This window comes from Polaromonas sp. P4_H1 (genome assembly GCF_056400945.1).
Genome location: NZ_JBFUKG010000008.1, coordinates 114108 through 171778 on the forward strand (window position 1 = coordinate 114108; position 57671 = coordinate 171778).

Consider the following 57671-nt stretch of genomic DNA (forward strand, 5'->3'; position numbering starts at 1 on the left):
AAACACGCCAATCATGAGCCCGCTGAGAATCAGGAAGGCCGCCATGTACTGATTCACACGCGTCGTAATCACTTCCCAGCCGGCAATGATGACCACCACATTGATGAAAGCGGTCAGCAGCACAAACCACAGCGAGATGCCGTCCACGCCGAGGTGGTAATTGACATTGAAGCGCTGTATCCAGGGACCTTTTTCGACGAACTGCATGGCCGAAGTACCCAGCTGAAAGCCGTCATATAGGGGCAATGTCACCAGAAAACTGACCACGGCACCGATCAGCGCGATCCAGCGCACACTGCGTGCCTGCTCGTCACGACCCAGCGCCAGCAACACGACACCGAAAATAATCGGCATCCAGATGGCAAGGCTCAACAAACCCATTCTTGTTCTTCCTTGATGTTTTATTTATTGAGCCAGACGAAATACGTCATCAACACAAAGACGCCGACAATCATGCCGAAGGCGTAGTGGTAGATATAGCCCGATTGCAAACGGCGCACGACACCCGATACCCAGCCCACCAGCTTCCACGAGCCGTTGACCAGTGCGCCGTCGATCAGCGCCTCGTCGCCGCCCCGCCACAGACCCGTACCTATCGCACGCGTTGCGCGGGCCAGCACGTTCTCATTGAACCAGTCGAAGTAGTATTTGTTCTCGAGCAAGGTGTAGAGGGGTTGCACCGCGCGCTTGATGCGCGCGGGCAGCGCGGGGTTGACCAGGTACATGTAATACGCCAGCACCACGCCCGACAGCGCCAGCCAGAACGGTGCCGTCATCAGGCCGTGCAACGCCATTTGCGCCGGGCCGTGGAAGGCTTTGGCCAACTCCTCCATCGCGGGATGCTTTTCGGCATTGAAGAAAATTGCGTCCTTGAGGAACTCGCCAAACAGCATGGGCTGGATCGTCATGAAGCCGATGACCACCGACGGAATGGCCAGCAGAATCAGCGGTACCGTGACCACCCACGGCGACTCGTGCGGTGGCTGATGTTCTTCGCGATGGTGGTGCGGATCCGGCTCCTCGCTGGCGTCATGGTGATGTCCATCGGGGTTTTGGTCAAACCGCTCTTTGCCGTGGAACACCAGGAAGTACATGCGGAAGGAATAGAAGGCCGTCACGAACACGCCGGCCAGCACCGCGAAATGTGCAAAACCGGCGCCCGCCAGGTGGCTTTCATGCACGGCCTCAATAATGCTGTCCTTGGAATAAAAGCCGGCGAACAGCGGTGTGCCGATCAGCGCAAGCGATCCCAGCAGCGAGGTGATCCAGGTGATGGGCATGTACTTGCGCACGCCGCCCATCCAGCGGATGTCCTGGTTGTGGTGCAGGCCGATGATCACCGAGCCGGCTGCCAGAAACAGCAGGGCCTTGAAGAAAGCGTGCGTCATCAGATGGAACACGGCCACGGAGTAGGCGGAAGCACCCAGCGCCACCGTCATGTAACCCAGCTGCGACAGGGTGGAGTAAGCCACCACGCGCTTGATGTCGTTCTGGATGATGCCGAGAAAGCCCATGAACAGTGCCGTGATCGCTCCGATCACCATGATGAAGCTGAGTGCGGTATCACTGAGCTCAAACAGCGGTGACATGCGCGCCACCATGAAGATACCGGCCGTCACCATGGTGGCCGCATGAATCAGCGCGGAAATCGGGGTCGGGCCTTCCATGGAATCGGGAAGCCACACATGCAGTGGGAACTGGGCCGACTTGCCCATGGCGCCGATAAATAGGCAGATGCAGATCACGGTAATCAGCATCCAGCCGGTTCCCGGGAACACCAGTCTGGACAGCTCGTCCGCCTTGGCAAAGGCTTCGGCATAGTTGAGCGTACCGGCGTAGGCTGCAATGAGACCAATACCCAGGATGAAGCCGAAGTCCCCCACACGGTTGACGATGAAGGCCTTCATGTTGGCAAAAATGGCGCTCGGCTTGTTGAACCAGAAGCCGATCAGCAGGTAGGAAACCAGGCCCACCGCTTCCCAGCCGAAGAACAGCTGCAGCATGTTGTTGCTCATCACCAGCATCAGCATGGAGAAAGTGAAGAGCGAAATATAGGCAAAGAAGCGGTTGTAGCCGTCGTCCTCTTCCATGTAGCCAATCGTGTAGATGTGCACCATGAGCGAGACAAAAGTCACCACGCACATCATCATGGCCGTCAGACCATCGACCAGGAAGCCGATTTCCATCTTCAGACCGCCCACCACCATCCAGGTGTAGAGCGTTTCATTGAAGCGAGCCCCCTCAAGCGCCACGCTTTTGAGCGTCATGGCCGAGATGACGAAAGCCACCAGCACACCCAGAATGGTGAAGGTGTGGGACAGGCGGCGGCCTATCCAGTTGCCACCAAAGGAGGTGCCCAGAATACCGGCCAGCAAGGCGCCGGCCAGCGGTGCCAGCGGAACGGCCAGCAATGTTGATGCAGAAAGGGTTGCGCTCATTGTTTTAACCCTGGAGCGTGTTGAGTTCGTCGACGTTGATGCTGGACTTGTTGCGGAACAGCAGCACCAGGATGGCCAGGCCGATGGCGGATTCGGCGGCGGCGACGGTCAGGATGAAAAACACAAACACCTGCCCGGCCATGTCGTTCAGGTAGTAGGAAAACGCCACAAAATTCATGTTGACCGCCAGCAGCATGAGCTCAATGGCCATGAGCAAAATAATCAGATTTTTTCGGTTCAAAAAAATACCGATGACCGACAGCGCAAACAGCATGGCGCCCAGCGAAAGAAAATGTCCCAGCGTGAGCATCATGATTGTTTTTCCTCGATGGGAGTTGCCGTACCCAAAGTAGCAGGTGCGGCGACCACAGACTTCATCTTGACCAGGCTGACCCGGTCTCCCCGCTTGACCCGGACCTGATCGGAAGGATTGATGTATTTGGAGTCTTTGCGTTCACGCAAGGTCAGTGCAATGGCGGCAATCATGGCCACCAGCAGGATCACCGCCGCAACTTCCAGCGGGTAGAGGTATTCCGAATACAGGAGCTTTCCCAGCTCTTTGGTGTTGGAGACCTGCGCGCCAATCTGTCCCGGTGCAGTGGCCACTTTGGGAGGCTCGCGGAACCCCCCCATCAGCACATAAGACATCTCCAGCGCGATGATGGCACCCACCGAGCCGGCCAGCGGGAAATGCTTCCAGAAGCCCTTGCGCACGCTGTCAAGATTGATGTCCAGCATCATGACCACGAAGAGAAAGAGCACCATGACGGCGCCGACGTAGACAAGCACCAGCGTGATGGCCAGAAACTCGGCCTTCAGCAAAATCCAGACGGCGGCCGCCTGGAAAAATGCCAGCACCAGGTACAGCGCTGCATGCACCGGATTGCGCGCGGTAATCACCCGGAATGCCGCAAACAGCAGCACCGCGGCAAAGACATAAAAAAGACCTGTTTTAGCGTCCATGTTGTTGTGGATTCTTTCTTGAGCCGGCTTGCGTGGCGAGGTGGTTCAACGGTATTTGGCGTCAGCCGCCCTGTTGGCGGCAATTTCGGCCTCATAGCGGTCGCCCACGGCCAGCAGCATCTCTTTGGTGAAATACAGGTCACCACGTTTTTCACCGTGGTATTCAAAGATGTGGGTCTCGACAATTGCGTCCACCGGGCAGGCTTCCTCGCAGAAACCGCAAAAAATGCATTTGGTCAGATCGATGTCGTAGCGCGAGGTGCGACGGCTGCCGTCGTCCCGCACGTCAGATTCGATGGTGATGGCCAGTGCCGGGCAAATCGCCTCGCAAAGCTTGCAGGCAATGCAGCGCTCTTCGCCGTTTTCATAACGGCGCAACGCGTGCAGTCCCCGGAAACGCGGGCTCAGCGGAGTTTTCTCTTCGGGAAACTGAACCGTGATCTTGCGGCTGAACATGTACTTGCCGGTCAGGGCCATGCCCTTGAACAGCTCGGTGAGCATGAAGCTCGAAACAAAATCCTTGACGGAGGCGACTGCGGAAGACATGGTTTATTTCCAGATGTTGTAGGGGGTCTGCATCCAGGCCCCAACGACCACCAGCCAGACCAGGGTCACGGGAATGAAGATCTTCCAGCCCAGGCGCATGATCTGGTCGTAACGAAAACGCGGGAAGGTGGCGCGCACCCACAGGAACATGGTGACCACAACAAAGGTCTTGGCGCCCAACCAGATCCAGCCCGGAATGAAGCTCAGGGCTTCGACGGGCGGCAACCAGCCGCCCAGGAACAGCAGCACGGCCAGGATGGCGACCAGCCACATGTTCGCGTATTCGGCGAGGAAGAACATTGCGAAGGCCATGCCCGAGTATTCGACCATATGGCCGGCCACGATTTCGGACTCGCCTTCGACCACGTCAAACGGATGGCGGTTGGTCTCGGCCAGGCCGGAGATGAAGTACACGACAAAGATCGGCAACAACGGCAGCCAGTTCCAGGACAGGAAAGTCCAGCCATGGCTGGCCAAAGTTCCCTTGCCCTGGCTCATCACGATGTCGGTCATGTTGAGGCTGCCCGACACCATGAGAACCACCACCAGGCAAAAGCCCATGGCGATTTCATAGCTCACCATTTGGGCCGACGCGCGCATGGCCCCAAGGAAGGCGTACTTGGAGTTCGAGGCCCAGCCCGCAATGATCACGCCGTACACCTCCATCGAGGTGATGGCCATCAGGAACAGCAGTCCGGCATTGATATTGGCCAGTGCAACGTCGGGGCCAAAAGGCACGACCGCCCAGGCAGCCAGCGCCGGCATGATGGTCATGATCGGTCCCAGCACGAACAGGCCCTTGCTGGCGGCCGTCGGGATGATGATCTCCTTGGTGAGCAGCTTGAGCGCATCCGCAATCGGCTGCAACAGGCCGGAGGGACCCACGCGGTTGGGGCCCAGGCGGATCTGGGTAAAACCGATGGCCTTGCGCTCCCACAGGGTGAGATAGGCAACGCAGCCCATCAGGGGCAGCAGGACGCAGACGATCTTGATGAGCGCCCACAACACGGGCCAGACCGTGGCCGGCCAGATGCCACCCATCAAGCCCTGGCCAAAACCATACACTGTGTCAATCATGCGCCGGCTCCTTCCAGCCTTGGTTCAAGCCGGGCGCCTTGGCGCGCATCGGCGGTCAGCTGCAGCGAGGTGGCACGCCTGACCAGTCCGTCAAGCTGGTAAATTTTGGCAACGGCGGGTACAGGGCCTGCTGCGACCAAGGTGATGTCGGCTTCGCTGGCGTTGCCCAGCCTGTCGGCTGGAACCAGAGCAGCGTCCACGCCGGCAATCTGCTTGAGCACATCCTGCGAGGACTCAAAATCAAAACCAGGCAAACCGAGCAGGTTGGCCAGGACGCGCAAGACTTTCCAGGCCGGACGCGTCTCGCCCAGAGGTTTGACGACCGCATGAAAACCCTGCACGCGCCCCTCTGCGTTGACAAACGTACCGGGCGTTTCCGTGAACGGAGCGATCGGCAACAGCACGTCGCTGAAGTCCATATTGGCCTTGAAGGGGCTCAGCGTGACAACCATCTGGGCGGTATTCAGCGACGCTTTGGCCCGGGCGCCTGCCGCCGAGTCAAACTCGGGTTCGTTGTTCAGCAGGATGACCGCTTTCAGCTTGCCGTCCAGCATCTGCGCGGCATTGAGGCCATGGTTGCCCGGCAAGGCACCCGCCAGCTGAGCACCTACGGTGTTGGCCGCTTCGGTCAGGTAGCCAACGGTCGCGCCGGTCTGCCTGGCAATCCAGCCAGCCAGAGCCAGCAGGCTGGATGCATTGGCATGGTGGGCCGCGGCATTGCCCAGCAGGACGGCTTTGCGCTCACCACCCAGCAATGACGTGGCAATCGCCTTGGCGGCATCGGTGGCCTGCCCGGCTGCAGGTGCGGACACACCCTTTTCGGCGGCAATCGCCGTGGCCACATCGGCGAGAGCCTGCGCCCAGGTGTCCGGTCCGGCCATCAGCGCGTGGGTCACCGGCATGGCCCAAGCATCTGCCGAAGCCAGTTCGGCTACCGAATTGATGGCACTGAGCGTACATCCCTTGCGAACCGACTGGCGAATGCGCTGCGCAAACAGGGGGTGGTCCTTGCGCAGGTTGGAGCCGACCACCAGCACGCGTTGCAATTGCGACAGCGACGCAATGGAGGTGCCGAGCCAGCGGATGGACGGAGACGCCGAAAATTCCGCGTGGCGCAAACGGTAGTCGATATTCTCACTGCCCAGGCCGCGCATGAGCGAGGCGGCCAGGTACAGTTCTTCCAGCGTGCTGTGGGGGCTGGCCAGTGTGCCGATGCTGGCGGCGCCGTGATCGGCCTTGATCTGTTTCAGGCCATTGGCCACGTATTCAAGCGCAGTCTGCCAGTCGACCGTCTTCCATACCCCGCCCTGCTTGAGCATCGGGGTGGTCAGCCGCTCGTCGCTGTTCAGGGCTTCATAGGAAAATCGGTCGCGGTCGGCGATCCAGCATTCGTTGACGTCTTCATTCTCCAGCGGCACCACACGCATGACCTTGTTGCTCTTGACCTGGACAATCAGGTTGGCGCCGGTGGAGTCGTGCGGGCTGATTGATTTGCGGCGCGACAGCTCCCAGGTACGGGCGCTGTAGCGAAACGGCTTGCTGGTCAACGCACCGACCGGGCAGAGGTCGATCATGTTTCCGGACAGTTCGGAGTCCACCGACATTCCAACGAATGTTTCAATTTCAGCATGCTCGCCGCGGTGCGACATGCCCAGCTCCATCACGCCGGCGATTTCCTGGCCAAAACGCACGCACCGGGTGCAGTGAATGCAGCGGCTCATTTCCTGCATGGAAATCAGCGGACCCACGTCCTTGTGGAACACGACGCGTTTTTCTTCTTCGTAGCGCGACTCGCCGCCACCGTAACCCACGGCCAGGTCCTGCAGCTGGCATTCGCCGCCCTGGTCGCAGATGGGGCAATCCAGCGGGTGGTTGATCAGCAAAAACTCCATCACGCCCTTTTGGGCCTTGATGGCTTTTTCATTCTTGGTGTGCACGATCATGCCCTGCGTCACCGGCGTGGCGCAGGCTGGCATCGGCTTGGGCGCCTTCTCTATGTCCACCAGGCACATGCGGCAGTTCGCCGCAATGGAGAGCTTCTTGTGGTAGCAAAAATGCGGAATGTAGGTGCCGGCTTTTTCAGCAGCATGCATGACCGTGCTGCCTTCGAGCACTTCCACTTTCTGGCCGTCGAGTTCTATTTCAACCATATGTTTTCTTTCCGCAATCAGGCCGGTGTTGCAGCTTGGGCTGAGGCGGCTTGTGGTGTCTGTGTTTTGATCATGGCCTCGAACTCATGGCGAAAATGCTTGATCATCGCGCGGACCGGCATCGCGGCGGCATCACCCAGCGCACAGATGGTGCGGCCCTGAATGTTGTCGGCCACCGAGTTGAGCAGGTCCATGTCGGTTTGCTTGCCGTGGCCGTTATGGATACGGTCCACGACGCGCCACAGCCAGCCCGTGCCTTCGCGGCAGGGCGTGCATTGCCCGCAGGACTCGTGCATGTAAAAGTATGACAGGCGCTTGAGCGACTCGACCATGCAACGGCTGTCGTCCATCACGATCACCGCGCCCGAGCCCAGCATGGAACCAGCCTTGGCGATGGAGTCGTAGTCCATCGTGCAATCCATCATGATGGAAGCCGGCAGCACCGGCGCGGATGAACCACCGGGAATAACCGCCTTGAGCGTGCGGCCCTTGCGCACGCCGCCCGCCAGTTCCAGCAGTTTGGCAAAGGGTGTACCCATGGGCACCTCGTAGTTGCCGGGCAATTCGACGTCGCCGGAAACCGAGTAAATCTTGGTACCACCGTTGTTGGGCTTGCCGCACTCCAGGTAGGCCTGGCCGCCATTGCGGATGATCCACGGCACGGCGGCGAATGTTTCGGTGTTGTTGATGGTGGTGGGTTTGCCGTACAAACCAAAGCTGGCAGGAAATGGCGGCTTGAAGCGGGGTTGGCCTTTTTTGCCTTCCAGCGATTCCAGCAAAGCGGTTTCTTCGCCGCAAATATAGGCCCCAAAACCATGCGAGGCATGGAGCTGGAAAGTGAAGCTGCTGCCGAGAATCTTCTCGCCGATCAGGCCGGCAGCCCGGGCCTCGTCAAGCGCTTCTTCAAAGCGCCGGTAGGTCGTAAAAATCTCGCCATGGATGTAGTTGTAGCCGACGCTGATGCCCATCGCATAAGCCGCAATCGCCATGCCCTCGATCACGCTGTGCGGGTTGTACTGCATGATGTCGCGGTCTTTGCAGGTGCCCGGCTCGCCTTCGTCGGAGTTGCACACCAGGTACTTCTGCCCGGGGAACTGGCGCGGCATGAAGCTCCACTTCAGCCCGGTCGGAAAACCCGCGCCACCACGGCCGCGCAGACTGCTCGCCTTGACTTCGGCAATCACCTGGTCCGGTGTCAATCCTTCGCCACCATCCTTGCTGAGGATTTTGCGCAGGGCCTGGTAGCCACCGCGCGCTTCGTAGTCCTTCAGACGCCAGTTGCTGCCATCAAGGTCTGCAAGAATTTGCGGCTCGATATGCCGGCCATGAAAACAGGTCTGCACGCCCGTTGCCGCAAATTGCGCCAGCACGTTCTGCGCCGCAGTGTCAGGGAGGTTGCTTGAGAGCGTCATGCTTATTTCGCCTCGGCGGATTTGAGACCATCGATGAGCTGGTCCAGTTTCTCATCGCTCATGAAGCTGCACATCGTGAGGTCGTTGACCAGCATCACCGGGGAGTCCGCGCAGGCCCCCAGGCATTCGGACTGCTGCAGCGTGAACAGGCCGTCGGCCGTTGTCTGGCCCATGGAAATTCCCAGCTTGTGCTCCAGGTGCTTGAGCGCCTTGGCGCCATCGCGCAACTGGCACGGCAGGTTGGTGCAGACATTGAGTTTGTACTTGCCCACCGGCTGCTGGTTGTACATGTTGTAGAAGGTGGTGACTTCGTGCACGGCGATCGGCGCCATGCCCAGGTAGTCGGCCACCAGCTTCTCGCTCTCGGCACTGACAAAGCCCTGCTCTTCCTGCACGATCGTGAGGCAGGCCATCACGGCTGACTGCTTCTGGTCCGCAGGGTACTTGGCAACCTCGCGGTCAAAACGGGCTTTGGTTTGTTCAGAAATCATGGTTGAAATCATCAGGTTTAGCGATCAATTTCACCGAACACAATGTCCATGGTGCCGATCACGGCGACGGCGTCGGCGATCATGTGGCCGCGCGACATTTCGTCCATGGCCGCCAGGTGCGGGAAGCCGGGCGGGCGGATTTTCAGGCGGTATGGCTTGTTGGCGCCATCGCTGACGATGTAAATGCCGAACTCACCCTTGGGATGCTCGACAGCCGCATAGGCCTCGCCCTCGGGCACGTGAAAACCTTCGGTGAAGAGCTTGAAGTGGTGAATCAGCTCTTCCATGTTGGTCTTCATGGATTCGCGGTCAGGTGCCGCGACCTTGTGGTTGCTGGTAATCACCGGGCCGGGGTTGACGCGCAGCCAGTCGATGCATTGCTTGATGATGCGGTTGGACTGGCGCATCTCCTCAATGCGAACCAGGTAGCGGTCGTAGCAATCGCCGGTTTTCCCAACGGGAATGTCGAAATCCATGCGGTCGTAGACGTCATAGGGCTGCTGCTTGCGCAGGTCCCAGGCAAAACCGGAGCCCCGGAGCATGGGGCCGGTGAAACCGAGGTTGAGCGCGCGCTCGGGCGACACAACCCCCACACCCACGGTGCGCTGCTTCCAGATGCGGTTGTCGGTCAACAGGGTTTCGTACTCGTCAACCAGCTTGGGGAATTTGGCCACGAAGTCGTCAATGAAGTCGAGCAGGGAGCCCTGGCGGTTTTCGTTCAGCGCCGCAATGGCCTTGGCGTTCTTGATCTTGCTGACCCGGTACTGCGGCATGGTATCGGGCAGGTCGCGGTAAACACCTCCCGGCCGGAAGTAGGCCGCATGCATGCGCGCACCCGAGACGGCCTCGTACATGTCAAACAGCGCCTCGCGTTCGCGAAAACAGTAAATCAGGATGTTCATCGCACCGCAATCGAGACCATGCGCACCCAGCCACAGCAGATGGTTGAGCAGCCGCGTGATTTCCGCGTACATCACGCGAATGTATTGCGCACGTATGGGCACATCCACGCCCAGCAATTTCTCGATGGCCAGGCAGTAGGCCTGCTCGTTGGACATCATCGACACATAGTCGAGCCTGTCCATGTAGGGCAGCGACTGGATGTAGGTTTTGCTTTCGGCCAGTTTTTCAGTGGCGCGGTGCAGCAGGCCGATGTGCGGGTCGGCGCGCTGGATGACCTCACCATCAAGCTCCAGCACGAGGCGCAAAACGCCATGTGCCGCCGGATGCTGCGGTCCAAAATTGAGCGTGTAGTTTTTGATTTCAGCCATGGTCTACCAAATTTTTGCAGTGCTAATGCCGCCGCGCCGGGCCGCCCCAAGCAAGGCAGCGCCCCACTCTTTAGTGCAAGGGGCAGCGAACTGCCGCAGGCTCACGCAGTGACGAGCGTGGGGGCTCATTGAAGGCCACCGTAGTTGTCCTCACGAATCACGCGCGGCGTGATCTCGCGGGGCTCGATGGTGACCGGCTGGTAAATCACGCGCTTTTGCTCGGCGTCATAGCGCATTTCCACATGGCCCGTGGTCGGAAAATCCTTGCGGAAAGGATGGCCGATAAAACCGTAGTCGGTCAGGATGCGACGCAGATCGTTGTGGCCTTCAAAGATGATGCCGTAGAGGTCAAACGCTTCGCGCTCGAACCAGTTCGCCGAGTTCCACACACCGTTGAGCGAATCAACGACCGGAAAATCGTCGTCAGGGCAAAACACCTTGAGCCGCACGCGCTGGTTCAGGCTGACCGACAGCAGATGCGTGGCAACGCAGTAGCGCAGGCCATCGTACTGACCATCCTTGTATTCGGAGTAGTCCAGGCCGCACAGGTCAATCAGCTGCTCGAAGCGGCAGCCTGCCGCATCGCGCAACAGAACGGCCGACGCGAGGTAATCGGCGGCGCCGACCGTCACGGTCACCTCACCCAGCGCGATCTTCAGGCTCTTGACCTTGTCGCCGAGCACCGCCGCGATGGTGTCGCCAAGCTGCGTGGCGGAAACGGGAAACGAGGACAGCATCAGGCCCTCGCGATCGTATTGGTGCGGCGAATTTTCTGCTGCAACTGGATGATGCCGTACAACAGCGCTTCGGCGGTGGGCGGGCAGCCCGGCACATAGACATCCACCGGAACGATGCGGTCGCAACCGCGAACCACGGAATAACTGTAGTGGTAGTAACCGCCTCCGTTGGCGCAGGAGCCCATGGAGAGCACCCAGCGCGGCTCGGACATCTGGTCGTACACCTTGCGCAGGGCGGGCCCCATCTTGTTGCACAGCGTGCCGGCAACAATCATCAGGTCGGACTGGCGCGGGCTGGGGCGAAACAGCATGCCGAAACGGTCCAGGTCATAACGGGCCGCACCCGCATGCATCATTTCCACGGCGCAGCAGGCCAGACCAAAAGTCATGGGCCACAGCGACCCGGTCTTGGCCCAGTTGACCACCGAGTCGTAACTCGTGGTCATGAAGCCTTCGTTGAAAACACCTTCAAGTGACATACCCGTACCTTATTTGGTGGATTTGGTGGCGACCTCGTCGCGAAGAACCCTCGGGATCTTTTCTTATTCCCAGTCCAGCGCACCCTTTTTCCACTCGTAGACAAAGCCCACGACCAGAATGCCCAGGAAAATCATGACCGACCAGAAACCCACCGGACCGACTTCCTTGAGCGCAACCGCCCAGGGAAAAAGGAACGCGATTTCGAGGTCAAAAAGAATGAAGAGGATGGCGATCAGGTAGTAGCGCACATCGAATTTCATGCGGGCATCCTCGAAAGCTTCGAAGCCGCACTCGTAGGGGGAATTTTTTTCGCTGTCGGGACGCACCGGGCCCAGCAAACGACCCAGCACCTGGGGCACCACACCGACACCCACACCGACCAGAATAAACAGGAGAACAGGAAGGTATTGATCGAGGTTCATCGTGGATTCAACTTCTGAAAAGCCACCTGCGCGGCTTGTTTCAGCTTGCCGTTTGCCCCGACAGCTTCGCCCAAAGCGCCGCTGCCGATGCTTGTCAATCTGGTGCGGACGGCGAGACTCGAACTCGCACACCTTTCGGCACTACCCCCTCAAGATAGCGTGTCTACCAATTTCACCACGTCCGCGGTATTCAGCTGTCTGGATGGCATGAGGAAACCTTGCGGTTTTGAGCTTCCCAGACAGCTTTAGAGTTTAACCTGAAATCGCGCCACTCCCGGCTGGGCGCGACACCTTTTAATCACGTTATTTCGTCGGGATTTGCGCAGCCCCCGATGCGGCGGGTGCAGGCGGCACAGGAACTGCCGGCCTGGCGCCCGCAGGTGCCGTGGTGCCCGGAATTTGTGCGGCAGGCCCGGACGCGGCGGGCGCGGGCGCCGAAGCGGACCCCGAGACAGCAGCCCCTTCCAGCACGCTGGAACTGGTGCGCGGCTGCGCATTGCCGAAGTACGCCAGCAGCAGGGTGCAGGCAAAAAACACCGCGGCCAGCACGCCGGTGGTGCGGGACAGAAAGTTGGCGCTGCCACTGGCGCCAAACAGGCTGCCCGAGCCGCCGCTGCCAAACGCTGCACCCATGTCGGCGCCTTTGCCGTGCTGCACCAGGATCAGGCCAATCATGCCTAAGGCGGCGAGCATTTGCAGGGCAAGGACAACGGTCAATACAACGTTCATATTTACTCCTAATTTAATAGCGTTCTGCGCCGGTCAAACCTGGGCTGCAGCAATAATTTTTAAAAAATCCGGGGCTTTGAGCGAGGCGCCGCCTATCAGGCCGCCATCGATGTCGGGCTGGCCCAAGAGCGTCGCCGCATTGGCCGCATTCATGCTGCCGCCATACAGAATTTTCACACGCATCGGATGGTCGGTCGCCGCCTTGAGCTGGGCCCGCAGCACCGCATGAACCGCCTGCGCCTCTTCGGGCGAGGCCGTTTTGCCAGTGCCTATGGCCCAGACGGGTTCGTAGGCCACCACGATCTCGCTGATGCAGTGCCCGTTGACATGAATCACCGCCGCGAGCTGGCGCTTGACCACCTCTTCCGTGTGGCCGCCTTCGCGCTCGGCCAGCGTTTCACCAATGCAGACGATGGGCGTGATCCCTGCCGCCAGTGCAGCCCTGGCCTTGTCGGCCACCAGCGCATCTGTTTCGCCGTGGTACTGGCGACGCTCGGAATGGCCCACGATCGCATAGCGGCAGCCGAAATCCTTGAGCATGGCCGCACTGACCTCGCCGGTGTAGGCACCGGAGGCTTGCGCGGAGACATCCTGCGCCCCCAACGCCAGGGTCGACAGGCTGGGTTGGCCCGACGTCAGGCTGTGAACCTGCGCCAGGTAGGGCGCGGGTACGCATACGGCCACCTCGCAGGTGAGCGGGAGGCTCAGGTCTTTCAACCCTTCCCCCAGCGCCTCCAGCAACGCGGCATTGGCAGCCAGGCTGCCGTTCATCTTCCAGTTTCCCGCAATCAGCTTTTTCATCCTGCTTGGCCTTGATTACCAGGTTAAAACGATTTTTCCGACATGCTGGTTGGACTCCATCAGTGCATGGGCCCGGGCTGCACCGCTGCCCGTATCACTGCCTGCATCCACCGCCGCAAAGGTGCTGTGAATGACGGGCTTGATCGCCCCACTGGCAATCAGCGGCCAGACTTTTTCCTTGAGCGCCTGTGCAATGGCGGCCTTGAACGCCAACGGACGGGGCCGCAGCGTCGAACCGGTGATGGTGAGCCTCCGGCGCAAAACCAGGCCGGCATTGACTTCCGCCCTGGCACCGCCCTGCAATGCAATGATGACCAGACGGCCATCTTCGGCCAGGCTTTCGACTTCACGGGAGACGTAGCTGCCGGCCACCATGTCAAGAATGACATTGACGCCCTGGCCGTTCGTCAGTTTCTTCACTTCTTCAACGAAGTCGGCGGTCTTGTAGTTGATTGCATGGTCGGCACCCAATGCGAGGCAGGCTGCGCACTTGTCATCGCTGCCCGCTGTCACCACAACCCTGGCGCCCAGCGCCTTGGCCATCTGGATGGCCGTGACGCCAATGCCGCTGGAGCCGCCCTGAATCAGAAGCGTCTCGCCGGCTTGCAGGCGCGCACGTTCAAAGACATTGCTCCAGACCGTAAAGAAGGTCTCCGGCAGCGAGGCCGCTTCCGCATCGCTCAGTTCCCGGCCGTTCCCCGTGGGCACGGGAAGGCATTGCCCCACGGGAGCCACGCAGAGCTCCGCATAGCCGCCACCCGCGACCAGCGCGCAAACGCGGTCACCGATCTTGAAACCGGCCGCCGCCATCGCTGCGGCATCACCTGCCACAATCTCACCCGCCACTTCCAGGCCGGGAATATCCGAAGCACCAGGCGGGACCGGGTAGTTCCCCGTCCGCTGCAAGACATCCGGGCGGTTCACGCCACTGGCCTTGACGCGAATCAACACTTCACCGGCGCCGGCTTGCGCGTCAGGGCGTTCGCCCAGACGCAGCACCTCAGGCGCACCATAGGAGGTGATTTCAATGGCTTTCATAGGGATTCCAGATCATTTGCGCCGTCAGGCCGCATATTCAGGGACTGACGGCTACAAAATCAATAGCAGTTAAAAGATTAACCCCGGTCCTGATCCTGATTTTGGGCAGGACGGTCCAGCAAGGCCTTCATCGACAGCTTGACGCGGCCTTTTTCATCGGTCTCCAGAACCTTGACCTTGACGATCTGGCCTTCGCTCAGGTAGTCGGTGACCTTCTCGACACGCTCGTGGGCGATCTGGCTGATGTGCAGCAGGCCGTCCTTGCCGGGCAGCAGGTTGACCAGTGCACCGAAGTCCAGGATCTTGGTGATGGCGCCTTCGTAGACCTTGCCGATTTCGACTTCCGCGGTGATCTCGGCAATGCGGCGCTTGGCTTCGTCGGCCTTGGCGCTGTCGTTGGAGGCGATGGTGATCGTGCCGTCTTCTTCGATGTTGATCTGGGTGCCGGTTTCTTCGGTCAGCGCACGGATGACGGCGCCACCCTTGCCGATCACGTCACGGATCTTCTCGGGATTGATCTTCATCACGTAGAGGCGCGGCGCGAAGTCAGACACCTCGGCCTTGGCTTCACCCATGGCTTCCTGCATCTTGCCCAGGATGTGCATGCGGGCTTCCTTGGCCTGGGCCAGCGCGACCTGCATGATCTCTTTCGTGATGCCCTGGATCTTGATGTCCATCTGCAGCGCGGTGATACCGAAGGTGGTACCGGCCACTTTGAAGTCCATGTCGCCCAGATGATCTTCGTCACCCAGGATGTCGGTCAGCACGGCGAAGCGGTTTTCTTCCTTGATCAGGCCCATGGCGATACCAGCCACGTGCGCTTTCATCGGAACGCCGGCGTCCATCAGCGACAGGCAGCCGCCGCAGACCGAAGCCATCGACGAGGAGCCGTTGGATTCGGTGATTTCAGACACCACGCGCATGGTGTACGGGAATTCTTCCTTGGTGGGCAGCACGGCGATCAGCGCGCGCTTGGCAAGCCGCCCATGGCCAATCTCGCGGCGTTTCGGGCTGCCAACGCGGCCGGTTTCGCCGGTGGCGAACGGAGGCATGTTGTAGTGCAGCATGAAGCGGTCTTCGTAGTCGCCCGACAACGCGTCAATGCGCTGCGCGTCGCGCTCGGTGCCCAGCGTGGTCACGACCAGCGCCTGGGTTTCGCCGCGCGTGAACAGGGCGGAGCCGTGGGTACGGGGCAGCACGCTGTTGCGGATTTCAATGGCACGCACGGTGCGCGTGTCGCGGCCGTCAATGCGTGGCTCGCCGGCCAGGATCTGGCTACGGACGATTTTGGCTTCGATGTCGAACAGCATGCCTTCAACGGTCACGCCGTCGAATTCCACGCCGTCGGCTTTCAGGGCGGCCATCACGTCGGCATAGGCCACGCGACAGGCTTGCGTACGCGCCTGCTTGCTGCGGATCTGGTAGGCGGCCTGCAGCTTGACACCAGCGAGTTCGTTGACCTTGGCGATCAGCGGCTCGTCTTTCGCGGGCGCTTGCCAGTCCCAGACCGGTTTGCCAGCGTCGCGCACGAGTTCATGGATCGCGTTGATGGCGATATTGCCCTGCTCGTGGCCAAACACCACGGCGCCGAGCATGATTTCTTCAGACAGCTGCTGGGCTTCGGACTCGACCATCAGCACAGCGGCTTCGGTGCCAGCCACGACCAGATCCATCTTGGAATCTTTCAGCTGGGTCTTGCCGGGATTCAGCACATACTGGCCATCGATATAGGCCACGCGTGCGGCGCCAATCGGGCCATTGAACGGAATGCCGGAAATCGACAGCGCAGCGCTCGAAGCGATCAGCGCAGGAATGTCGCCCTCCACTTCAGGGTTCAGCGACAGCACGTGGATCACGACCTGCACTTCGTTGAAGAAGCCTTCGGGGAACAGCGGACGGATCGGACGGTCGATCAGGCGGGACGTCAGCGTTTCAAATTCGCTGGGGCGGCCTTCGCGCTTGAAAAAGCTGCCGGGAATGCGGCCGGCTGCATAGGTTTTCTCGAGGTAATCAACGGTCAGGGGGAAGAAGTCCTGGCCGGGCTTGGCATCGGTCTTGGCGACCACGGTGGCCAGCACCACGGTGCCGTCCATGTCAACCACGACGGCACCGCTGGCCTGGCGTGCGACTTCACCGGTTTCCATCGTGACCTTGTGCTGGCCCCACTGGAAGGATTTGGTGACTTTGTTGAAAATGCTCATGTTATTGCTCCACTAGATGCGGGTGCATGAGGCTGCACCCTGGGGCCCGGAGCGGGGCTGGCTGAACACGATGCCATTCCACAAAACGCCTGAATCACGGGGTGATGAGGACTTTTCTTGTGGAATGACACAGCGCGCGTTCGTTTTGCCTTGCTCCGAAGTAAAAAGCGCCTGAGCTAGGTGAACTAACTCAGGCGCTCTCAAATCGTTTTACCGTTTATTTACGCAGGCCAAGCTTGGCGATCAGCGCGGTGTAACGGTCGGCGTCTTTGGACTTCAGGTAGTCCAGCAGCTTGCGGCGGCGGCTCACCATGCGCAGCAGGCCGCGGCGACCATGGTGGTCTTTGGCGTTGGCCTTGAAATGGGGGGTCAGCTCGTTGATGCGGCCGGTCAGCAGCGCCACTTGAACTTCAGGACTGCCGGTGTCGTTGGCAGCGCGTGCGTTGGCCTTGACAATCTCGGCCTTGATTGATTTCTCGATCATGTTTTTCCTCTTGCAACTTGTGCACTTGCGAGCGAGGCAGCGTTCCCGACATGGGAGTTGACCGCCTTCGTCGTGTTCTGGCAGGCCAGCCTTGAAAAGGCCGTACGACTACGCAGAGCCTTGGATTATAGCCCAAGCCAGCGCCGCAGGCGATCCACGCCCTGCCCCAGCCTGGCCACGTCCTGGCTGGCAAAACACCAGCGCAGCCAGCCCTGGGCTTCGGGCGTGGGGTTGACCATAAAGGCGTTGCCTGGCGCCAGGCCCAGCCCGGCCTCGACAACCAGCCGTTTGGCCGTGTCCAGCGAATCGTTAAACCCCGCCTGCCCTTCCAGCCTGAAAAAGGCGTACATCCCGCCTTTGGCCGGCGCCACCTGCACACCGGGCACGGCCTGCAGCAAGGGAATCAGCGTGTCGCGGCAGGTCTTCAGGTGGCCCACCACGCGGGGCGTGATGTCCGCCGTGCGCTCAATCGCCACCAGCCCGGCCCGCTGGACAAACACCGGGGCGCAGGACGTGTTGAACTCCACCAGCTTGCCCATGTGCGGCGTCATCGAAGCCGGCATCACCAGCCAGCCCAGGCGCCAGCCCGTCATGAGAAAGCTCTTCGAAAAGCTGTGGACGACGACGAGACGGTCCTCCGGGGCGGCAATATCCAGAAAGCTGGGGGCGCAGCCGTTCGGTGTGGCTTCGAAATACAGCCGCTCATAGACCTCGTCGGCCAGAATCCAGGTGCCCGTACGCCGGCAGTGCGCCAGAAGCGCCTCCTGCTCGGCGCGCGTCAACGTCCAGCCGGTCGGGTTGTTGGGGGCATTCACGATCAGCAGCTTGGTCGCGGGCGTGATGGCCGTCAGCAGTTCCGCCATGTCGAGCTGCCACTGCCCCGCTACCGGCCTGAGGCTGACGCACTTCACCCGGGCACCCAGGATGGCTGGTTGCGCCGTCAGGTTAGGCCAGACCGGCGTCACGGCCACCACCTCGTCGCCGGCATCCACCAGTGCCTGCACAGCCAGCATGAGCGCATTCACGCCGCCCGACGTGACGGCGATGCGCCCAACACCTATGGGGGCGGCACCCGGGCAACGCAGCGCGGTGGCGTAGCGGGCAATGGCTTCCCGCAACTCGGGCAGGCCCAGGTTGTGGGCATAGAAAGTCTCGCCCTGCTGCAGCGAAGCCATCGCGGCGTCGCGGATGAAAGCAGGCGTGACCTCGTCGCTCTCGCCAAACCAGAACTTGAGCACGTCGGTGCGGCCCATGCCGGCATTGGCGACCTGGCGGATCATCGATTCCTCAAGATTCAATACTGCCTGTCGCATGCTTGCCTTTCAATTCAGTGGATGCAGCAGGTGCAATGGATGGACCTGTTATGGACCTGTTGCGCTAACTCACGGGATAAGGGATAACTCAGGGCCGCACCATCCGGCAGCTGTGCGGCTGCTCGGCCCGCTCGGGCGCGATGGTCTTGATGACGCGAAAACCATAGCCCGACCCTTCAACATCAAATTTCACGCCGGGCGCGCCCTGCTTGCCCATCATCGCCACCAGCAGGGGCTGCTGGAACTGGTGGTCGGCCGCACGCATCGCGCCCTTGTGACCTGAAACAGCCACGGCAGCCCGCTCAAGCTGCGCGGCCACGGCGCCCGACTCCGTCGAGCCGGCCCTTTCAACACCTTGCGCAAAAGCCTCCATCATCAGCTGCATGCGCATGTGCACATAGTCATCCTGCGGCTTCGGAAAGCGCTGGCGAAACGCCTGGTAGAACGCTTCGGACGCATTGCCGGGTTCATTGGGAAACCAGTCCGCCACCGCAATCACCTTTCCCACGCCCGCATCGCCCAGCGCCGCCGGTACGCCCAGCGCATTGCCATAGAAGGTGTAGAACTTGCCCTCATAACCCACTTCCTTCGCGGCCTTGATCAGCAGCGTCAGGTCATTGCCCCAGTTGCCGGTGAGCACCGCCTGCGCGCCGCTGGCCTTGATTTTCACAGCGTACGGAATGAAGTCCTTCACGCGCCCCAGCGCATGCAGCTCGTCCCCGACGATCTGCACATCGGGACGCTGCGCGCCCAACTGTTTGCGGGCCTCACGCAACACCGCCTGGCCAAAGCTGTAGTCCTGGCCGATCAGGTAGACGCTTTTCACCGCCCTGTCATCCTTGAGCACATCCATCAGGGCCGCCATGCGCATGTCGGCGTGGGCATCGAAACGAAAATGCCAGTAGCTGCACTTTTCGTTCGTCAGGATAGGGTCGACCGCCGAATAGTTCAGGAACAGCACGCGCTTGCCCGGCTCACGCTCGTTGTGCTTGTTGATGGCATCGATCAGCACCGCCGCAATGGCCGATGAATTGCCCTGCGCGATCACCGTCACACCATCATCGATGGCCGAACGCAGGGCCGCCAGGGCTTCCTCGTTCTGCCCCTTGTTGTCATAGCGCTCGACCGCCAGGCTGCGCGCACCGCCGGGCAGCTTGACGCCACCGCGCGCATTGACACGCTCCGTGGCCCAGACCAGGTTGCGAAAGACCGCTTCACCGGTATTGGCGAATGGCCCGGACAGGCTCTCGATGAGCGCGATCCGCACCGGCGGCTGGGCGACGGACTGCGCCTGGGCGGCCAGAGCAGCGCCCAGACATAGGGCCAGTGCGACGCGTTTCAAGAGTTTTTGCATGAATAAATACATCCCGGTTTTTCGCTTGAATAAATCGTCTGTACACCTAATTGATGTGCATGCGGCAATCATGGTGAACGCCGCGCAGTGTAAGGGGAAAACCTCCCCACCCATCGACCAAAGGAACCCGCATGTTTTACTCCGTTGCCCCCCGTCCCGCCCGCAGCTTCCAGCGCAGCTACCCGCCCGTTGTCAGCAATGGCGCACTGGAAAAATTCCTCAATGACACCTTCTTGTCGCTGTCTGACACGGGTGCGGCCAGGTCCGCCACCGTGGAAGACCTGGAGAAAAGCTATACGCTGCAGCTCGACGTTCCGGGCCTGGCCAAAGAACAGCTGGACATTGGCATTGAAGGCGATGTGGTGCGCGTGGCGAGCAAGGCTGAGGCCGTCCGCAGCGTCAAGGCAGCCTGGCGCTTTCCCCTTGAAATTGACGTCGCCAACAGCAGCGCAAAACTTGAAAACGGCGTGCTGACGCTGACGCTGGGCAAAAAAATCCCTGTCAGCAACGTCACCCACCTCGACATACAGTAATCCCTGATCAGGGCCGAGTATCCGCTGGAATGTTCGCCGGCGGTCCCCACGAGGGGCGGGAAGTTATACCAGCCAGGGCCGCGGAACCGGCTTTGCCGGGCCGCAGGCGCAGCGGCCCCCTCTGGGGGCAGGGAGCTACGCGGAGCGAGCGACCGTGGGGGTCAAACTCCAGCGCGGTTTCACGTCAAAGGTGTAGCCACGCTGCAGCGTTTCCAGGCCGGCCTGCAGGCGCATGCCGGCGGCGAGCGCAATCATTGCGCCGTTGTCCGTGCACAGGTGCAGCTCCGGGTAATGCACGCGGATGCCGCGTTGCTGGCAGGCCGCATTCAGCTGGCTGCGCAGCAGGGCATTGGCACCCACACCGCCCGCGACGACGAGTCGCTTCAGGCCGGTTTGCGCCATGGCGGCCAGCGATTTTTTGACCAGCACCTCCACAATGGCAGCCTGGGTGGCCGCGGCCAGATCCGCTTTGCGGTTTTCCAGCTCAGGCCCCAGTTTTTTGGCTTGGGTCAGCACCGCGGTTTTCAGCCCCGCGAACGAAAAATCGAGGTCTCCGCTGTGCAACAGGGGCCGGGGCAATTTGAAGGCGGTGCCATCGCCTTGCCGTGCCAGGTCAGCCAGATGCGGCCCGCCGGGGTAAGGCAAACCCATCAGCTTGGCCGACTTGTCAAAGGCCTCGCCCGCCGCGTCATCAATGGTTTCTCCCAGCAGCTCGTAGCTGCCGACACGGTCCACCCGCATCAGCTGGGTGTGCCCGCCGGAAACCAGCAGGGCCACAAACGGAAACACCGGCGGGTCGGCGCTCAGGAAAGGCGACAGCAAATGCCCCTCCAGATGGTGCACGCCCATCACCGGCTTGCCCAGCGCAGCCGCCAGCGAACAGGCCACACCGGCGCCCACCAGCAACGCGCCGGCCAGCCCCGGCCCGCGCGTGTAGGCCACCACATCCACCTGCGCCAGCGTCCACCCGGCTTCGTCCATGACCTGGCGCGTCAAGGGCAGGACCCGCTGGATGTGATCACGGCTGGCCAGTTCCGGCACCACGCCGCCATACGCCTGGTGCATCTGGATCTGGCTGTACAGGGCATGCGATAGCAGGCGCGGCACATCGCTGCCGGCGGCATCCACCAGCGCCACACCCGTTTCGTCACAACTCGATTCAATTCCAAGGACTAGCATCGTCCCAAGTGTAAGGTTTGAGCTTCTCCCCGGCTTGGGAGAGCATCCGGCGGCAGAAACCGGCACGGGCAGCCCCAAACTGGCGCGAATCTTGCACGTTACGGCGCATGTCATCGCCCCAATCCCTGCGTCTTGTTGTGATTGCGCCGGATTTGTCCACATCCGACGCAGCAGATGAGGCCGCCCTGGCGCTGATCGAACGCTCTCGCCAGTTGCGTATTGGCTTGCTCGAAAACGGTTACAACATCGTGGCGGTGCTACCGGCAGACACCTTTCTCGAGGAGCGGCTGGCCCAGCTGCAGCCCGACATGATCATTGTGGACGCCGAGAGCGAGGCCCGCGATTCGCTGGAACATGTGGTCATGGCCACCCGCGACGAGCGGCGCCCTATCGTGCTGTTCACCAACGACAACGACACCACGCATGTGAAGGATGCGGTGGCTGCCGGCGTGTCTGCCTATATCGTGGCGGGCCTCTCACCCGACCGGATACGCCCCATTCTGGACGTCGCCATGGCGCGGTTTGAATACGAACAGAAACTCAGGCGCGAGTTGGCACATGCCAAAACCGAACTGCACGACCGCAAGATCATCGACCGGGCCAAGGGAATGTTGATGCAGCGCCAGGGTCTTTCCGAGCAGGTGGCCTATGAAAAACTGCGCAAGGCCGCCATGGACAAAGGTCTGCGCCTTGGTGAAGTGGCGCAGCGCATGCTCGACGCGGCCGACCTGCTCGGTTGAACTGGCCCGCAGCCGAAATGGTGCGCTGCACAAATGTGGTGCGCAACACACCAAATCCCGAGATCGCCCGGCTTGCCGGGTGGGCAGGCGATTGACTCATCGGGCAATGGCACCAGCATTCAGCCGGACTCACGCCCAATAGCCCGGTAGCCCACTAACCCAACGGCAATAGCCCTGCGGGGCTGCGTATCCAGGCCACGGCTGCTTTGGCCCTGCTTTGGCTCTGCTTTGGCTCTGATTTCATGCGCATACCTTTCATACGCATATCTCACGCATATCCCGCTTGCTGTGCGGCGGGGGTGTTGCCCTTCATCCTTGAGACCGCCCTTGAAGTAGAACGGCGATCCTGCAAAAATTGGTTTCCCCAGGTTTGTGCTGAATCAAACTGACCGGCATATCCCACCCGTACGATGCGTCAAGCCATTCACCGGAACCGCCTCATGCCAGACCAGCTAGCCAAACCTGCCCCCGCCGTCCATGCCCTCCCCCCTCAGGACATCAGCGAAGAGATTCTGCTGGAGAAATATGGCAAGGGAACGGAGAAAAGCATCCTGGATGTCACCCAGCGCGTGGCGCGCGCCCTGGCGCAGGCTGAAGCGCCGGAGCTGCGCCAGCAGTGGGAAGGCCGCTTCCTTCAAGCCTTGCAGCAGGGCTTCCTGCCGGCCGGACGCATCCAGTCCGCTGCGGGGACGGACCTGTCGGCCACGCTGATCAACTGCTTTGTGCAGCCGGTCGGGGACTCCATCTCGCAGACGGAAGACGGCCACCCCGGCATCTATACCGCCCTCACGGAGGCGGCGGAAACCATGCGCCGCGGCGGTGGCGTCGGCTACGACTTTTCGCGCATCCGCCCGCGCGGCGCCTGGGTCGGCAGCACCCAGAGCAGTGCTTCAGGGCCGGTCAGCTACATGCGGGTGTTTGACCGCTCGTGCGAGACGGTCGAATCCGCCGGTTCCAGGCGTGGCGCACAAATGGGCGTGTTGCGCTGCGACCATCCCGACATCGAAGAGTTCATCCACGCCAAGGATGACGGCGACCTGCGCAACTTCAACATTTCGGTGGGGGTCACCGACGCCTTCATGGAGGCCGTTGTCGCCGATGCAGAGGTCTCACTGGTTCATCGAGCCCAGCCCGGCGTGGAGCAGAAAGCCGCAGGGGCGTTTCAGGGCCCCGACAACGGGCTGTGGGTCTACCGCAAACTCAGGGCGCGGGATCTATGGGACCAGATCATGCGTTCGACCTATGACCATGCGGAGCCAGGTGTCCTGTTTCTCGATCACATCAACCACGACAACAACCTGTCGTATTGCGAGACGATTTCCAGCACCAATCCCTGCGCCGAGCAGCCGCTGCCGCCCTACGGATGCTGCTGCCTGGGCTCGATCGACCTGACCCGTTTTGTGCTGGATCCCTTTGATGAAAAAGCCCGCTTCGACGAGGCCGCGTTTACCGAGATGGCCCGCGTGGCGGTTCGCATGCTCGACAACGTGCTGGACGTCACGGTCTGGCCCTTGCCGCAGCAACAGGAAGAGGCGCGCAACAAGCGCCGCGTCGGCCTGGGCTTCACCGGGCTGGGCGATGCGCTGGTCATGCTCAACCTGCGCTATGACACGCCCGAGGCCCGCGACATGGCGCGGCACATCGCCGAAGTCATGCGCGATGCGGCCTACGACGCCTCGGTGGAACTGGCGCGCGAACGCGGCGCCTTCCCGCTGTTCAATGCCGACCTGTACCTGAGCGGCCAGCGCTTTGCCTCACGTTTACCGCAGCCGCTCAAGGAGCGCATCCGCGCGCATGGGCTGCGCAACTCGCACCTACTGTCCATCGCGCCCACCGGCACCATCAGCCTGGCGTTTGCGGACAACGCCAGCAACGGCATCGAGCCCGCCTTCAGCTGGCGCTACACCCGCAAGAAACGCATGCCCGACGGCAGCCTCAAGGAATACGCGGTGGAAGACCACGCCTGGCGGCTTTACCGCCATTTGCGCGGCGACGACGCTGCGCTGACCCCGGCCTTCGTGACGGCACTGGAGATGAGCGCGCAGGCCCATGAAGCCATGGTGGCGGCCGTCGCACCCTACATCGACACGGCGATTTCAAAAACCGTCAATGTGCCGGCCGACTACCCCTACGCAGACTTCCAGAACCTCTACCTCGAAGCCTGGCAGTCCGGCCTGAAGGGGCTGGCCACCTACCGGCCCAATGCCGTGCTGGGTTCGGTGCTCAGCGTCGGCCCCACGGCCGCTCCGCTGCAGATCAACGATGCCAACCGGCGTCTGGCGCTGGAGCGCCTGCCCGCGCCTGTGCTCTCGTCCCTGCGCTGGCCGGGCCGGCCCGAGTTGCCGGGGGGCAATCCGGCCTGGACTTTCATGGTGCACCACCCCTTCGGCGACTTTGCGCTGTTCGTCGGCGAACTCGCACCTGAGGGTGGCGGCGCGTCGCAGCCCTTTGAAGTCTGGGTCAACGGTGCCGAACAGCCCCGTGGCCTGGGCGCAATGGCCAAGACGCTGTCGATGGATCTGCGCGCCAACGACCCGGCATGGCTGCAACTCAAGCTGGACGCGCTGGCTACGGTGGCCGAAGAACGCGCCTTCGAGATGCCGTTTCCACCGCACGGCGAACTGCGCCTGTTCCCGGGCGTTGTGGCGGCCACCGCAGCGGTCATCCGCTGGCGCTGCGACCAGCTCAAGTCCTTGCAGCCGGCCGTCAAGGCCGGCATCACGCCGGTCATGGACGCCATGTTCAGCCGCGAGGAGCCGAAAACCGGCCCCTCGGGCACGCTGGCCTGGGCGGTGGACATCGAGAACCCGGCCACCGGCGAAAACTTCACCCTCACGCTGAAAGAAGTGACCCTGCCGGGTCCGGACGGCAGCACCGTCACCCGGCCCTGTGCCGTGGGGTTTTCAGGCAACTACCCACGCGCGCTCGATGGCCTGGCACGCCTGCTGTCGCTGGACATGCGGGTGATTGATCCGGCATGGATCGGCATGAAGCTGCGCAAGCTGCTCAACTACGCCGAGCCGCTGGGTCACTTCATGGCTTTTGTGCCGGGCCTGCCACACGGCGAGCGACGCCAGCAGACCTGGCCCTCGACCGTAGCCTACATGGCACGCCTGATCATTCACCGCTATGCCATGCTTGGCATCCTCAATGAAGAAGGCTTTCCACTGCGGGAGATGGGCGTGCTCGAATCCCCCAGGAACGCGGAAGCGCCCGCCACGCTGGCCGGCAAGGCCTGCCCGGAATGCGGCAACCCGACCGTCATCAGGAAGGATGGCTGCGACTTCTGCACGGCATGCGGTTACGTGGGGCAATGCGGCTAGGGATCCTCCAGGCGGCCCCTGATGGACGCACCGACCCAACATCAAAACGGCCAGGGGATGCAGGCGCACCGCCAGGCCTGGCTCCGAAATGGTGCGCCGCACAAATACAGTGCGGAATCAAAAAAATCGTGAGCCGGTCTCGCATGCGGCCCACGACGCTATCAATTCAGTAGCTGGTTGCGCCCATTGGCAAATGGTCCAGGCGCCATCTCGCGTCTGTCGTGAGTCTATGTGAAGCACAAGAACCTGCTGGCACAGGTCTTGCATTGAACTCCCTATCGGGCATATCACTTCAACGGCGAAGTGGAATGTCCTCCCTGAACAAAGGCGTTCGCACCCTGCACTCACATCCATTGTGTTTGCCCGGGTCGAGCGCCTTTTTTGTTTTCCTCTTTTGTTTTTTGCTTTTTTGTTTTTCACTTCTGGAGTCAAAACCGTGACTGATCTGCTGAAATCCTCCCTGACACGCCGTACCGTCCTGCAGGCTGCCGCAGTGGGTGCCGTGGGCATCAACCCGGCCCTGCGTGCTGCCGTCTACGCCCAGGGCTCGGACGCCCCTGAAAAGAAGGAAGTGAAGATTGGCTTCATCCCGCTGACCGACTGCGCCTCGGTGGTCATGGCCTCGGTGCTCGGCATTGACCAGAAATACGGCGTAAAAATCATTCCCACCAAGGAAGCCAGCTGGGCCGGCGTGCGTGACAAGCTGGTCAACGGCGAGCTCGACTTCGCCCACGTGCTCTACGGCCTGATTTACGGCGTGCACATGGGCACCGCCGGCCCCAAGAAAGACATGGCCGTGCTGATGACCCTCAACAACAACGGCCAGGCGATCACGCTGTCCAAGAAACTGGCCGACAAGGGTGCCGTCGACGGCGCGGGTCTGGCCAAGCTGATGGCCAGCGAAAAACGCGAGTACACCTTCGCCCAGACCTTTCCGACCGGCACGCACGCCATGTGGCTGTATTACTGGCTCGCCGCCAACGGCATCAACCCGATGAAGGATGCCAAGGTCATCACCGTGCCGCCGCCGCAAATGGTGGCCAACATGCGCGTGGGCAACATGGACGGCTACTGCGTCGGCGAGCCCTGGGGGCACCGCGCCATCATTGACGGCATTGGCGTCACGGCTGTCACCACCCAGGACATCTGGAAAGACCACCCGGAAAAAGTGCTGGGCACCACCGGCGATTTCGTCAAGAAATACCCCAACACGGCACGCGCCGTCACCGCCGCCATCATCGAAGCCGGCAAGTGGATCGATGCCGGCCTGCAGAACAAGAACAAGATGGCCGAGACCGTGGCCGACAAGGCCTATGTCAACACCAGCGTGGACGCCATCAACCAGCGCATTTTGGGCCGCTACCAGAACGGCATGGGCAAGACCTGGGATGACCCGAACTACATGAAATTCTTCAACGACGGCGCGGTCACCTTCCCTTACCTCTCCGACGGCATGTGGTTCCTCACGCAACACAAGCGCTGGGGCCTGATCAAGGACCACCCCGACTACCTCGGCATTGCCAAACAGATCAACCAGATCGACATCTACAAGCAGGCCGCCACGGCGGCCAAAGTCAGCGTTCCGAAAGACGCGATGCGCACCAGCAAGTTGATCGACGGCACGGTATGGGACGGCAAGGATCCGAAAAAGTACGCCGATGGCTTCAAGGTCCACGCCTGAAATAGCCGCTGAGCATTCATCAATCTCCCACCAAAGGACGTGACACCATGGTCAGTGCCGTATTCCACAATCCGCTGGACGCCGCAGCGCCAGCCGCTCGAAGCAGCGAACGAAGCGCTGCACATCCGATAGCTGCCACCGCGCACAAACCCGGGGCGCCAGCCCACCATGACATGAAGAATCCAGCCCCGTCCGTCATCACGGCCCCAGCAGCCCCCGCCACAGCCCGGCAGCCATGGGACTCGTCATTTCTCTGGCTCGCCATCCTGCCACCCCTGCTGGGCATGGGCCTGCTGGTGTTGGTGTGGGAGCTGGTCTCCGTGGGCACTGGCGCCAGCATTCCCTCGCCCAGGGACACCTTCACGCAGGCGGTGCAGGTGTTCAGCGACCCCTTCTACAACAAGGGGCCGAATGACCAGGGCGTGGGCTGGAACGTGCTGTCATCGCTCAAGCGCGTGGCCATGGGCTTCGGCATGGCGGCCATCGTCGGCATTCCGGTCGGTTTCATGATCGGCCGCTTCGACTTTTTGAGCCGCATGTTCAACCCGCTGATCAGCCTGCTGCGCCCGGTATCGCCGCTGGCCTGGCTGCCGATCGGCCTGCTGGTGTTCAAGGGCGCCAACCCGGCCGCCATCTGGACCATCTTCATCTGCTCGATCTGGCCCATGATCATCAACACCGCCGTAGGCGTGCAGCGCGTGCCGCAGGACTACATGAACGTGGCGCGGGTGCTCAACCTGTCCGAATGGAAGATCGTCAGCAAGATCCTCTTCCCCGCCGTGCTGCCCTACATGCTGACCGGTGTGCGCCTGGCCGTGGGCACCGCCTGGCTGGTCATCGTGGCAGCAGAAATGCTGACCGGCGGCGTCGGCATCGGCTTCTGGGTCTGGGACGAGTGGAACAACCTGAATGTCAAGAACATCATCATCGCGATTTTTGTGATCGGCATTGTGGGGCTGGTGCTGGAGTTTGCGCTGATCAAGCTCGCCACCGCCTTCACCTTCGAAGAAGTGAAGAACTGAAGAACTGAAGAACTGAAGAACTGAAGAACTGAAGAACTGAAGAACTGAAACCTGAGACCCCCAACAACCGAGGATGACGACCATGAGCACATCTTTCACCACCAAGTACATCGAAATCCAGGGTGTCGAGCAGACCTTCAAGACCAAGAAGGGCCCGTTCCGCGCGCTGCAAAACATCAACCTCACGGTCGCCCGCGGTGAATTCGTCGCGTTGATTGGCCATTCGGGATGCGGCAAGTCCACCTTGCTCAACCTGATTGCCGGCCTGACCACCCCCACCCAGGGCAGCCTGCTGTGCGCCAACCGCGAAATTTCGGGGCCCGGTCCCGAGCGCGCCGTGGTGTTCCAGAACCATTCCCTGCTGCCCTGGCTCACCTGCTTTGAGAACGTCTACCTCGCCGTGGAACGCGTCTTTGCAGAAACCGAAAGCAAGGCGCAGCTCAAGGCCCGCACCGATGCGGCCCTGGCCATGGTGGGTTTGACCCCGGCCGCACAAAAGCGCCCCGGCGAAATCTCCGGCGGCATGAAGCAGCGTGTGGGCATTGCCCGCGCGCTGTCGATGGAACCCAAGGTTCTGCTGCTCGACGAGCCCTTCGGCGCCCTCGACGCGCTGACCCGCGCCAAGTTGCAGGACGAGCTGCTGGAGATCGTGGCCCGCACCCAAAGCACGGTGGTCATGGTGACGCACGACGTGGATGAAGCCGTGCTGCTCTCCGACCGCATCGTGATGATGACCAATGGCCCATCCGCCACCATTGGTGAAGTCCTGAGTGTCGAGCTGCCCAGGCCGCGCAACCGCGTGGCGCTGGCTGAAAGCGCGCAGTACCTGCAGTACCGCAAGGCCGTGATTGATTTTCTTTACACGCGCCAGGCTCATGTAGAGAAAGCTGCCTGAACAATGAGCTGAGTCGCTCCGCAAATTCCCGCCAAGAAGGATTTCCAATGTCTGCCGTATTACCTGCCCCAGGATCCAGGAAGGCCGCTGCCCTGCAGAGCCGGTCGCTCAGCACACAGCGAACGCGCTCCCGCGGCCTTGCTTCATTGGGGAAATACCGGGAAATCATCATTGCGGTGGCCCTATTTCTGCTGTTCGACCTGGGTGTTCTGGTCCTGAACTTCTACACCTCGTTCAAGATTGACCAGGACACCGTCGCCATCAACCTGTCAGGCCGCCAGCGTTATGTCTCGCAGCGCGTCGCACGGACCTTGCTGGAGCTTGACGCCATGCGCGTCGCGGGCATTGCCTACAAACCCGAGACGCTGAGCGAGCTGCGCGCCGGCACCAAGATCTTCCAGATCTCGCAGACCGCTTTTCGGGACGGCGGGACGGTTCCCGGCGGCGACGGCAAACCGGTCTACCTGGAACCCGTGGTGTCCAGCCGCGGGCGCGAGCTGGAAAGCAAGGTGGATGCGCTGTGGAAACCCTATTACGACCTGCTGCAACCTCTGCTCGCCAGCGACAATTTCACACCGCAAGAACTGGCCGCAGCGCTCGCCTACAGCCAGGCCAACAACATCAAGCTGCTGGGCATTGCCAATGACTTCGTCACTGAAACCCAGCAGATAGGCGGATCGCGCGCCAGCATTCTGCGCATGGTGCAAACCGGCGGCATCATCCTGGCCCTGCTCAACTTCGCCTTCATCCTGTTCAAGTTCCTGCGCCGCCTCAATACCTCGGACGCCGCCATCGAGGCCGCCAATGAGGAGAATCGCGAGATTCTTGTCAGCGTGCGCGAAGGCCTGTTCCTGCTCACGCCCGACAACCGCCTGGGCTCACAACTCTCCCGGTCGGCCCATGAATTGTTCGGCAGGTCACTGGTGCCTGGCCAGAACTTTTTTGAACTGCTGTCCACCCTGGTTTCAGAGAAGGCGCTCAACGACGCGCGGGACTATGTCCAGCTCCTGTTCTCGCCGCACGTCAAGGAACAGCTGGTCCAGGGCATCAACCCGCTGGCCGAGGTGGAACTCACGGTAAGGAACCGGCTGGGCCAGGACACCACCCGCTACCTGTCCTTTCACTTCAACCGGGTGCAGGAAGATGACACCGTTCACCACCTGCTGGTGACCGTACAGGACATCTCGGAGAAAGTGGAACTGCAGGCCCGGCTGGCCAGCGAGCGTCAGCGCTCGCAAAAAGAGCTGTCCATGATGCTCAAGGCCTTTGAAACCGATCCGGCCATGATGCGGGCGTTTGTCGAGCGGGCCGAAGCTTCGCTGCTGGAGGTGAACGACCTCTTGCGAAGCACCTCGTCCGCCGCTTCCGAAATACAGGTGCTCAAGGCCGTGGACGGTGCATACCGCCGCGTCCACGCCATCAAGGGCGATGCGGCATCCCTGGGCCTGGAGATTCTGGCCACGCTGGCCCACCAGTTCGAAAACGAACTGCAAAAACTCAAGGACAGCGGCGCCCCGACCGGCGACGCGCTGCTGGCCCTGCCCTTGCCGCTGGAGGACCTGCTGAACAAGGTCGCCTCGTTCAAGGCACTGGGCCGGAGAAAAACAGGCGGCGAGACCCGGTCGACGGAGGGCTCGACGCATGCCCTGAACGCTGCGCTGACGAAACTGGCCACCGATGTAGGCAACGACTGCGGCAAACGCATCAATGCCACCGTGCGCATGAGCAGTGCCCTGGACATGGCGGCCGACAAAGTCGACCTGGTGCGCGAAATCGCCATCCAGCTGGTGCGCAATGCCGTGGTGCACGGCGTCGAGGCACCCTCTACCCGGCTCGCGTCACAAAAGCCCGCTGAAGGGCAAATTGCGGTCAACCTCACCCGCGATGAAAGCAGCCAGTGGCTGCTCAGTGTTCGCGACGACGGCGCCGGCCTCAATGCAGCCCAGGTGCGCCAACGCCTGCTGGAGTTGAACTGGTACACCGCAGAGCAGTTGCAGGGTTTCAGCGACAAGCAGGTCATCGCGCACATCTTCAAGCCCGGGTTCTCCACCGCCCTGGCCACGTCCCGGCATGCCGGGCGCGGCGTGGGCCTGGACCTGGTGCAGGCGAATGTGCAGAGCCTGGGCGCACGTTTGCTGCTGTCGAGCACGCCGGGCCAGCACACCGAATTCAAGATCAGTTTTGCGGGCTAAAAATATGGCCCCCACGCTTTTCACTTCGTGTAATGCGCTGCCCCCCGAGGGGGCCGCTGCGCCTGCGGTCTGGCAAAGCCAGTCCCGCGGCCCCTGCTGGAGGGAAGAGCCCCCACGGTCGCTCACTGCGTGTAGCTCCCGAGGCCTTGCGGGCCGCGGCTCGCGAGACGCTTCGCCTCAGGGGAAACGTTTGCATTTCAAGAAAAAACACAAAAAGGAGCCGCACCATGCGATTGTTGATCGTTGATGATTCCAACATGATCCGGACCCGCATCTCGCGGGTGGTCCAGAATGGCGGCCTCAAGGGCGTCGTGCTGGCGGGCCTTGCCAAAAACGGCGTGGAGGCTGTGCGCATTGCCAAGGCCACGCACCCCGAGGTAGTCACCATGGACCTGACCATGCCCGAAATGGACGGCATCGAATGCATTCAGGCGCTGCTGAGATTTGATCCGAAGATCAACATTTTGGTGGTCAGTGCCCTGAGCGACAAATCAACCGCGATCCAGGCGCTCAAGCTGGGTGCGCGCGGCTTTGTTGCCAAACCTTTTACCGACGAAGAGCTGCAAATGGCATTGCTCGACGTTGCCGATGCCCGCTAAGGAGAGCTTTGTGGCCACGCTCAACGAAACCGACCTCAAACTGTTCATTGACTCCATCCGGCATTACCTGAAGGTCACCACCCGGCAAGAGCCCCAGATCACCTCGGCCTTTCTCGGGACGGGCGATGTTGAAGGCTTTGAATTCAACGGCCTCGTCACTTTTTCAGGCAGCCACAACGGCCATGTCATCGTCTCGATGCCGGCCAAACTGGTGCGCGAGATCTTGCTGCTGCAGCACGAGACCGACCTGAGCGACAGCAACCTGCTGGACGCTGTCGGCGAAATCGCCAACACCCTGGCCGGCAATGCCCGCAAGGCCCTGGGACCGGAACTTCAGATCTCGGTTCCCATCAAGCTGCAGGGCGTGCAAGGCATCAAGGCGAGGGTGCGCAAGCATCCGTATGTGATCACCCTGCGCTGGAGCCACTACGAGGCCCTGGTGTGCGTGGACATGGAGCGCAGGCACTGATCGGACGACACAGATAGCAGGAGCGGACAGCAGACAGACCGCCAAAACAGCGCCTGGACAAACAAACCGCCCTGCTACGGCATGGGCGCGCACGGTATTTGTGCGCCGCACCAAAATACCCCGGTTTTTCGGCCAGAATTGCGCCGCAACAGTGCACTTTCCATGCCCCAAGGTGGCATGATTTTCGCACTCATTCTGTGAATCAATCATCTTCATAGAAGGTTTGCACCATGCTGGGGTTTCGTAATTTTCTCAAGGCTGGCCACGGGCCAACGCTGGGCGCAGCGTTTTTCTACTTCGCGTTTTCGTGCTGCATCTGGGTCATGAACGGCGCCATGGCGCCCTTCATTTCAGAAACCTACGGCCTGTCGCCCACGCAAAAAGGCGTGATGCTGTCGATTCCTATTTTTGCCGGGGCCCTGATGCGCTTTCCGCTCGGCGTGCTGGCCCAGTACATCGGCCGAAAAAACGCCACGCTGGTCGAGATGGGCATGATCATGGTCGCGCTGCTGTTCGGCTATTTTTTGGTCGACTCCTATAACAGCCTGCTGGCCATGGGTGTGCTGCTCGGCATTGCCGGCGCCAGTTTTGGCGTGGCGCTCAGCCTGGGTTCTGGCTCTTTCCCGGCCCGCTACAAAGGCCTGGCCATGGGTCTGGTCGGTGCGGGCAACGTGGGCACGGCCGTCTCGGTGCTGGTAGCGCCCGCGCTGGCCCAGCGTTTCGGCTGGCAGTCGGTCTATGGCATTGCCGCGCTGGCCATGCTGCTGCCGATGGCCGCCATGATTTTGTTTGCTAAGGAGCCAGACGACGTTGACAGCCACGCCAGCCTGCGCGAACACGTGGCGTGCCTGTTCGAAAAAGACGGCTGGGCCTTCAGCCTGCTCTACGCCGTGACTTTCGGCGGCTTCATCGGCCTGGCGACCTTTCTGCCGTCCTACTACTACGACCAGTTCGGCGTGAGCAAGGTGCAGGCCGGCCAGTTGTCCATGCTCGCGGCCTTCATGGGCGCGGCGCTGCGCATTTTTGGCGGCTGGATTTCGGACCGCTGGGGTGGCGTTAATACCCTGAGTGTGGTGATGCTGACGATTGCCGTCACGCTGATTGCCTGCGGCCTGGCCACCTCCTCCCTGGTTGCCACCACACTGCTGCTGATGCTGTGCTTTGCGGCACTCGGCGCCGGCAACGGCGCGCTGTTCCAGCTGGTGCCGTTGCGCTGGCCGCTGGCTACTGCAGTCGCAGGGTCCATGATTGGCGAAATCGGCGCACTGGGCGGCGGCCTTGTTCCCAATGCCATGGGCCTGTCCAAACAATACACCACGACCTACATGTGGGGCTTCATATTTTTTGCCGTGCTGTCGCTGATCATGCTGGCGATGCTCCGCGTCATGCAGATCCGCTGGACCCGCACCTGGGCGGAAAAGGGTGGCCGCGCGCGAAGCGCGTGAGAGCGAAGCGATAAAAGGTGCCCAGCACCTTTTGCCATCCTTTCTGCGAGGCTAAAAGGGAGGTCGTGCGCGCGTCGTTCCGGCGTGACCCCGCTTTCGTCACAGGCAGTGTGGTGTTGCATGCTTGACGGCACCAATAAAACCGATGGATTTTTGTTCAGGGCAAGGCGCAAACCACAGCAATAGCCCCGCTATTGCGCGGATTTGCAACGCCGCCATGGACGAAAAGACGCGGTTTTAGGTGCCGGATAGCGTGCAACACCACACTAGATTCGCGACGCGGAGGGAAACCCGCGCAGCAAGTAGCCGAAGACAAAAAGGCGGTAGAGCGCGTAGCGCCTGAGCCGGGCACAAAACCTCTTGCTCTCTTGCGTGACTAGTACTTCGACACAGAGGTATCGGAACACAATGAAAGCGATGGATTCGGGCCCAGGCCTAGGCGCAAACCGCAGACATAGCCCTAGCTATGGCGAGGATTTGCAACGACGGCATGGGTTCGAAGGCGCGCTTTCATGTTTCGATATTTCAGGGTCGGAGTACTAGGTGCTACCGCGCACCACCAGTTCGTAGCCTACATTCACGCAGGGTTCCGCCACCGGATCACCATGCATGAGGGCCAGCAGCATGCCGGCAGCCGCCGTGCCGATTTCAGCGCGCGGCGTGCGAACCGTGGTGAGGGTCGGCAGCATCTGGTCGCTTCCGGTCAAGTCGTTGAACCCGGCAATAGCGACCCGCCCCGGCACTTCAATGCCCAGGCGCAAGGCGGCCAGCAAAGCGCCTTGCGCCAGGTCGTCATTGCAGAAGAACACCGCGTCCACCGCAGGCTGCTGCCCCATGATTTGCTCAAACATTTGCGCACCGAGTGCGAGTGAAGAAGGCGCCGGATTCAGCCATTCAAGCTGCGGCGCATAAAGACCTGCTGAGCCAAGCTCACGGCGCCAGCCCTCCAAGCGCTGCAGCGTCCGCGGGTCCAGCTGCGCGCCGGCAAACGCGATCCGCCGGCGACCTCTTTGCAGCAAATGGCGCGTCATCTCGGCACCGGCATCGGCCTGCGAGAAGCCGACGCAGTACAGGCCCGGCACACCGGCCGCGTCCATCAGGTGAACACAGGGAACGCCGCTCTGCAGGATCAGGGCGCGGGTGGCGTCGTTGCGCTCGAGTCCGGTCACCATGAGCCCGGCCGGGCGGTGCAGCAACTGCTCGCGCAACAAATGCTCTTCCTCGCTCGCATCGTAGTGCGTGATGCCAATCAGGGTCTGGAAGCCGGCGGGACGCAAGGTCCGCTGGACCGCTTCGAGCAGGTCGACGAACAGGGCGTTGGACAGCATCGGTATCAGCACCGCCACATGGGAGCTGTGGCGCGACGCCAGCGCCCGCGCCGCCGGGTCCGGCACATAGCCCAGCTTGCTGGCCGACGCCTGGACACGGGCCACCAGCTCGGGGTCGACCGCTCGCTCGCCCCGCAGGGCACGCGAAACCGTGATGGGACTCACGCCGGCTGCTTGCGCCACATCGGCGAGCGTCACGCGGCCAGTCGCACGGGGTCGTGCTGGGTGTGAGTTCATGGTTTAGGGTAACTACTGAGTTGGCAAATGATCATATTCGCATAGGATAGCGCTATCCAAACGTAAGCGAGCCATGGGAATTCCCTAACTGGAAGTGAAATTCTTCTGGGGGAGAAGTCCAAAATCGGCCGCTATTTTTTTAAACCCATTGGGATAGCGCTATCCAATTTTCAAAATGAGTGATTCCATCGTCATCATGGGTGTGGCCGGTTGCGGCAAGTCCAGCCTGGGACGGGCGGTTGCCCAACTCACCGGCCTGCAGCTGATTGAGGGAGATGACCACCACAGCTCCGAGAGCCTGGCCAAAATGAGCCAGGGCATCGCACTGACCGACGCGGACCGCGATGGCTGGCTGGGCAGGCTCAGTGCCGAGTTGCGGGCACATCCCGGCGGGCTGGTCCTCACCTGCTCGGCGCTCAAGCGCAGCTACCGCGAACGGCTGCGCCAAGCCGCCCCCGGGCTGCGGTTTGTTTACCTTGAGATCAGCCGTGCGCAGTCCCAGGCCCGCGTGCAAGCCCGCGCCGCGACGCATTTCTTTTCCACCAGCCTGGTCGACAGCCAGTTTGCCGCACTGGAGCCGCCCACCGGCGAGGTCGGCGTGCTGTCCGTCGATGCATTGGCCCCCATTTCACAACTGCAAGCCGAAGTCACCGCGTGGCTGGGCACCAAGGAGCAAGCATGAATCAGGAAGAACCGTCCGGCGTTTTCCGGCGGCTGAGCAACACCGCCATGGCCATTTGCCTGGGCGTGATGGCGGTTGCCGTCTTTGTCAACGTCGTTCTGCGCTATGGCTTCGGCAGCGGCGTCGCAGCCAGCGAAGAGCTTTCCCGCCTGCTGTTCGTCTGGATGGTTTTCATTGGCGCCACGGCCGCTTACCCGGCCGGCGAACACATGGCATTCACGTCGCTGGTCGGGGCCCTGCGCAACCGGCCCCGCCTGATGACAGGCATGACGCTGCTGATCCGGCTGCTGGTGCTGCTGGGCAGCGCCTTGCTGGCCTGGGGCGCGTGGCAACAGGTGGTTGTCGGCATGGACAGCCGTTCCGTGGTGCTGGGCTACCCGACGGCGCTGTTGCCCCTGCCGGCCTTTTTGTGCGCGACAGCCATCGGGCTGATGGCGTTCGTCGAACTGATTAAACGCACACCGCTGGACCTCGGTCACGGTGTGGAAGTGGAGTAAGCAGCATGAGCAACGAAGGCCTGGCATTCATTATTTTTTCCGCGGGCATGCTGCTGCTGATGGGCATCGGCATGAACATGGCCCTGGCGCTGGTGCTGACAGGCGCCGGCATGGCCTGGGTGCTCGGATTCTGGGACACGCAGCTGCTGGCGCAAAACCTGGTGGCCGGCGTGGACAGCTTTCCGCTGCTGGCGGTTCCGTTTTTCATCCTGGCCGGCGAGCTGATGAACTCGGGCGGCATCAGCCGCCGCATCATCGCCATGGCCCAGGCCTGGGTGGGCCACATCCGCGGCGGCCTCGGCTTTGTCGCCATTGGCGCTGCCGTGCTGATGGCCAGCATGAGCGGGTCGGCGCTGGCCGACACGGCCGCGCTGGCCACCATCCTGCTGCCCATGATGCGCCAGCAGGGCTACCCGATGCACACCTCCGCGGGCCTGCTTGCTTCGGGCGGCATCATCGCGCCCATCATCCCGCCGTCCATGCCCTTCGTGATTTACGGCGTTACCACCAACACGTCGATATCGGCGCTGTTTATCTCCGGCATCGTGCCGGGGCTGATCATGGGTGCGGGCCTCATCGTGGCCTGGAAGCTGGTGCTGCGCAAGATCGAGCTGCCTTCCGGTGAGCCCCTGTCCATGGCAGAGCGCCTGCGCGCCACCGCCAAGGCTTTCTGGGCCTTGCTGATGCCCCTCATCATCATCGGCGGCATGAAGTCGGGCATCTTCACGCCGACAGAAGCTGCCGTGGTGGCTGCTTTCTACGCGCTGGTGGTGGCCCTGTTTGTGCACCGCGAAATGAAACTCACCGAAGTGCATGGTGTGCTGGTTCGGGCGGCCAAGACCACCGCCATCGTGATGTTTCTGTGCGCCGGTGCGCAGGTCGCCAGCTACATGATCACGCTGGCCGACCTGCCCAGCGTGCTGGTGTCCTGGCTGGGCCCGCTGGTGCAGAGCCCCCGCTTGCTGATGGCCGTCATGATGGTCACGCTGGTCATCATCGGCACGGCGCTGGACCTGACGCCGACCATCCTGATCTTTGCGCCGGTCATGCTGCCGATCGCGGTCAAGGCCGGCATCGACCCGGTGTACTTCGGGCTGATGTTCATCCTCAACGGCGCCATCGGCCTGATCACGCCGCCGGTCGGCACCGTGCTCAACGTCGTGGCGGGCGTCGGCCGGCTGTCGATGCACCAGGTCATCAAGGGGGTCAACCCCTTCCTCGTCACCTACCTGCTGATCCTTTCCGTGTTCGTCATGTTCCCGCAGATCGTCACCGCACCCGTTGCGTGGATGCGCTGACCGCTTTCTCTGACCTCTTTCATTTTCACTTCCAAACCAAGGAGACTTCCGTGATTCATTTCCGCCGTACCCTGATGGCCCTTACCGCCGCAGCCGCGCTGACCGCGTCGTTTGCCGCCCTGTCGCAAGACATCAAACCCCGCCTGATCCGCTTCGGCTATGGCCTGAACGAGCAGAGCAACCAGGGCCGCGCCGCCAAGGTCTTTGCCGACCAGGTCGAAAAGGCCTCCGGCGGCAAGATGAAGGTGCGGGCCATCGGCGCGGCAGCGCTGGGCCCCGATACGCAGATGCAGCAAGCCCTGATTGGCGGCGCGCAGGAGATGATGGTGGGATCCACCGCCACGCTGGTGGGCATTACCAAGGAGATGGCGCTGTGGGACACGCCCTTCCTCTTCAGCAACGCGCGCGAGGCGGACCAGCTGCTGGACGGCCCGATTGGCGAGAAAGTCAAGGCCAAGCTGCAGGACAAGGGACTGGTCGGCCTGGTGTACTGGGAAAACGGATTTCGCAACCTGACCAACAGCAAGCGCCCGGTCAACAAGATGGAAGACCTCGATGGCATCAAGCTGCGGGTGATGCAGAACAACGTCTTTCTCACCAGCTTCAAGACGCTGGGCGCCAACGCCGTTCCCATGGCCTTCTCGGAGCTGTTCAGCGCACTGGAGACCAACACGGTGGATGGCCAGGAAAATCCTTACAACACCATCCTGTCGAGCAAGTTTTATGAGGTGCAGAAATACCTGACCGTGACCAATCACGTGTACAGCCCGTGGATAGTTCTGGTCAGCAAGAAATGGTGGGATCAGCTCTCGAAAGACGAGCAGAAGGTGCTGATGGACGCGGCCAAGGCCAGCCGCGACTTCGAGCGCAAGGACACCCGCCAGGAAGCCGCGCAAGCCGTGGCCGAACTCAAGGCCAAGGGCATGAAGGTCAACGAACTGTCCGACGGCGAAGCTTCGCGCATGCGCAACAAGCTGACCAAGGTCTACGCCCTGATCGGTGCGGATGTCGGCATGGAGACCTGGATCGAAACGCAGAACGAATTGATGAAAATCCGCAGCAAGAAGTAAGCGCCTGCATACCAGGGCCACGCTGAAGCTGAAGCAGGGTGGGAGGTGGAAAGCCGGATGGCCGGAAACTCCCCTACCCTCTGCCCTGTCCTTTTTCCGTGCTCACTTGCCGGGCTGTGGCGCCATGCAGCGCGCCACGCGGCCCGCCATGATTATTTCGGCAGGAACAGCAGCCAGTAAATCAGCAGCAGGTTCACCACCACACTGATCACCAGGCCGACCTTCAGCAGCGCAGCGGGATCCCGCTGGATCAGGCGGGATGCGGGCGGCGCCGTCAATGGCCGCGAGGCGCCCCGTTCCAGCGCCAGCAGCAGCTCCTCGGCCGTCTCGAAGCGTTGGCGCTTGTCGCGCGCCACGGCCTTCAACACCACATGGTCCAGCCAGATCGGTACCTCGGGGTTGTGGCGGCTTGGCGGAATCGGGTCGTGGTAGTAGCGCCCCGCCTGATAGGGCAGCACCTCGCCATACGGGAGCTTGCCGGTCAGCAGCTGGTACAGCGTCACGCCGAGCGCGAACAGGTCGCTTTGCGCATCAGGCAACTCTGCGGCCAGGTCGCTGCTGGCCCCGCCGGTCTTGACACCAAAACCCCACTGCTCGGGATTGATGTAGCTGGGCGTTCCGGCATGCAGCTGGCGCATGGCCTCGGGCTCGCGGCCCGTCAGGGCAACCCCCAGATCGAGCACGCGAAGAATTCCGTCCTCACCCTGGTGCAGGTTGGCGGGCTTGATGTCGCGGTGGATCACACTCTGGCGGTGCAGGCGGCCGAGGGCTTTCGCAGCCTGGGTGGCCACCGTCAGGACCTGCGGCAGGTTGAAGGCATGCTTGCGGTCGAGTTGCTGCTGAAGCGTTTCACCGGCATGCCAGTCGTAGAGCAGATAAAAGGCACTGGCTGCCTCGACGCCCGGCGGATGGTCATGCAGGTTGACAAGATGGTCGGCCGCGCGAGACGACTGCATGCGCTTGGCCAGCCAGGCTTCGTGGGCCAGCATGGCGCGCTCCTCGGGATCCTGCGCCCGTGCGGGGTGCAGCGTCTTGATGGCATAGAGTTTCTGGCTCGCGACATCCCGTACCTGGTAGAGCAGGTTGACGCCATTGTCTGCAACGAGGGCCGTCACGGACAGGCCATCCAGCACACTGCCTACCTTGAGCCGCCGCGGCACCGGCAAGGCCAGCGCCTGGCGGTTTTCATCCTGCAGGTTCGCATCGAGCAAGCCCAGCACGCGCACCACCAGGGCGGTGACGTTATCCGTCGTGCCTGCGGCCATCGCGGCATCAACCAGCTGCTGGCTGAGGGTTTTCGCGTCAACCCCGGTGTCTCCGGCATGCCCGGGAATGCTGGCGGGCAAAACCAGGGCATCGAGCCGCTTGCCCGACAGTACGTTGTGCACCCCATCAGACAGCAGCACGAAAATATCGCCCACCTGCAGGTCACCCTGGGAGTAGTCCACCACCAGGCGGTCTTCCGCACCCACACAACGCAGCAGCTGGTGCCGGAAGTCCGGGTGATCGACCACATGGTCGCTGGTCAGCTGCACCAGGTGCCCGGCACGCAGCAGGTAAGCGCGGGTGTCGCCGACATGGGCCAGCGAATACGACTGCCCCCGCAACACCACGGCCGTCAGGGTGGTCAGTCCGATCGCCGGATGCCTGCGCCGGTTCAGGCCCGCCAGCCAGGCGTTTTGCGCGCCAATGATCCGGTCCAGCGCCACCGTGGTGTCCCAGGTTTCAGGCGTGCCGTAGTAATCGCGTACCAGGCTGGTGACGGTGGTTTGCGCCGCCTCTTTGCCCATGCCGCCGGTGCTCACGCCGTCGGCAATCGCCACAATGGAACCCATTCCCTCCCGGCCGGGCTCCGGCAGCATGGCTGCGCAGAAATCCTCGTTGCTGTCTTTGCGGCCCGCAAGCGTTGCGAAGCCAATGTCCAGGTCAAATGCCATGCACCAACATAAGCAAGTCCCATGCCCGAATTTGGTGCACTGCAATATAAAACACGCCCGTTACCCCACCAGCATCTGCATGCTGCGCTCGTAATGCACCGACAGCTTCTCGAATGCATCCAGCAATTCCTCGCTGGCCACGGCCAGGCGCTCCAGGCGCGCCAGCAGTTCCGGGGCACCCTGCCCGACGGGTGCGGCGCCAGTCAGCATCTGCTCCCAGCACGCGGCGGCAGCGTCCAGCGAGGTGCGGATGTCCCCGCTGGTGAGGGGGATTTCGTTCAGGTATTTCAGCGCCTGCTCGAAGGCCACCCGGGACTCGGCCATGCCCTCGATGTAGCGCGACGTGGCGGCCCTGCCCCCCATCGCCTCGAGCAGGGCATATTTTGCGAAACGCTGGCTGAGCATGCGCTGGCGGCCTGCCAGGTTGAGGACCTGCAGCGGGGGCATGGCACCCGCATTTTCCAGGCTGCTGGTCAGCCGCTCGGCTTCCTGCAGCAGCTGCTCGGCGAGTTCGTCGAGCGGGCCCATGTGGCGAGCCTGCGGTTCGTCCTGCAATGCCTGCTTGAGCTGGCCCCACGTCTGGACGACCTGCCCCAATAAGTCCCCAAAGGTGGGCTGGGACAGGCTTTTGCCGAGGGCCGCAATATTTGCGTCAATGCGCAGAACGGACTCCTTCAGGTGCTCTTTGGCCTGCGCGACCTGCACCCCAGCCAATTGCTGCAAGGCCAGCTTGACCAGCCGCTGCGACAGCATGCGCAACTGTCCGGAACGGTTGACGTCTTCCGCAAAGCGGGCCGAATGGATGATCTGCTGCGACACCTGGCCCAGGCGCTGGTTGGTGTGCATGGAGGCGGTGCGCAGCATCTGGAACGCGTCGTCGTCCGACACCTGGCGCGCGCGCATCAGGATGCCCTTGGCACGGTCCACCACCTTACGCTCTTCCAGGCGGCGTGACACCTCAAACATCTCCGCCCGCAAGGCCTGCTCGCGGCTGAAGCGGGCCTGGGCCAGATGAATGAGCGAGCGCAGGCGCTGCTGGCCATAGCCATTGATGACATAGGCATGAACACCCGCAGCCAAGGCCCGCGTGAGCTTTTCGGCGTCGCCGTCACTGGTGAACACGATGACGGGACGCGGCGAGGTCTCCCCAATGACCTGCAGTGCCCTGAACAGCTCCTCATCCGGCATCGAGTCATGGCAAATCACCAGGTCTGGTGCGTGCCGCAGCACCTCCTGCACCAGTTTGCTGCGCTCCTCGATGCAGCCGAGAACCTGGATTCCGGCCGCCTCGAGGTCGGACGCCAGCGGATGCACGCCCGGCGGGCCGTTCAGATGTACCAATGCGGAAGTCATACGGAAGTCATAAAAATCAATGGGTTAAGAGGGAGTATGAGAGAAAAACGGCCTGTGCGACACCCCGCCGCGCGCCCTGAAGCCGCCCCCGCCGATGCCATGCAGCTTTCGGGCCGGGAATCTGGCACAGATTTTGCACTAACAATCGCGGGCGTAACGGAGCGCCCAACCTTAGCGAAAGCACTGCGGGTTCTGCGCATAACGACGTGCGTATTGATGTGCCTCATACCGGTTTTACCGCCGGTTCCCTGTTTGACAGGAGAGAGCATCATGGTTCCTACCTCATTTTTCCATAGTCCATCGGGCTGCAAAGCCATAGGCTCGGCTGCCCGCGTGGGCAGCTGCGAGACCACGGCCTTGCGACTGGTCGGCCCTGCGTTGCCGGCGCTCAGTCGCGGCAGGTTTGGCATGACGCTTGCACTTACAACATTGAATCCACTGGAGTGACCCCATGAAAAAATCGAAACTGGTAATGGTCGGCAACGGCATGGCGGGGGTTCGCACCATCGAGGAATTGCTCAAGGTCGCACCCGAGCTGTACGACATCACCGTCTTCGGTGCCGAGCCGCACCCCAACTACAACCGCATCCTGCTCAGCCCGGTGCTGGCCGGCGAGCAGACGCTCGACGAGATCGTGCTGAACAGCTGGGACTGGTACAAGGACAACCACATCACGCTGCACGCCGGCAAGAAGGTTGTTGAAGTCGACCGCGTCCGCCGCGTCGTGCGCGCCGACGACGGCACCGAAGAGAAATACGACCGGCTGCTGATGTGCACCGGCTCCAACCCCTTCATCCTGCCGGTGCCCGGCAAAGACCTCCAGGGCGTGATCGCCTACCGCGACATTGCAGACACCAACGCGATGATCGAAGCCTCCGAGAAATACAAGAAAGCCGTGGTGATCGGCGGCGGCCTGCTGGGCCTGGAAGCGGCCAATGGCCTCATGCTGCGCGGCATGGAGGTTACCGTGGTTCACGTCATGCCCTGGCTCATGGAGCGCCAGCTCGACGATGTAGCGGGCAAGCTGCTGCAAAAGTCGCTGGAAGACCGCGGCCTCAAATTCATGATTGGCGCGCAAACCCAGGAACTCACCGGCGGTGCCGATGGCCGTGTCAAGTCCATCAAGTTCAAGGACGGCACCGAGCTCGACACCGATCTCGTGGTGATGGCCGTGGGCATCCGCCCCAACACCGAACTGGCCGAAAAGATGCGCCTGCACTGCAATCGCGGCATCGTCGTCAACGACACCATGCAGACCGTGACCGATGCCCGCATTTACTCGGTGGGCGAGTGCGCTGCGCACCGCGGCATCGCCTACGGCCTGGTGGCGCCGCTGTTCGAGCAGGCCAAGGTGGCCGCCAATCACCTGGCGCAGTTCGGCATTGGCCGTTACACGGGCTCGCTCACCTCCACCAAACTCAAGGTCACCGGCATCGACCTGTTCTCGGCCGGCGAGTTCATGGGCGGCGAAGGCACCGAAGAAATCGTGATGAGCGACCCCTTCGGTGGTGTCTACAAAAAACTCGTGATCAAGAACGACAAGCTGATTGGCGCCTGCCTCTACGGCGACACCGTCGACGGCAGCTACTACTTCAAGCTGTTGCGCGATGGGCGCAGTATTGGCGACATTCGGGACAAGCTGGTATTTGGCGAATCCAACATAGGCGATGCCGGCCACGAAGGCCACAACAAGGCGGCCGCCATGCCCGACGAGGCTGAGGTCTGCGGCTGCAATGGCGTGAACAAGGGCACGATCTGCAAGGCGATCAAGGAAAAAGGCCTGTTCACCCTGGATGAAGTGCGCAAGCACACCAAGGCCAGCGCCTCCTGCGGCTCCTGCACCGGTTTGGTCGAACAGATTTTGATGTTCACCGCCGGCGGTGACTATTCAGCCACGCCCAAGCTCAAGGCCATGTGCGGCTGTACCGATCATGGCCACCAGGCCGTGCGCGACGCCATCCGCACCAACAAGCTGCTCACCATTGCCAGTGTGCACAAGTTCCTGGAATGGAAGACGCCCAACGGCTGCGCCACCTGCCGCCCGGCCGTCAACTACTACCTCATCAGCACGTGGCCCAAGGAAGCCAAGGACGACCCGCAAAGCCGATACATCAACGAGCGCAGCCACGCCAACATCCAGAAAGACGGCACGTATTCCGTCATCCCGCGCATGTGGGGCGGCGAGACGACCGCCGACGAACTGCGCCGCATCGCCGACGCGGTGGACAAGTACAAGATCCCGACGGTCAAGGTCACCGGCGGCCAGCGTATCGACCTGCTCGGCGTGAAGAAGGAAGACCTGCAGAACGTCTGGAAGGACATCGGCATGCCTTCCGGCCACGCCTACGCCAAGGCGCTGCGCACGGTGAAGACCTGCGTGGGCAGCGAATGGTGCCGCATGGGCACGCAGGACAGCACGCAGATGGGCAAGGACCTGGAGCGCGCGATGTGGCGCATGTACGCGCCGCACAAGGTCAAGTTCGCGGTGAGCGGCTGCCCGCGCAACTGCGCGGAGTCCGGCATCAAGGACGTGGGCATCATCGGCGTGGATTCGGGCTGGGAAATGTACATTGCCGGCAACGGCGGCATCAAGACCGAGGTTGCCCACTTCTTCACCAAGCTCAAGACCGCAGCGGAAGTGCTGGAATACACCGGCGCCTTCTGCGAGTTGTACCGCCAGGAAGGCTGGTACCTCGAGCGCACCGTGCACTATGTCAACCGCGTCGGCCTCGACTACGTCAAGAAGCGCATTCTGGAGGACCACGCCGGCCGCAAGGCGCTGTGGGAGCAGCTGCAGTTTGCACTGGACGGCGAACCCGATCCGTGGTTCGAAGCCGACAAGGCGTCGGTGGACACCCGCCAGTTTGAGAAGCTGCCGGCCTGAGCGCGCAGACATAACAAAGAACAAAGGAATACTGATGATCAAGCGAAGAATTTTCATTGCGTCTGCGGCCCTGGTCGGCGTGACGGCTCACTCGCAGGTGGCCGATATACACGATGCGATCAACAAGGCGGGTCGCCTGCGCATGCTGTCGCAGCGCATGAGCAAGGCTTACCTGGCCCTCATCCAAAAAGTGGAAGCCGGCAGTGCCCAGCAGGTGCTGGACCGCTCGATGGCCACGTTCGACCGCCAGCTGGTCGAGCTGAAGGCCTATGCGCCCAGCCCGGACATTCGCAACACCTACGCCAAGCTCGAAGGCGCCTGGAGCGAATTCAAGTCCGTGCTGGTCGGCACCGTGCCCGGCAAGGAACACGCGCCCCAGTTGATCCAGCTGGACGCGAATATCCTGGCGCTGGCCCACCAGGGCACGATGCAGTACGAGCAGGCCGCAGGCAAGGCCACGCTGGGCAAGCTCGTCAACATCGCGGGCCGCCAGCGCATGCTGTCGCAGCGCATGGCCAAGTTCTACCTGGCCAATGCGCTGCATGTGGACCCGCAGGGCAGCATTGCGGAAATCGGAAAGTCGCGCGCTGAATTCGTGGCCGCGCTGGAAGTGCTGCGCAAAGCGCCCGAGGCGACCTCGAAGATCAAGGAAGAACAGACCCTCGCCGACGCGCAGTGGATCTTCTTCGACCAGGGCCTGCAGCGGCTGGACGGCGTGCGATCCTCGCCAAAAATGATGGCCGATGTGTTCGTGTCCAGCGAAAACCTGCTGAGCGTCATGGACCGCATCACCGGTATGTACACCAATATCAACGCATAAAGAGCCCCATCATGAGTGAATGGAAAAAAATCTGCCTGGTCAATGAGATCCCCGTACTCGGCTCGCGCCGGGTGGCGCGCGCAAAAGGCATCGATGTCGCCGTGTTTCGCAATTCCGAAGACCAGGTGTTTGCACTGCTCGACCGCTGCCCGCACAAAGGCGGCCCCCTGTCGCAGGGGATTGTCTTTGGCACCAGCGTGGCCTGCCCGCTTCACAACTGGACGATTGGCCTGGATGACGGCTGCGCCAAGGCGCCAGACGTAGGCTGCACCACGAAGTTTGCGTGCAAGGTGGAAGCTGGCGACGTGTTCCTGGATGCGGTCGAGCTGGCCACGCTGGCGGTCGATGTGAAACCGCCACGCGCCGGCCCGGGTGCATCGTCGGGCGCCATCGGCGACGAAAGCTTCAACGTGCAGACACCGCACACGGCGTGAGCCCAGGGGACGTCGCAAATTCAATGACAAACACCGCCGTGCAAGAAACGCGATCCCTCCGCCCCTGCTGCCATCCAGCCGCCGGGGCAGCTGATCGCTTTGTGTTAACGTCCACATACAGCCGGAGCTCCGCTGACCATGGCTGATACGCGATCTACCTGTCCCTATTGTGGTGTCGGCTGTGGTGTGATCATCGAATCGCAAGGGGACCAGATCACGGGTGTGCGCGGTGATCCGGACCACCCCGCCAATTTCGGGCGCCTGTGCACCAAGGGCTCGACCCTGCACCTGACGGCCTCGGCGCCTGTCACGCGGCAAACGCGCCTGCTGTACCCAATGCGGCGCGAGCACCGCCGCGAGGCGGCGCAACGCGTGTCGTGGGACAGCGCGCTGGACTTCGCCAGCGAGAGCTTTGCGCAGATCATCCGCGACCACGGACCGGATGCCGTAGGCTTTTATATTTCGGGTCAGTTGCTCACGGAGGACTACTACGTCTTCAACAAGCTGGCCAAGGGCTTGATCGGCACCAACAACGTCGACACCAACTCGCGCCTGTGCATGAGCAGCGCGGTGGCCGGCTACAAGCAGACGCTGGGCGCCGACGCCCCGCCCGCCTGCTACGACGACGTGAACCATGCGCAGTGCATCTTCATCGTGGGCAGCAACACGGCGTACGCACACCCCATCCTGTTCCGGCGCATTGAAGATGCCAAGGCCAAGAGCCCGCAGCTCAAGATCATCTTCTGTGATCCGCGCCGCACCGACACGGCCGAGATTGCCGACCTGTACCTGCCCATTCAGCCCGGCACCGATGTCTCGCTCTTCAATGGCATGCTGCACATCATGCTCTGGGAAGGCTGGGTCCAGGCAGACTACATTGCTGCCCACACCAGCGGTTTTGAGGCGCTCAAGGCCACGGTACGCGACTACACGCCCGATCTGGTCGCCGAAACCTGCGGCATCAGGAAAGAAGACCTGTTCACGGCGGCCAAACTGTTTGCCACCTCGGCCGCCACTCTGAGCCTGTACTGCCAGGGCCTGAACCAGTCCAGCAGCGGCACCGCGAAGAACGCGGCGCTCATCAACCTGCACCTGGCCACGGCGCAGATCGGCAAACCGGGTGCGGGCCCCTTCTCGCTCACCGGCCAGCCCAACGCCATGGGCGGCCGCGAGGTCGGCGGACTGGCCAACCTGATGAGCGCCCACCGCGACCTGGCCAATGCAGACCACCGCGCTGAAGTTGCCGCGCTCTGGGGCGTGCCCAGCGTTCCCGAAGCCCCCGGCAAGACAGCGGTCGAAATGTTCCAGGCCGCCGCCGACGGCGAAATCAAGGCCCTGTGGATTGCCTGTACCAACCCGGCCCAGTCCATGCCCGACCAGGCCACCGTGCGCCGCGCGCTGGAGCGGGCCGAGTTCGTCGTGTTGCAGGAAGCCTTCGCCACCACCAGCAGTTGCGATTACGCCGACCTGCTGCTGCCCGCCACCACCTGGGGCGAGAAAATCGGCACCGTCACCAACAGCGAGCGCCGCATCAGCCGTGTGCGGCCGGCCGTGCCCGCCCCCGGCGAGACCCGGCATGACTGGTCGATTGCCGTGGCCTTTGCGCAGCGGCTGGAGAAACTGCTGGGAGCGCAGAGCCCTCACCCCAACCCTCTCCCAACGGGAGAGGGAGTCATACAAGAGACACAAGAGAAAAGCAATTCACCTTCTTCACTCCCTCTTCCTCTGGGAGAGGGCAGGAGTGAGGGTGCGCAAACAGGCTCGCTCTTTCCTTATTCGCTAAGCGATGAAGCGGCTGGCGTTGAAACCATCTGGAACGAACACCGCGAATCCACCCGCGGCCGCGACCTCGACATCACCGGCATGAGCTACGCCATGCTGGAAGAATCGCCCCAGCAATGGCCCCTGCGCGAAGGTGAAACCACGGGCAAGGTTCGCCTGTACGAAGACGGGATCTTCCCCACCGCCGATGGCAAGGCCAAATTCGTCAACACCGTCTACAAGCCGGTGGCCGAGCCGCGCGAATCCCGCTATCCGTTCTCGCTGACCACCGGGCGCCTGCGCGACCAGTGGCACGGCATGAGCCGCACCGGCACGCTGGGGCGGCTGTTCGGCCATGTGGCCGAGCCGGCCATCCAGATGAACGCGCAGGACATGGCTCGTCGTCTGCTCAATGAAGGCGACCTGGTTCACGTCACCTCCAAGCGCGGCTCCATCGTGGTGCCGGTGCAGTCCAGCAGCGAGATCGGCATGAGCCAGGCCTTCATGGCCATGCACTGGGGCGAGGAGTACCTGAGCGGCCGGTCCAGCACCGGCGCACCGCTGGCCGGCGTCAACGCCCTCACCACCTCGGCCTACTGCCCCAGCTCCAAGCAACCCGAGCTCAAGCATGCCGCGGTCAAAATCCTCAAGGCCGAACTGCCCTGGTCGCTGCTGGCCATGGCCTGGCTGCCCGAGGACGACGCGCTGGGTGCGCGGGAACAGCTCAAGCCGCTGATGGCGGCGTTTCCCTTCTCCAGTTGCGTGCCCTTTTCCAACAACACGCCGCTTGCGCAGAGCAGCCGCGAACGCACCGGCCTGCTGTTTCGCGCCGCAGCCGATGAAGCACCGTCCGCCGAAACGCTGGCCAGCATCGAACGCATTCTGGGTCTGGCCGGCAGCGACGCGCTGCGCTATGCCGACAAAAAGAAAGGCCAGCACCGCACCGTGCGGCTGGTTCGCAACGGCGATCAGGCCGAGCTGGCCGGGTTTGTGCTCGCCGGCGACACCAGCGCCCAGGCGTGGATCAAGACCCTGCTGCAGGACGAACTCCCGGCACAGACCTACGGTCGCCTGCTGCTGCTGCCCGGCGCCAAACCGCCTGTCACGGTGCAGTCGCGCGGCAAACAGGTCTGCACCTGTCTGAACGTGACTGACACGGCCATCGCCGATCACCTGACCGCGCTCAGCCATGGTGAGGGCGGAGCCGGCTACCTGGGCACCGACGAGGAGCGCCTGGCCTCGCTGCAGGGCGCACTGAAATGCGGCACCAACTGCGGCTCCTGTGTCCCTGAACTCAAACGGCTGGTGCGCTCCGCCAGAAGTGGGCAACCTCCCGGGGCGGGGCCCGCCGGGCGTACGGTGATCCCGATCCGGCAGCTCGCTTAAGCTCATAATGAAAAGTTATCTTTCTTGACAGACAATTGCCTCATGGGCATTAGTCAGTACATCAAGGTCATCGGTCGTGGCAAGCAGGGCGCGCGTTCGATCACGCGCGAACAGGCGAGCGACCTGTTCGGCCAGGTGCTGGACCGCACGGTGACCGATCTCGAAATTGGCGGCTTTTGCCTGGCCATGCGCATCAAGGGCGAAACCCCGGAAGAGATGGCGGGCTTTCTGGACGCCACCTACCAGCGGCTGAGCCACCTGCCCGCTACCGACCGACCCCTGGTCGTGCTGCCCAGCTACAACGGCGCCCGCAAGCTGCCGGTGCTCACGCCCCTGCTGGCGCTGCTGCTGGCGCGCGAAGGATTGCCGGTGCTGGTGCACGGCACAGCCACCGAGTCCAGCCGGATTTTTGCATCAGACGTGCTCTCAGCCCTTGATATCCACGCGCTGACAGCTACCAGAACCATCGCATGCGGCGAGGTGGCCTTTGCCGCCACCGAACTGCTTTGCCCCGGCCTCAAGCAGTTGCTGGACGTGCGGCGTGCCGTGGGGCTGCGCAACCCGGCGCACAGCCTGGTCAAGATCATGAACCCCTGCCTGGGCAAGGCGCTGGTGGTCAGCAGCTACACCCATCCCGAATACGCGATTTCCATGGGGCAGATCTTCGAGCTCATCGGAGCCAACGCCCTGCTGCTGCGCGGCACCGAGGGCGAGGTGGTGGCGGACGCGCGCCGCACACCGCAAATGGAAGCCTTTATCGCCGGCCGGCGCACTCTGCTGCAGGCCGCGCAGCCGGGCACCCTGGCCAGCGTGCCAGACCTGCCTAAAGAAATCGACAGCGCCAGCACCGCCGCGTATATCCGCGCGGTCCTCTCGGGTACACATGCCGTACCCGCATCGATTGCCCGGCAGGTGGAACATATCTTGCAACTGGTCTCGCAACTATGAAAAGCAAAATCCAACCCGCCCACCATGACAGACGCAACCTGATGCCCGGCGGCAAGTGCCTTCTTGTCGGCGCCGGCCCGGGCGACCCGGAGCTGCTCACCCTCAAGGCCCTCAAGGCCATCCAGAACGCCACCGTCCTGCTGGTCGACGACCTCGTCAGTGACGAAATCGTCGCCTTTGCGCGACCCGGCGCGCGCATTGTCCATGTGGGCAAGCGCGGCGGCTGCAAATCCACTCCGCAGGCCTTTATCGAAAAGCTCATGATCATGGCGGCCCGGGAGGGCGAAAACGTCGTACGACTCAAGGGCGGCGATCCCTTCATCTTCGGCCGCGGTGGCGAAGAAGTCGAGCACCTGAAGGCTGCCGGCGTGGAGGTGGAAGTCATCAACGGCATCACCGCCGGGCTGGCCGCCGTGACCTCGCTGGGCGTGCCGCTCACGCACCGCCAGCATGCGCATGGCGTGGTGTTTGTGACCGGCCACGCCAAGCCCGGTGATGCCGGCACCAACTGGGCCGCCTTGGCGGCAACGGCAGCGCAAGCCAGGCTCACCCTGGTGATCTACATGGGTGTGACGGGTTCACAGCACATCCAGGACCAGCTGTTGCAGGGCCTGCCCGCAGACACCCCGGTGGCCATCATCCAGAATGCCAGCCTGCCCGGCCAGCGCCACGCGGTCACCACCCTGGCCAGCATGCGCACCACGATCGCTCGCGAGCACCTGCAGAGCCCCAGCGTGATCGTGGTGGGCGATGTACTGCGCGGCGTGGCCCTGCTGGCCGAGCAACCGGAAGAGCAGAACCTGCGGGAGTTTGGTTGAGGCGCTGAGGCCCCTGAGCCCTGCGGTCCGCGATGACCGTTGAGCCACGAGGTGGCATGCAGGAGTGCCGGCGTGCTTCGTTACTCGCCCCACTCCATATTTGAACGCGACGCGCTTCGCCTCCCGTACGCACTCGCTTCGAATTTCATGGACTTGACATGCAGACCGGCTATGCTCCGCATTTTTGATCGGACGATGCCCATGTCAACCCGCCTATTGGCCGGCGCCCTGCTGGCGCTCAGTGTGGCCTGCGCCCAGGCGCAAAGCTTCTCATTCGGCCTGTGGGGCGACATGCCGTACCAGAAAGCCGGTGACGACGCCAAAATTCCCGCACTGCTCAAAAGCATCAACCAGTCCGACATCGCCTTCTCGCTGTATGACGGCGACATCAAGGACGGCAGTTCCCGGTGCACCGATGACATTTACACGTCGGCACTGGCCATGTTTGGCCAGATGAGACGACCCGTCGTGTATGTGCCCGGGGACAACGAATGGACCGACTGCCACCGCCTCAACAACGGCGGCTACGATGCGCTGGAGCGTCTGGCCCATCTGCGTAAAACCATGTTCCCCACGTCCCGCAGCCTGGGCAAGCGCCAGATGCCGCTGATCCACCAAGGCCAGCCAGCCGAGAAGTTTTATGAAAACACCCGTTTCAGCCATCACCGGGTTGTCTTCGTCTCCCTGAATATGCCCGGCAGCAACAACAACCTGATCCTGGACGAACGGGATTGCACGTTTAAAAGCGCCCGCACCGCCGTTCAATGCGAGGCTGGCAATGCCGAGTACCTTGAGCGCGACGCGGCCAACGTGCAATGGATGCAGCAGGCTTTTCAGGCCGCCAGGGAGCAGAAAGCGCGTGGCATCGTTCTGGTGATGCAGGCCGATCCTGGGTTTGACTTGCCGGAAACCGAAGACCTCGACGAGAGCAAGGCGGCCAGGTTCAGCGGCTATCGCAACTTCATCGACAAGCTGACCGCCGAGACGGAACAGTTCGCCGGCCAGGTCTTGCTGGTGCATGGCGACACGCATTTCTTCAAGGTGGACAAGCCGCTGTACAGCCCCGGCAAACTGCTGCCCAACCTGACCCGCCTGGAAACCTTTGGCAGTCCGCTGATCCACTGGGTGCGCGTCACGGTGAATCCGAAGCATCCAAATGTTTTCACTATCCATCCCGTGATCGTCAAGCAATAAGCCGACAAGCTCCCGGCACAAGCTGCAAGCCACCATGCCGGCGGGCTACACTTTCGTGTTTTAAAAGCGCAGCTGTCGGCCACGGCCTGACGGCGGGATTTTTTGGCGGACAGGCCAAAACATCCATCACGTATTGCTATGCTTTTTATAGCTATTTGCGCTCGTCGTTTGTGTATTACCCGGGCTAGAGGCCAATTTGACTCAGAAATTTGATGTGGTGGTTATCGGCGCGGGCGCGGCTGGACTGTTTTGCGCCGGGATCGCGGGGCAGCTGGGCCTGAAGGTGCTGCTCGTCGACCACAGCGAAAAGGTGGCCGAGAAGATCCGCATCTCGGGCGGCGGCCGCTGCAACTTCACCAACCGCGAGGCCTCCCCGGCGCAATTTCTCAGCGAGAACCCGCATTTTTGCCGCTCGGCCCTGTCGCGCTACACGCCGCAGGACTTCATGGAACTGCTGCAGCGCTACGGCATCCCCTTCCATGAAAAGCACAAGGGACAGCTCTTTTGCGACCATTCGGCCGAAGACGTGATCAACCTGCTGCTGGCCGAGTGCGCTGCCGGCCAGGTGACACGGTGGCAGCCCTGCAGCATCAAAAGCATGGCCGGCCCGGAGCAGACGGGCACAGGCAGCTATCTGATGCAGAGCGACCGCGGTCCCATCGAAGCCCGGCAGGTGGTCATTTCCACGGGCGGGCTCTCCATTCCCAAAATCGGTGCCACCGATTTCGGTTACCGCATCGCCAGGCAGTTCAACCTGCGCCTGGTGGAGCCCCGGGCCGCCCTGGTGCCACTGACCTTTGACGGGGATGGCTGGGCGCCTTATGCCGGGCTGGCAGGCCTGGCGCTGCCGGTACGGATTGACACCAGCCCGCTGGAGGCCACGCCCAAACAGCGCAAAAAGGCGGTGGTGTTTTCGGAAGACCTGCTGTTCACCCACCGCGGGCTGAGCGGCCCGGCGGTGCTGCAGATTTCCAGTTTCTGGCGCGAAGGCCAGCCGGTACGCGTCAACCTTGCGCCCGGCGTTGATTTGCCCGCGTTGCTGCTGCGCGCCAAGGCCACGTCGAAAAAACTGATCGCCAACGAACTGGCCAGCCTGGTGCCCAGCCGCCTGGCAGACGCCTGGGCTAGCCAGGACCCGGCGCTGCAGCGCCCTATCAGCGAGGCCACCGACAAGGCCCTGCTGGCGCTGGCGCAGCGCCTGGCTGACTGGGAGCTTGTGCCCACCGGCTCGGAAGGCTACAAAAAGGCGGAAGTCACCGTCGGCGGCGTCGACACCCGCGACCTGTCCTCGCAAACCATGGAGTCGAAGCAGCCGGGCCTGTATTTCATCGGCGAAGTGGTCGACGTGACCGGCTGGCTGGGCGGCTACAACTTCCAGTGGGCCTGGGCGTCGGCTTTCGCCTGTGCGCAGGCACTGGCGCAGCGCCAAACCGGGATGTCGGCCTGATCCGATCCGCAGCCCCTCAGCAGCGCCCCTCGGGGGGACGGAGCTACACGCAGTGAGCGACGTGGGGACTCTCCAACCCAGCCGGGGCCGCGGGACTGGCTTTGCCAGACCGCAGGCGCAGCGGCCCCCTCGGGGGGCAGCGAGTTACGCGAAGCGAACAAGCGTGGGGGCCATATTTCTGGTCTATAATCCAAGGCTTTGCTAGCAAACCCGCATCTGGCCTGATCCTGATCAGATCACTTAAAGATGCACCTTTTGGATCAATTCATCAATGACCACTATCCGTGTAAAAGACAACGAGCCCTTCGACGTGGCTCTGCGCCGTTTCAAGCGCACCATTGAAAAACTCGGCCTGCTGACCGACCTGCGCGCCCGCGAGTTTTACGAAAAACCAACGGCCGAGCGCAAGCGCAAGAAGGCTGCCGCCGTCAAGCGTAACTACAAGCGCATCCGCGCCATGCAGTTGCCCAAGAAGTTGTACTGATCCCCGATCGGTAGCGCCTCACGGCCACCCAAAGCCCGCCAGAGGACGCTCTAGCGGGCTTTTGTGTTTTTGGCACCTGCTCCTGCTGCCGGGCCTTGCCGCTTTCACGCTGCCCCCCCTGGCTTCCCGTTCCCCCGCCCCATTCCCCCACCGCCCTCAGGAGCCCGCAATGTCACTCAAAGACCAGATCACCGAAGACATGAAAACCGCCATGCGCGCCAAGGACACGGAGCGCCTGGGCACCATCCGCCTGCTGCTGGCAGCCATCAAGCAAAAAGAGGTTGACGAGCGCGTGGTGCTCGACGATGTGGCGGTGGTCGCCATCGTCGACAAACTGATGAAGCAGCGCAAGGATTCCATCGAGGCGTTCCAGAAGGCCGCACGCACCGACCTGGCCGACAAGGAAGCGGCCGAACTGAAAGTGCTGCAGGCTTACCTGCCCGCGCGCCTGAGCGCCGACGAAGTCACTGCCGCGGTCAAAGCCATCGTGGCCGAGCTGGGCGCCAGCGGCCCCGGTGACATGGGAAAGGTCATGGGCGCCGTGAAGACCCGGCTGGCGGGCAAGGCAGACATGGGCCAGGTGTCTGCCGCGGTGAAGGCAGCGCTGGCCGGTTGAGCCTGTACTACTCCACCTGCGCTACTCCACCCGCACAGGCACCGACACCGGTTCAACCAGTGTTTTTCCCGGGTTGACGTTGTCCATGAAATCCAGCTTCAGGGTGTAGGCACCGCTCGGCGGCGCCAGCCATACCTCGGACTGGCCATTGGCAAAATTCATTTCCGCCGGCTTGAGGCCACCCTGAGGCGTCAGCGTCAGCCGAAAATGGCCGGTGTCCTTTTCTTTTTGGCTCAGATGAGCGACGTTAAGCCCGGAAGCCTGAAACTGCACCCTGAAAGGCGACTTCAGCCGTGCATCCGGCGCCATGTTAAGCAGGCTGATGCCTTTTTTGACAAGGCTCTTGGGGTCCACGTCCTTGTTGTGGCGCGTCACCGTGATATTCAAGGGCTTGCTGTAGACGAAATGCGGCAGGTGCTTGTCATCGGCCAGCAGCAGCCGCAGCGAATAGACGCCTGGCGCCAGGTTCAGCACCGTCTCCATCTGCCCCTTGCCAAAGTGGATGTACTGGTCATTGAAAGGCAGGGCCTGCTTGAAGTCGAGCGGCAGTTCGCGATTGACCAGCAAGTGGTGGTGGCCGCTTTTCCCCGCGATGGGCTTGCTGATGGGCGCCAGCCCCCAGCCACCCGCCAACCCGAAGGTCATGCGAAACGGCGTCTCGATTTTCGCGCCGTCCTGCAGGTTGGTGAAATACGCTTCGGCGGTGAGCCGGGGCAATGCCGCTTGCCAGGGGTGCAAGGGTGCAGCGACTGGCGCAGGCAGATTAGGCGGCGGGGGCGACTGTGCGTGGCACAGCGAAAGCAGGGAAAGCGATGCCGCCAGGGCAGAGGAAATTAGTACTTTTTTATTCAATTTATAACCTAGGTTCCCGCCACTTTCATACGATTTACTAAAATCGAGCCGACGGATTTAGAACCATAAGTGTACATATCTGCCCCCACGGACTCAATCCCCATCAGCATGGCCTTGAGGTTGCCGGCAATGGTGATTTCTTCAACGGGGAAGGCAATCCGGCCGTTTTCGACCCAGAAGCCGGACGCACCGCGCGAGTAGTCGCCGGTCACGTAGTTCACGCCCTGCCCCATCAGTTCGGTCACAAACAGCCCCCGGCCCAGCTTGCGCAGCATGGCATCCAGGTCATCTCCTGCCCGCGTGTGGCGGCTGGTCAGCGTGAGGTTGTGCGAGCCGCCGGCATTGCCGGTGGTGCGCATGCCCAGCTTGCGCGCCGAGTAGGTGCTCAGGAAGTACCCTTCCACCCGGCCGGCATCCACCACTTTGCGGGCGCTGGTTTTCACACCCTCTTCGTCAAAGGGCGCGCTGCCCTTGCCCTTGATCAGGTGCGGGTCCTCGTAAATGTCGATGTGCCTGGGGAAAGCAGCCTTGCCCAGGCTGTCCGCCAAAAACGTGCTTTTGCGGTAAAGCGCACCGCCGCTGACAGCCTGCACAAAACCGCCCAGCAGGCCGGCCGCCAGGGGTGATTCAAACAGCACCGGGCACTGTGTGGTGGGAATTTTCCGGCTTCTCAGGCGCGCCAGCGCGCGCTCGGCGGCATAACGGCCCACTGCCTCGGGGCGGGCCAGTTCGCTGGCGTCGCGCATGGAGCTGTACCAGGCGTCGCGCTGCATCTGGTTGCCCTTGCCCGCGATGGGCGCCACCGAAATGCTGTGGCGCGAGCTGGCATAACCACCGCGAAATCCCTTGGTATGGGCACTGAAAAAATGGCTTTGCTGGGCCGACACGCCAGCTCCCTCGCTGTTGGTAATCAGCCGGCTGGTGCCCATGGCCGCGGCTTCGCATTGCAGTGCCAGGTGAGCCGCCTCTTCTGACGTGATGGCCCAGGGGTGGAACAGGTCCAGCGCCGGGTACTCGCGGGCAATGTCGCGGTCGTCGGGCAGGCCCGAGGTCTCATCTTCCGCGGTAAAGCGCGCAATATCGTAGGCCGCCTTCACGGTCTGCTGGATCGCGGCTTTGGAAAAATCACTGGTGGCCGCGTTGCCGCGCTTTTTGCCGATGTACACCGTGATGCCCAGTGACTTGTCGCGGTTACGTTCCACGTTTTCGAGTTCACCCTTGCGCACGCTGACGGACAGGCCACAGCCCTCCGACGCTTCGGCCGCCGCATCGCTGGCGCCCAGCTTCTTCGCATGGTCCAGCGCAGTGTCCACCAGCTCCTCGAAAAAGTCGCGGTGGTAGCTGAAACCGGATTCAGGCTCGCGGGTGGTGCGGCTCTTCAGGCCGGAAACGCTGCTGGCTGAAGGGGTGGAATGGCGGGTGGAAGGCTTTTGGGTCATATGGGTAGCTATGATACTGACTGCTATGAACACCAAGACTACCAAGGCCATCAAGGGATACTGGTCCAACGGCCGCTTCGTCAAACCCGAAGAAATCGCTGCCGAAGAAACAGGCCCGCCCAGCAAAACCCAACTGAAAGCAGAGGCCGATGAAAAACAGGCCCTGGGCGAAGCCCTGCTGACCCTGCGCGCCGACCTGAT

General features: G+C 62.1%; 51 protein-coding genes and 1 tRNA gene (2 of these 52 cut by a window edge). 25 read left to right on the forward strand and 27 right to left on the reverse strand.

Features of this window, described 5'->3' with window-relative positions; translation table 11 throughout:
* From AC1DS5_RS12225 to AC1DS5_RS12325, 21 genes are all read right to left on the reverse strand, one after another.
* On the reverse strand, window positions 1-381 hold the beginning of the coding sequence (locus AC1DS5_RS12225) for an NADH-quinone oxidoreductase subunit M (protein WP_477718531.1). The gene continues 1095 nt to the left of window position 1, outside the view; only the first 381 of its 1476 coding nucleotides appear in the window; the start codon lies at window positions 379-381; the stop codon falls past the left edge of the window.
* Between the two features lie 20 nt (window positions 382-401).
* Window positions 402-2438, reverse strand: a complete 2037-nt coding sequence (nuoL, locus tag AC1DS5_RS12230) for an NADH-quinone oxidoreductase subunit L (RefSeq protein WP_477718532.1) — start codon at window positions 2436-2438, stop codon at window positions 402-404.
* Between the two features lie 4 nt (window positions 2439-2442).
* Window positions 2443-2751, reverse strand: a complete 309-nt coding sequence (nuoK, locus tag AC1DS5_RS12235; RefSeq protein ID WP_011484155.1) for an NADH-quinone oxidoreductase subunit NuoK — start codon at window positions 2749-2751, stop codon at window positions 2443-2445.
* Window positions 2748-3401 carry an NADH-quinone oxidoreductase subunit J gene (locus AC1DS5_RS12240; RefSeq protein ID WP_477718533.1) on the reverse strand — a complete coding sequence of 218 codons (654 nt, stop codon included), beginning with the start codon at window positions 3399-3401 and terminating at the stop codon, window positions 2748-2750. Before AC1DS5_RS12240 ends, nuoK begins: the two co-directional genes overlap by 4 nt.
* A 45-nt stretch (window positions 3402-3446) precedes the next feature.
* Window positions 3447-3947, reverse strand: coding sequence for an NADH-quinone oxidoreductase subunit NuoI (gene nuoI, locus AC1DS5_RS12245; protein WP_477718534.1), 501 nt, complete (start codon window positions 3945-3947; stop codon window positions 3447-3449).
* 3 nt (window positions 3948-3950) lie between these two features.
* Window positions 3951-5024, reverse strand: coding sequence for an NADH-quinone oxidoreductase subunit NuoH (gene nuoH / locus AC1DS5_RS12250; protein ID WP_477718535.1), 1074 nt, complete (start codon window positions 5022-5024; stop codon window positions 3951-3953).
* Window positions 5021-7174, reverse strand: coding sequence for an NADH-quinone oxidoreductase subunit NuoG (nuoG, locus tag AC1DS5_RS12255; protein WP_477718536.1), 2154 nt, complete (start codon window positions 7172-7174; stop codon window positions 5021-5023). Before nuoG ends, nuoH begins: the two co-directional genes overlap by 4 nt.
* 17 nt (window positions 7175-7191) lie before the next feature.
* Window positions 7192-8586 (reverse strand): NADH-quinone oxidoreductase subunit NuoF, encoded by a 1395-nt coding sequence (gene nuoF / locus AC1DS5_RS12260; RefSeq protein ID WP_477718537.1) that lies wholly within the window; start codon window positions 8584-8586, stop codon window positions 7192-7194.
* A 2-nt stretch (window positions 8587-8588) separates the two neighbouring features.
* Window positions 8589-9077 carry an NADH-quinone oxidoreductase subunit NuoE gene (gene nuoE / locus AC1DS5_RS12265; protein ID WP_477718538.1) on the reverse strand — a complete coding sequence of 163 codons (489 nt, stop codon included), beginning with the start codon at window positions 9075-9077 and terminating at the stop codon, window positions 8589-8591.
* A 17-nt stretch (window positions 9078-9094) separates the two neighbouring features.
* Window positions 9095-10348 carry an NADH-quinone oxidoreductase subunit D gene (locus AC1DS5_RS12270; RefSeq protein WP_477718539.1) on the reverse strand — a complete coding sequence of 418 codons (1254 nt, stop codon included), beginning with the start codon at window positions 10346-10348 and terminating at the stop codon, window positions 9095-9097.
* A 125-nt stretch (window positions 10349-10473) separates the two neighbouring features.
* Window positions 10474-11085, reverse strand: coding sequence for an NADH-quinone oxidoreductase subunit C (locus AC1DS5_RS12275; RefSeq protein WP_477718540.1), 612 nt, complete (start codon window positions 11083-11085; stop codon window positions 10474-10476).
* A complete protein-coding gene (locus tag AC1DS5_RS12280) occupies window positions 11085-11564 on the reverse strand; it encodes a NuoB/complex I 20 kDa subunit family protein (RefSeq protein WP_477718541.1) in 480 nt (159 codons plus the stop codon). Before AC1DS5_RS12280 ends, AC1DS5_RS12275 begins: the two co-directional genes overlap by 1 nt.
* A gap of 63 nt (window positions 11565-11627) precedes the next feature.
* Entirely contained in the window at window positions 11628-11987 is a 360-nt protein-coding gene (locus AC1DS5_RS12285; RefSeq protein ID WP_477718542.1) for an NADH-quinone oxidoreductase subunit A, read from the reverse strand.
* Between the two features lie 100 nt (window positions 11988-12087).
* Window positions 12088-12172: transfer RNA gene (locus AC1DS5_RS12290), tRNA-Leu, on the reverse strand.
* Between the two features lie 118 nt (window positions 12173-12290).
* Entirely contained in the window at window positions 12291-12716 is a 426-nt protein-coding gene (secG, locus tag AC1DS5_RS12295; protein WP_477718543.1) for a preprotein translocase subunit SecG, read from the reverse strand.
* Window positions 12717-12749: 33 nt separating this feature from the next.
* A complete protein-coding gene (tpiA, locus tag AC1DS5_RS12300) occupies window positions 12750-13517 on the reverse strand; it encodes a triose-phosphate isomerase (protein ID WP_477718544.1) in 768 nt (255 codons plus the stop codon).
* 15 nt (window positions 13518-13532) lie between these two features.
* Window positions 13533-14555 carry an NAD(P)H-quinone oxidoreductase gene (locus AC1DS5_RS12305; protein ID WP_477718545.1) on the reverse strand — a complete coding sequence of 341 codons (1023 nt, stop codon included), beginning with the start codon at window positions 14553-14555 and terminating at the stop codon, window positions 13533-13535.
* 77 nt (window positions 14556-14632) lie between these two features.
* Window positions 14633-16756, reverse strand: coding sequence for a polyribonucleotide nucleotidyltransferase (gene pnp, locus AC1DS5_RS12310; protein WP_477718546.1), 2124 nt, complete (start codon window positions 16754-16756; stop codon window positions 14633-14635).
* A gap of 217 nt (window positions 16757-16973) precedes the next feature.
* Complete coding sequence (gene rpsO / locus AC1DS5_RS12315) at window positions 16974-17240, reverse strand: 30S ribosomal protein S15 (RefSeq protein WP_011484170.1); 267 nt, start codon at window positions 17238-17240, stop codon at window positions 16974-16976.
* Window positions 17241-17365: 125 nt separating this feature from the next.
* Window positions 17366-18553, reverse strand: coding sequence for a pyridoxal phosphate-dependent aminotransferase (locus AC1DS5_RS12320; RefSeq protein WP_477718547.1), 1188 nt, complete (start codon window positions 18551-18553; stop codon window positions 17366-17368).
* Window positions 18554-18641: 88 nt separating this feature from the next.
* Window positions 18642-19907, reverse strand: coding sequence for a branched-chain amino acid ABC transporter substrate-binding protein (locus AC1DS5_RS12325; protein ID WP_477718548.1), 1266 nt, complete (start codon window positions 19905-19907; stop codon window positions 18642-18644).
* A gap of 131 nt (window positions 19908-20038) precedes the next feature.
* Here AC1DS5_RS12325 and AC1DS5_RS12330 point away from each other — a divergent pair, with 131 nt between their 5' ends.
* Complete coding sequence (locus tag AC1DS5_RS12330; RefSeq protein ID WP_477718549.1) at window positions 20039-20440, forward strand: Hsp20/alpha crystallin family protein; 402 nt, start codon at window positions 20039-20041, stop codon at window positions 20438-20440.
* 135 nt (window positions 20441-20575) lie between these two features.
* Here the strand turns inward: AC1DS5_RS12330 and tsaD are convergent, their stop codons facing one another.
* A complete protein-coding gene (gene tsaD, locus AC1DS5_RS12335; RefSeq protein WP_477718550.1) occupies window positions 20576-21619 on the reverse strand; it encodes a tRNA (adenosine(37)-N6)-threonylcarbamoyltransferase complex transferase subunit TsaD in 1044 nt (347 codons plus the stop codon).
* A gap of 107 nt (window positions 21620-21726) precedes the next feature.
* Here tsaD and AC1DS5_RS12340 point away from each other — a divergent pair, with 107 nt between their 5' ends.
* From AC1DS5_RS12340 to AC1DS5_RS12380, 9 genes are all read left to right on the forward strand, one after another.
* A complete protein-coding gene (locus tag AC1DS5_RS12340) occupies window positions 21727-22359 on the forward strand; it encodes an ANTAR domain-containing response regulator (RefSeq protein WP_477718551.1) in 633 nt (210 codons plus the stop codon).
* Window positions 22360-22799: 440 nt separating this feature from the next.
* Window positions 22800-25682 (forward strand): adenosylcobalamin-dependent ribonucleoside-diphosphate reductase, encoded by a 2883-nt coding sequence (locus AC1DS5_RS12345; protein ID WP_477718552.1) that lies wholly within the window; start codon window positions 22800-22802, stop codon window positions 25680-25682.
* A gap of 436 nt (window positions 25683-26118) precedes the next feature.
* Entirely contained in the window at window positions 26119-27363 is a 1245-nt protein-coding gene (locus AC1DS5_RS12350; RefSeq protein WP_477718553.1) for a CmpA/NrtA family ABC transporter substrate-binding protein, read from the forward strand.
* A gap of 47 nt (window positions 27364-27410) precedes the next feature.
* Window positions 27411-28385: a nitrate ABC transporter permease gene (ntrB, locus tag AC1DS5_RS12355; protein ID WP_477718554.1), complete on the forward strand. Its 975-nt coding sequence runs from the start codon at window positions 27411-27413 to the stop codon at window positions 28383-28385.
* 82 nt (window positions 28386-28467) lie between these two features.
* Complete coding sequence (locus AC1DS5_RS12360; RefSeq protein ID WP_477718555.1) at window positions 28468-29280, forward strand: ABC transporter ATP-binding protein; 813 nt, start codon at window positions 28468-28470, stop codon at window positions 29278-29280.
* 176 nt (window positions 29281-29456) lie between these two features.
* A complete protein-coding gene (locus AC1DS5_RS12365) occupies window positions 29457-31472 on the forward strand; it encodes an ATP-binding protein (protein WP_477718556.1) in 2016 nt (671 codons plus the stop codon).
* Between the two features lie 227 nt (window positions 31473-31699).
* Window positions 31700-32071 (forward strand): response regulator, encoded by a 372-nt coding sequence (locus AC1DS5_RS12370; RefSeq protein WP_477718557.1) that lies wholly within the window; start codon window positions 31700-31702, stop codon window positions 32069-32071.
* A gap of 10 nt (window positions 32072-32081) precedes the next feature.
* Window positions 32082-32540: a chemotaxis protein CheX gene (locus tag AC1DS5_RS12375; RefSeq protein WP_477718558.1), complete on the forward strand. Its 459-nt coding sequence runs from the start codon at window positions 32082-32084 to the stop codon at window positions 32538-32540.
* A gap of 230 nt (window positions 32541-32770) precedes the next feature.
* Window positions 32771-33985: an MFS transporter gene (locus tag AC1DS5_RS12380; protein WP_477718559.1), complete on the forward strand. Its 1215-nt coding sequence runs from the start codon at window positions 32771-32773 to the stop codon at window positions 33983-33985.
* 539 nt (window positions 33986-34524) lie between these two features.
* Here the strand turns inward: AC1DS5_RS12380 and gntR are convergent.
* Window positions 34525-35550: an HTH-type transcriptional regulator GntR gene (gene gntR / locus AC1DS5_RS12385; RefSeq protein WP_477718560.1), complete on the reverse strand. Its 1026-nt coding sequence runs from the start codon at window positions 35548-35550 to the stop codon at window positions 34525-34527.
* 175 nt (window positions 35551-35725) lie between these two features.
* Here gntR and AC1DS5_RS12390 point away from each other — a divergent pair, with 175 nt between their 5' ends.
* The 4 genes from AC1DS5_RS12390 (at window position 35726) to AC1DS5_RS12405 (ending at window position 39097) form a co-directional block, all read left to right on the forward strand.
* Window positions 35726-36232, forward strand: a complete 507-nt coding sequence (locus AC1DS5_RS12390) for a gluconokinase (RefSeq protein WP_477718561.1) — start codon at window positions 35726-35728, stop codon at window positions 36230-36232.
* Window positions 36229-36729, forward strand: a complete 501-nt coding sequence (locus AC1DS5_RS12395; protein WP_477718562.1) for a TRAP transporter small permease — start codon at window positions 36229-36231, stop codon at window positions 36727-36729. Before AC1DS5_RS12390 ends, AC1DS5_RS12395 begins: the two co-directional genes overlap by 4 nt.
* A 5-nt stretch (window positions 36730-36734) precedes the next feature.
* Entirely contained in the window at window positions 36735-38027 is a 1293-nt protein-coding gene (locus AC1DS5_RS12400) for a TRAP transporter large permease (RefSeq protein ID WP_477718563.1), read from the forward strand.
* 74 nt (window positions 38028-38101) lie between these two features.
* On the forward strand, window positions 38102-39097 hold the full coding sequence (locus AC1DS5_RS12405) for a TRAP transporter substrate-binding protein (protein ID WP_477718628.1): 996 nt from the start codon (window positions 38102-38104) through the stop codon (window positions 39095-39097).
* 152 nt (window positions 39098-39249) lie between these two features.
* On the opposite strand, the gene AC1DS5_RS12410 is transcribed toward AC1DS5_RS12405, so the two are convergent.
* Together AC1DS5_RS12410 and AC1DS5_RS12415 are read right to left on the reverse strand one after the other, a co-directional pair.
* On the reverse strand, window positions 39250-41034 hold the full coding sequence (locus AC1DS5_RS12410) for a bifunctional protein-serine/threonine kinase/phosphatase (RefSeq protein ID WP_477718564.1): 1785 nt from the start codon (window positions 41032-41034) through the stop codon (window positions 39250-39252).
* A 60-nt stretch (window positions 41035-41094) separates the two neighbouring features.
* Window positions 41095-42387, reverse strand: coding sequence for a type IV pili methyl-accepting chemotaxis transducer N-terminal domain-containing protein (locus AC1DS5_RS12415; RefSeq protein WP_477718565.1), 1293 nt, complete (start codon window positions 42385-42387; stop codon window positions 41095-41097).
* Window positions 42388-42838: 451 nt separating this feature from the next.
* On the opposite strand from AC1DS5_RS12415, the gene nirB reads away from it, so the two are divergent.
* The 10 genes from nirB to AC1DS5_RS12465 all read left to right on the forward strand — a co-directional run bounded on the left by nirB (window position 42839) and on the right by AC1DS5_RS12465 (window position 55179).
* Complete coding sequence (nirB, locus tag AC1DS5_RS12420) at window positions 42839-45271, forward strand: nitrite reductase large subunit NirB (RefSeq protein ID WP_477718566.1); 2433 nt, start codon at window positions 42839-42841, stop codon at window positions 45269-45271.
* A gap of 34 nt (window positions 45272-45305) precedes the next feature.
* Window positions 45306-46091: a type IV pili methyl-accepting chemotaxis transducer N-terminal domain-containing protein gene (locus AC1DS5_RS12425; RefSeq protein ID WP_477718567.1), complete on the forward strand. Its 786-nt coding sequence runs from the start codon at window positions 45306-45308 to the stop codon at window positions 46089-46091.
* Window positions 46092-46102: 11 nt separating this feature from the next.
* Window positions 46103-46525, forward strand: a complete 423-nt coding sequence (nirD, locus tag AC1DS5_RS12430; protein ID WP_477718568.1) for a nitrite reductase small subunit NirD — start codon at window positions 46103-46105, stop codon at window positions 46523-46525.
* Window positions 46526-46663: 138 nt separating this feature from the next.
* A complete protein-coding gene (locus AC1DS5_RS12435; RefSeq protein ID WP_477718569.1) occupies window positions 46664-49672 on the forward strand; it encodes a nitrate reductase in 3009 nt (1002 codons plus the stop codon).
* A 42-nt stretch (window positions 49673-49714) separates the two neighbouring features.
* A complete protein-coding gene (gene ybiB / locus AC1DS5_RS12440; RefSeq protein ID WP_477718570.1) occupies window positions 49715-50620 on the forward strand; it encodes a DNA-binding protein YbiB in 906 nt (301 codons plus the stop codon).
* Window positions 50617-51438, forward strand: coding sequence for a uroporphyrinogen-III C-methyltransferase (gene cobA, locus AC1DS5_RS12445; protein WP_477718571.1), 822 nt, complete (start codon window positions 50617-50619; stop codon window positions 51436-51438). Before ybiB ends, cobA begins: the two co-directional genes overlap by 4 nt.
* 201 nt (window positions 51439-51639) lie before the next feature.
* Window positions 51640-52632 (forward strand): hypothetical protein, encoded by a 993-nt coding sequence (locus AC1DS5_RS12450; protein ID WP_477718572.1) that lies wholly within the window; start codon window positions 51640-51642, stop codon window positions 52630-52632.
* Between the two features lie 196 nt (window positions 52633-52828).
* Window positions 52829-54079, forward strand: a complete 1251-nt coding sequence (locus AC1DS5_RS12455; protein WP_477718573.1) for a BaiN/RdsA family NAD(P)/FAD-dependent oxidoreductase — start codon at window positions 52829-52831, stop codon at window positions 54077-54079.
* A 271-nt stretch (window positions 54080-54350) separates the two neighbouring features.
* Window positions 54351-54563 carry a 30S ribosomal protein S21 gene (gene rpsU / locus AC1DS5_RS12460; protein ID WP_011484193.1) on the forward strand — a complete coding sequence of 71 codons (213 nt, stop codon included), beginning with the start codon at window positions 54351-54353 and terminating at the stop codon, window positions 54561-54563.
* 169 nt (window positions 54564-54732) lie between these two features.
* Window positions 54733-55179 carry a GatB/YqeY domain-containing protein gene (locus tag AC1DS5_RS12465; protein WP_477718574.1) on the forward strand — a complete coding sequence of 149 codons (447 nt, stop codon included), beginning with the start codon at window positions 54733-54735 and terminating at the stop codon, window positions 55177-55179.
* A gap of 21 nt (window positions 55180-55200) precedes the next feature.
* On the opposite strand, the gene AC1DS5_RS12470 is transcribed toward AC1DS5_RS12465, so the two are convergent.
* The gene (locus tag AC1DS5_RS12470) at window positions 55201-55896 is read right to left on the reverse strand and encodes a DUF4399 domain-containing protein (protein WP_477718575.1); all 696 of its coding nucleotides are present in this window, start codon (window positions 55894-55896) and stop codon (window positions 55201-55203) included.
* A gap of 143 nt (window positions 55897-56039) precedes the next feature.
* Complete coding sequence (gene pmbA, locus AC1DS5_RS12475; RefSeq protein WP_477718576.1) at window positions 56040-57470, reverse strand: metalloprotease PmbA; 1431 nt, start codon at window positions 57468-57470, stop codon at window positions 56040-56042.
* A 25-nt stretch (window positions 57471-57495) separates the two neighbouring features.
* On the opposite strand from pmbA, the gene yjgA reads away from it, so the two are divergent.
* Window positions 57496-57671, forward strand: the 5' end (the start) of a protein-coding gene (yjgA, locus tag AC1DS5_RS12480) for a ribosome biogenesis factor YjgA (RefSeq protein WP_477718577.1). The gene runs 415 nt beyond the window's last position; the window shows 176 of its 591 coding nt (coding positions 1-176); it begins with the start codon at window positions 57496-57498; its stop codon lies off the right edge, out of view.

Bases quoted from the DNA above. Each gene is read 5' to 3' on its own strand.
- nuoL (WP_477718532.1), bottom strand. From the start codon at position 2,438: ATGAGCGCAACCCTTTCTGCATCAACATTGCTGGCCGTTCCGCTGGCA.
- nuoK (WP_011484155.1), bottom strand. From the start codon at position 2,751: ATGATGCTCACGCTGGGACATTTTCTTTCGCTGGGCGCCATGCTGTTT.
- AC1DS5_RS12240 (WP_477718533.1), bottom strand. From the start codon at position 3,401: ATGGACGCTAAAACAGGTCTTTTTTATGTCTTTGCCGCGGTGCTGCTG.
- nuoI (WP_477718534.1), bottom strand. From the start codon at position 3,947: ATGTCTTCCGCAGTCGCCTCCGTCAAGGATTTTGTTTCGAGCTTCATG.
- nuoH (WP_477718535.1), bottom strand. From the start codon at position 5,024: ATGATTGACACAGTGTATGGTTTTGGCCAGGGCTTGATGGGTGGCATC.
- nuoG (WP_477718536.1), bottom strand. From the start codon at position 7,174: ATGGTTGAAATAGAACTCGACGGCCAGAAAGTGGAAGTGCTCGAAGGC.
- nuoF (WP_477718537.1), bottom strand. From the start codon at position 8,586: ATGACGCTCTCAAGCAACCTCCCTGACACTGCGGCGCAGAACGTGCTG.
- nuoE (WP_477718538.1), bottom strand. From the start codon at position 9,077: ATGATTTCTGAACAAACCAAAGCCCGTTTTGACCGCGAGGTTGCCAAG.
- AC1DS5_RS12270 (WP_477718539.1), bottom strand. From the start codon at position 10,348: ATGGCTGAAATCAAAAACTACACGCTCAATTTTGGACCGCAGCATCCG.
- AC1DS5_RS12275 (WP_477718540.1), bottom strand. From the start codon at position 11,085: ATGCTGTCCTCGTTTCCCGTTTCCGCCACGCAGCTTGGCGACACCATC.
- AC1DS5_RS12280 (WP_477718541.1), bottom strand. From the start codon at position 11,564: ATGTCACTTGAAGGTGTTTTCAACGAAGGCTTCATGACCACGAGTTAC.
- AC1DS5_RS12285 (WP_477718542.1), bottom strand. From the start codon at position 11,987: ATGAACCTCGATCAATACCTTCCTGTTCTCCTGTTTATTCTGGTCGGT.
- secG (WP_477718543.1), bottom strand. From the start codon at position 12,716: ATGAACGTTGTATTGACCGTTGTCCTTGCCCTGCAAATGCTCGCCGCC.
- tpiA (WP_477718544.1), bottom strand. From the start codon at position 13,517: ATGAAAAAGCTGATTGCGGGAAACTGGAAGATGAACGGCAGCCTGGCT.
- AC1DS5_RS12305 (WP_477718545.1), bottom strand. From the start codon at position 14,555: ATGAAAGCCATTGAAATCACCTCCTATGGTGCGCCTGAGGTGCTGCGT.
- pnp (WP_477718546.1), bottom strand. From the start codon at position 16,756: ATGAGCATTTTCAACAAAGTCACCAAATCCTTCCAGTGGGGCCAGCAC.
- rpsO (WP_011484170.1), bottom strand. From the start codon at position 17,240: ATGATCGAGAAATCAATCAAGGCCGAGATTGTCAAGGCCAACGCACGC.
- AC1DS5_RS12320 (WP_477718547.1), bottom strand. From the start codon at position 18,553: ATGCGACAGGCAGTATTGAATCTTGAGGAATCGATGATCCGCCAGGTC.
- AC1DS5_RS12325 (WP_477718548.1), bottom strand. From the start codon at position 19,907: ATGCAAAAACTCTTGAAACGCGTCGCACTGGCCCTATGTCTGGGCGCT.
- AC1DS5_RS12330 (WP_477718549.1), top strand. From the start codon at position 20,039: ATGTTTTACTCCGTTGCCCCCCGTCCCGCCCGCAGCTTCCAGCGCAGC.
- tsaD (WP_477718550.1), bottom strand. From the start codon at position 21,619: ATGCTAGTCCTTGGAATTGAATCGAGTTGTGACGAAACGGGTGTGGCG.
- AC1DS5_RS12340 (WP_477718551.1), top strand. From the start codon at position 21,727: ATGTCATCGCCCCAATCCCTGCGTCTTGTTGTGATTGCGCCGGATTTG.
- AC1DS5_RS12345 (WP_477718552.1), top strand. From the start codon at position 22,800: ATGCCAGACCAGCTAGCCAAACCTGCCCCCGCCGTCCATGCCCTCCCC.
- ntrB (WP_477718554.1), top strand. From the start codon at position 27,411: ATGGTCAGTGCCGTATTCCACAATCCGCTGGACGCCGCAGCGCCAGCC.
- AC1DS5_RS12360 (WP_477718555.1), top strand. From the start codon at position 28,468: ATGAGCACATCTTTCACCACCAAGTACATCGAAATCCAGGGTGTCGAG.
- AC1DS5_RS12370 (WP_477718557.1), top strand. From the start codon at position 31,700: ATGCGATTGTTGATCGTTGATGATTCCAACATGATCCGGACCCGCATC.
- AC1DS5_RS12380 (WP_477718559.1), top strand. From the start codon at position 32,771: ATGCTGGGGTTTCGTAATTTTCTCAAGGCTGGCCACGGGCCAACGCTG.
- gntR (WP_477718560.1), bottom strand. From the start codon at position 35,550: ATGAACTCACACCCAGCACGACCCCGTGCGACTGGCCGCGTGACGCTC.
- AC1DS5_RS12390 (WP_477718561.1), top strand. From the start codon at position 35,726: ATGAGTGATTCCATCGTCATCATGGGTGTGGCCGGTTGCGGCAAGTCC.
- AC1DS5_RS12395 (WP_477718562.1), top strand. From the start codon at position 36,229: ATGAATCAGGAAGAACCGTCCGGCGTTTTCCGGCGGCTGAGCAACACC.
- AC1DS5_RS12400 (WP_477718563.1), top strand. From the start codon at position 36,735: ATGAGCAACGAAGGCCTGGCATTCATTATTTTTTCCGCGGGCATGCTG.
- AC1DS5_RS12405 (WP_477718628.1), top strand. From the start codon at position 38,102: ATGGCCCTTACCGCCGCAGCCGCGCTGACCGCGTCGTTTGCCGCCCTG.
- AC1DS5_RS12410 (WP_477718564.1), bottom strand. From the start codon at position 41,034: ATGGCATTTGACCTGGACATTGGCTTCGCAACGCTTGCGGGCCGCAAA.
- AC1DS5_RS12415 (WP_477718565.1), bottom strand. From the start codon at position 42,387: ATGACTTCCGCATTGGTACATCTGAACGGCCCGCCGGGCGTGCATCCG.
- nirB (WP_477718566.1), top strand. From the start codon at position 42,839: ATGAAAAAATCGAAACTGGTAATGGTCGGCAACGGCATGGCGGGGGTT.
- AC1DS5_RS12425 (WP_477718567.1), top strand. From the start codon at position 45,306: ATGATCAAGCGAAGAATTTTCATTGCGTCTGCGGCCCTGGTCGGCGTG.
- nirD (WP_477718568.1), top strand. From the start codon at position 46,103: ATGAGTGAATGGAAAAAAATCTGCCTGGTCAATGAGATCCCCGTACTC.
- AC1DS5_RS12435 (WP_477718569.1), top strand. From the start codon at position 46,664: ATGGCTGATACGCGATCTACCTGTCCCTATTGTGGTGTCGGCTGTGGT.
- ybiB (WP_477718570.1), top strand. From the start codon at position 49,715: ATGGGCATTAGTCAGTACATCAAGGTCATCGGTCGTGGCAAGCAGGGC.
- cobA (WP_477718571.1), top strand. From the start codon at position 50,617: ATGAAAAGCAAAATCCAACCCGCCCACCATGACAGACGCAACCTGATG.
- AC1DS5_RS12450 (WP_477718572.1), top strand. From the start codon at position 51,640: ATGTCAACCCGCCTATTGGCCGGCGCCCTGCTGGCGCTCAGTGTGGCC.
- rpsU (WP_011484193.1), top strand. From the start codon at position 54,351: ATGACCACTATCCGTGTAAAAGACAACGAGCCCTTCGACGTGGCTCTG.
- AC1DS5_RS12465 (WP_477718574.1), top strand. From the start codon at position 54,733: ATGTCACTCAAAGACCAGATCACCGAAGACATGAAAACCGCCATGCGC.
- pmbA (WP_477718576.1), bottom strand. From the start codon at position 57,470: ATGACCCAAAAGCCTTCCACCCGCCATTCCACCCCTTCAGCCAGCAGC.